This is a genomic window from Bacillus sp. EB01, from assembly GCF_000613125.1.
Lineage (GTDB): Bacteria > Bacillota > Bacilli > Bacillales > Cytobacillaceae > Bacillus_D.
This window is the reverse complement of sequence record NZ_HG964497.1, coordinates 1,431,682-1,489,352: the sequence shown is the minus strand read 5'-3', so window position 1 is coordinate 1,489,352 and position 57,671 is coordinate 1,431,682. Positions and strand designations below refer to the sequence as shown.

Sequence of the window (57,671 nt, the reverse complement as noted above, 5' to 3'; positions counted from 1 at the left end):
GTTTTTCCCATTACTCTCTTTCCTACCCATGTAGCGATAATTGCGGCCAATACAGCACTGAGCGGCTGCCCGGTAACGAGTGTTACCCCGCCGTCTTCAGTAAGTTTTACGGCTTGGGCACCTATAGTACTTGAAGCCATCGCGCTGAAAATCACTAGTGTATTGCCGCCAAGCTGGTAGGCGATTCCCGCGCCAAGTGCCGGAGCTAGCATAAGCTGTGTTGCTTTTCCAATTTGATTGAACCCTTCCCAGCCAGTAAAGGTTCCTAGAGACTCTATAAGCAGGCCAATTCCGAGTGTAACCAGGACTGCATTGGCTAGTCCTTGTGAAGCTTTATACATCCGGTCAATCAAATATTTTTTTGTTGATGGTTTCATGATGTTACTGCCTCCCGAGTTTGTTTATCAAATTTTCTGAATTTTACCCTTAAAAGTGGCCAAACATTATACCTAGTAATAAGAGCTACTATAATTTATTTGATAATTGTTATAATAGTATAACTTTTTAAAAATTGTGTCAATAATTTTTATTTATTCAGAAAGCTTTAAAACGCTTTCATTTATTGTTTTTTTGTTCTTCTGTTACTATAAATGTAAGTTTTGAGCTTGTTGTATATGTTTTTGTCGCAAATTGTTCACTATTATAGCGATTGATGATTTGGGGGAGGGGAAACTATAAACTAACTAGACCATGTTTGGGGAGGAATCAGAGATGATTCGTGATTTGGAGAATTCAGAGGTTAGTTCGGTAATTTTTATCCGGGATTATTTACAGTTGTATTTTGAAGGGGATAGAAAGTGCGGAACGCTTACCGCCTATTCATTGCCGAAGTCGATTGTATGTGGAAGAGAGTTTGATCATTCTACTCCTGGTTATCGGGATTCATTGTGTTCATTTATCAGTCACCAGGTGAAGCGGTCTGAAATGGAGGAGTGGAAAATCAAGCTCGTTTTTGATAATGATGACAGGCTTGAAATTCCCTTGAACCAGGATGAAGAGTTGGGGCTTGAATCAGCGATGCTGCGAATCGATGATGAAATTCTGATTTGGTAGTCCCGGTTGCTGGGTGGGACAGACGGTACCGTAAAAAGGCCCTTTGTAGCGATATATTAGGAGTTTTCGAACAGGGGGAAGCCTCTGTTTTTTTGTTTTGTATGGAGATTCAGCGCGTAGGTACACCTTATAGAAAGTGCTCTTTGAGCGTCGACCGATTTTTTCAAAAAAGAAGGTTTTAGCATTTGTTATATTCACAGTAGGTGTAAATTTATGGTATTATTTTTTCGTAGTCTTATTCTTTAAGAACGGCAGAGGTGAATGTGGGTGCATGCTAACTTGATAAGCCGCAGGCAGTTTAAAAGAGTTGCATTTCAGGAGCCTGTTAAAACAGTTATGAAATTGGCGACATTGCCGGCCGATTATAAATTGAATAAGGAAGAAAATATTGACATCTACGTGATCGACATAAGCGCTGGTGGCTTAAGAATAGCAAGTAAACGAAATCTGGATATAAATTATTTAACAGTCTATAAAATACCGTTTGAATTGAGTGGTAAAAACGTGATCCTTTATGGAAAAATTGTCCGGAAACGGGCGTTGATTAATGATTTTTATGAATATGGGGTAAGTTTCAGCCACTTTTTCAACCATGAACAAGGGATTGTCGATTGATATGGAGCGGGGATAAGGTCCCTGTTCTTTTTTTTAGAAAATTTATTAACTTTTTTTAAAAACTGTTCTGTTTTTGTCGAAATTGCCATAAATTGTAGGTGCCAGCTAGTAGTAAAATGAAAGTAATAGACAAAGGCAAACTTGGTGAAAACCAAGGACGCAAAGTCACGGGTCTAAGGTGCTGAAGCACTATGATGGCTGGACTGCCGTACACATGTAAGGGAGTGGGTTTCCATGTTTAAATCCATTATATGTTTTCTTCGTCGCAAGCATAAATACAGTTACTATACGAATCAATGTGTAAGATGCGGAAAGAAACGGCCTCTTTGATTATTCTATAGCGTGTAATAACGCTATTTTTTTTGTCTGCAGGAAATGCCAGACGCCATAATACGGAAAGTACAAAGTATATATTCCAAAGTAAAAAAACGCTCTATATGTTTCGGCAAATGACAGGGCCGGGTTTGCTACCGAAGCTACAAAAGTAACTGTCTATTAATTTTGTTTGGAAACCCGCTTGGTATGGCCAGGCGGGTTTTTTTAATGGAAAAGAAACTATATTTTAGAGTTTACGGCAGGCAGCCTTATTGGCTGTGCTTTTTATGCCATAGGAATAACTTGCGCAGAATCTTCTTTTCCCCAATAAAAAGATAAGGAACCTAAATCTGTTCTATCACAAAAAAGGAGTTGTGAAAACTGGGTGACCTTAGGGAACCGTTGCTCATCGTTGTCAAATATCGACACTTTGAATAGGATTGTACATCCAGGAATAGGAAGTAAGTACCAGTATTTGCAAACATCTAGGCATTTTGTCGATATTTTACGAATGAAAAAGAGTGCTTGTCTCTTCTGTTCGTAGTAAAATTTAACTATTCTGATAAATTGATAAAGGCAAACGTAGTGAAAATTACGGGCGCAAAGTCACAGGTCTAAGGTGCTGAAGCACTATGATGGCTGGACTGCCGTTTTCCTTAAAGGGGTGGCTAATTTGTTCAAGTCCTTTATCTGTTTTTTTCGTCGTAACCACAAGTTTAGTTACTACACAGATGAATGTGTAAGATGTGGGAAAAAAAGATCTCTGTAATATGTTAAGCGCTCTGCGCTTTTTTTTTGTCGCGAAAAGGAAATGCAAATGTAAGGAGGAAGGCTTCTATTTATAATGAAATAAAAGTTGGCAACAACTGGACGTATGTTGTGAGGAACCTGGAGGTATTACGGTTATCGGTTAGGGTGAATAGTCAGAAAATTACCGGGGAGTGACATGCACCAAATATAACTTTCCACATACCTCATTATTGATCCCAAATCAAATAAAAAAGGTGCGTGCATCCTTCCCTTAAATGGGCTGGTGGCCGCACCTTTTATTTTCAATAAAGACTTGCATCCAAGGGGAACGGTCCGCTTTAGGTAACCACTAGGCTAGACTCAAACCGGTAAACAGTAACGGTCCTGCATCTCTTTAGCTGTGCCTATTTACCTCGGGTTCCATTAGCAACGGTAACCCGTACTTCGTTGGAGGTATAGGTTTTACCATTAAGTTCGGAGCTAATTGTAACGAGTGAAGTTCCAGGCCTCAATCCGATTAGCTGGCCGTTGTCATCTGCTTTCACAACATCTGGATTGCTTACAGACAGAGAATACTGATTGTCCGGCAATTCCACCTTCGCGCTGTTTACCATATGGGCGGTTGCGGTTGGCTGGACAGCTTTGGCGGTAACGAGTTTTTGGTCAACTTTTAGCTCGATATGATCGACTTTTGCCGGGATTTTATACAAGTTGGCACCTTTCCCATAATAGATGCTGCCGTCTTCACTTAGATCCATTAAATCAACTGTACCTTCGACCAGCTGCTCGGACTGGAGTGTTTCCGGATTCACGACAGTCAGCTTTCGGTTTAGCGTCGTGTAGAGATTTCCGTCTGGGCCCCACACAAGATAGAATGGCCGCCACTTGGATGAGAGGAAGGTAGTTTCATAGATTTCTTTGCTTTTCACTACTTCATAGGTTTCCGGATCCATCGCAAAGATTGTGCCATCAATTATTCCCCAAAGCAGGCCGTCCGGTCCAAATGACAATTCTCCGATGTTCTGGAATGGTGTGTCCTCCAAACCTGGAATTTCCGGAGTGAATTCGGCTATTTTTTCACCTTTCTCCACATCGAAAACAAACATTTTTGCTTCCTCGGCAACAGGGTCGATGCCAAGGCCGCCATAAATGGATGTTCCGCCATACACTTTACCGTCCTTATAGGCAAGACCGAAAACGCTTTGGTTTTCAACGATATTCCGGTACGTTTTGGACTCCACTTCAACTGTACCGTCTTGAGCCTCTTTTTCTTCCAAAATCGTCAATGCACCGCCATTCACTCCATAAGTTGGAATGGTCCCAATGAAGAGCTTGTTTTCACCGGTAGTCATTGTGAACGGGCGGTCCTGCTCGTCCTCGATATCGAGGTATAACCCCGGATTCGCTTTACCGGTTTCATTGTAATCAATTGGCAATTTCGGGTCGTAACGGTACATTTTCGCGCCAGTATACGTTCCAAAATACACCTTGCCATTGTACTCATGAATGCCCTCCGCCTGGTGGAAGGAGAAGTTTGTATAGGTATAGTCCTGAAGTTCTTCGTTGTAAATGCTCATTCCCCGCTGGTAGGCGGCGGAATAGACATTACCATCAATTACAGCGATGGCTTGGAGGGCTGCTCCCTGGGCGTCCACATCCGGGAAATGAACAGAGTATGCATTATTTTCCGGATTGTAGAAAAATGAATCTGTAAATGCGGTCATGCCTGCCAAAACGGTTTCACCTGTACTCAATGTAATCCAGCTGTGTGCCTTAACTGCTGTCGAACTTGGCAGAGACGGGATGTTTTCTACTTTTGCAACAGTATCGGTTTCCGTGTTGTAGGAAAACAAGTCACCCTGAAGCTTGTAGTAGATGAGATCTGGGTTGTAAGGGGACGGTGGTGAGATTTTGCTTTGGAATTTCATTGTCCGGATATGTTCTCCGGTTGCTTCGTCTATAACATACAAGTCTGCTCCCGCATAGACAAAGAGTTTGCCGTTATAGATGGCGACTTCGGAAAAAATGGTTGAGGCTTTACCGGACGTAGGAGTCGGTATTTCCGTTTTTTCTCCGGTTTCCCTGTCATAGCGGACCACACCTGCAGTCGTGCCAATCCCCACATACAGATACTCGTCGGTTACACCAAGGCCACGGGCATATTTCTCGCCTTCTTTCATTGGCCCCAAATCCCTGAATGTTTTGCTGGCGATGTCATACTCAAACACTTTTGATTCATCATAAGTAGCTCCGTAGATTTTTCCATCCGAGCTGCTTTTTATATCCCAGACAAAGTTATCGGAAGGGTTTTTCCCGATTGTTTCCATCCTGTTTTCTTCCGGGAGATAGCGGTACAGGACACCGTTTTGAGTGCTTGCAAAATAAACATTATTGTCGCTGCCGATGGTCATCGCCCAGATAACGTCTGAGTTAGGAATCGGCTGTGAGAATATACGCTTGCCTGTTTCAGCATTTACAACATAAAATACCGCGGGAGAGCCTGTGATGGCTATGTACTGCAAATTCTCGCCTTTGCTGTTTTGGCCATATGCGGCAATCTGTGACAGCGGGCTTTTTACCGCTTCTCCTAAATCCACCGCATCCTCAAATTGATTTTTAACTGAGAAAGTGGATTCATTAGCGAACGGAGTTGAATAAGGCAGTGCTGATGAAAAAAGGACGACTGCGACTAATAAACTAGTAAACCTACTAATCTTTGATTTCAAGAAAATCCCTCCTATACCTCGATTTGTAAACGCTTACTTAAATTTTTCTATCCTCCTTACTAGTTATTTCTGTTTCAAACTACATATTAGAGAGGGAGCTGTATAAGCGTCAATGTTGTTTGAATATTTCGACACATTTAAGACGCAAAAAGACGATGAAAATAATATCCGTATTATATAGAATAGGTGGAGAGATTCACCTTTTCAAAATGAAATTTCAAAGAAAATAAAACATGAGAGGTGCCAGCATGAATTATATACTTAAGAAACTTGAAGAAGGGTTGATTGTTTCTTGTCAGGCTTTGGAAGAAGAACCATTACACGGATCAACTATCATGAGTAAAATGGCGATTGCGGCCCAGGAAGGTGGAGCCGTTGGGATACGGGCAAACAGTCCGACCGATATTAAAGAAATCAAACAGGCGGTCGATTTACCGGTAATCGGTTTATATAAGAAAAACTATCAAGATAGTGAAATTTATATAACGCCAACTATTAAAGAAGTTGGAGAGGTAGTTGCGGCCGGTGCCGATATTGTTGCTTTTGATGCAACCTTCAGGGTTCGCCCAGGTGGACAACAGCTCGACGATTTCGTAAAAGAGATTAAGTCAACCTTTCCCTCAACATTATTAATGGCTGATATAGCCACCGTTGAAGAAGGGCTGCATGCAGTCGAGTTAGGCTGTGATGTGATTTCTACAACTCTGGCTGGATATACTCCGTACACTGAGCACATTACGAAATTTGATAGAGATCTTCTTGCAACGTTAGTAGAAAAAGCAGGATGCCCTGTTGTTGCCGAGGGGAGAGTGAATACGCCTGAACTCGCAGCGGAATGCATCCGGGCAGGAGCTTTTGCAGTTGTTGTCGGCTCGGCAATCACCAGGCCGCAAGAGATTACGAAACATTTTGCAAAAGAAATCTTACTTACCAAAAAGATAGATTAACCTTTGGCTTGGTTAAAAGAGCATTGCTGACTATTAATAGTGTTGATTGGAGCGTAAGGCGCGAAGACTCGTTCGAAAATGCAAAAAACGCATTTTCTCCTGCGGTGCTTTTTCAAGGATGATTATTCAACGTCCTGCGGGAGAAAAGGTCAGTGGGAGACCCCACAGGCGCTAGCGCCGAGGAGGCTCCCAGGCCGCCCGCGGAAAGCGAAGCGCCGGAGCGGAAATCAACAGTCAAATTTAAGAGCTTAACCTAAAAGTAAATAAAAGCGCTTACAAAAGTGATATAGGGCAGACGATTTGTATGCCCGATTTAAGGAGGTGGACGCATTTAGTTAATTTACATAGGCAAGAGGTCAATGATACAGGATGTGTACCACAATAAAAATCCAAACGAAAAAGGGGATGTATATGAAAAAGTTCTTGTTGCTGTTGGTTGCCTTGATGGTCATTGCTGCGGGCTGTAGCTCAAAGGGAAGCTCGGGCAAAGGCGGAGATAAAAAGGCGGATATTGAGGTTATGATGTTTGAAGGCGGATTTGGCTCAGAATGGGTGAAGGAATCAGCCAAAGCCTATATGCAGAAAAACAAGAATGTAAACATTAAGATTACCGCAAGCCCGGACATCCACACTCAGCTGCAAACGAGATTTTTATCCAAAGATGTCCCTGATTTGATGGTTCCTGGACCAAGCTTCGATATCCAGGGTGTTATTAAAGATGGAATGATTGAGCCGATTGATGATGCGCTAGAAGAAAAGGCTTATGACAGCGATGAAAAATGGGTCGATACGTTTGAGCAAGGCCAATTCAACCAAAAGAAGGATGGCAAAACATACGGAATTCCAACAATCTTTTCACCGGGCTATATTTGGTGGTACGACGAGAAGCTTTTCCAAGACAATGGATGGGAGCTTCCTCAAACACAGGAAGACCTTTATAAGTTAAAGGCCGAGGCTGATAAAAAGGGAATTGCTGTTTTCTCAGTGCCAGGAAAGCACCCAGGTTACTATTTCTTCGGAATGTACCTGCCGCTTGTTGAAAGAATCGGCGGCAAGCAGGCACTTTTGGATGGGTTTAACCTGAAGGAAGGCGCCTGGAAATCGCCTGCGTTTGTTGAGGCTGCGAAAGAATCAAAACGCATGGTTGATGAAGGTCTATTCCTGAAAGGAACATTCGGCTTGTCCCACACCGAAGCGCAAACATTGTTCTTCCAGCGCAAGTCTTTGTTTGTTATGGCTGGCTCGTGGCTTGAAGGCGAAATGAAGGATGTTATTCCTGCTGACTTCAAGCTTCGCGCCTTCAATCAGCCTGCATTCCCTGGCGGCAAAGGCGAGCAGCTTGCTCCAGTGTCCACAGGATGGGGCGGTGCCTGGTATATTCCAAGCGGCTCGAAAAACAAAGACGAAACAATTAAGTTCCTGAAGTTCCTTTCCAGCGAGAAAGAAGTTGAGAAAATGGTCTCTTCTAAAGGTCTTGCCAGTGTTGTAAAAAATACAGAAGATGCGATTCAGTCTGAGCCATTAAAGAGCGCACTTAAAGTCCTTCAGGATGCAGGCGGTTCTTATGCGCCTACAGCAATTAACGATAACTATCCTGAACTGGTCGGCAACATGAACAATATATATCAAAGCCTTATGCTTGGTGAACTGACTCCAGAAAAGTTTACGGAGCAGGCAGAGAAATTCGCAGAACAAATCCGAAATGATGACAATATAGAAAAAGCAACATACTCCTGGTAATTTCATATTTTTTGCGGAGAGGTCTGAGGGTTCTTGGGCCTCTCTGTTTTGAAAGGTTGTGAGTTTTTGAGAAACAGAAGCGAAAGATGGGCAATTGCCGTGTTTTTACTGCCAGCCTCCGCCCTCTATCTTTTATTTGTGCTTTATCCATCCTTCAATGCGTTGCTAATGAGTTTATATAACTGGCGCGGACTTGGAACAAAGACGTTTATCGGAATGGATAATTATCGGCGGATGCTCGAGGATGACATTTTTATCAACACATTGAAGGTAACAGGAAAATACATATTGATCCAGGTCCCGGTCGTATTGGTGTTATCGGTCGTCATTGCCCTGGCGATTTCCTCTTTTTTAAAAACAAGATGGCTGAATCTTTATCGATCGATTACGTTCTTTCCATATATTCTTCCCGGGGTCGCCATCGCGATGCTCTGGTCCACGATTTTGAATCCGGTTAACGGAATGTTCAACGGATTGCTTGATGTGATAGGCTTGGACTCGCTTATGACAGAGTGGCTCGGAAGGACAGAAACGGCTTTCGGCAGTGTTGTTTTCGTTAATGTATGGGGAATGGTAGGGTTTTACAGCATTCTCATTCTCGCGGCAATCCTGAATATTCCGCAGGATATCCTTGAAGCGGCTGAAATTGATGGTGCGACTAAATTTAAAAAGAGCATCTATATTACGATTCCGTTGCTGAAGGACATTTTACAAGTCGTTACTATTTTTACATTGATTAATACAATCAAAATATTTGAAATGCCGCAATTGTTGACGGGCGGAGGGCCGAACCGATCGACCCAGCCAATCTCGCTTTATATTTATGAGCAGGCGTTTTCGAATTTCAATTTTGGTTATGCTTCAGCACTGGGAGTTATCTTTTTAATTCTTACATTGTTTGCTTCGCTGTTGACGTTGAGGGTTACCAGGAGGGAAGGCTAGATGAGTAAAATTTTTCGAAACATTGGCAGCCATGTATTCCTGATTCTTTTATCATTATTAATCATCATCCCGGTCATTTGGGTTTTTGTGAACTCAGTCAAATCATCTGCAGATATTTTATTAAAACCATTATCTTTTCCGGAAAAAATAACGTTTGAAAATTACCTGAACGCTTGGAATGAAGCTGGATTGGGAATTGGATTTATTAATAGCGTTATTGTTACACTCATAACAGTAACCTTGATTGTCATCATTTCCGCGATGGCAGCTTATGTATTGAGCAGGAAAAAATTCCGTTTCCGGATAGCGGTTCAAAATACATTTTTAATGGGATTGATGCTGCCAACGTTTTTGGCAATGGCTCCGCTGTTTTTATTGATGAATGACCTTGGGCTTGTCAATAGCCTCCCTGGCTTGATTTTGGTGTATATTGCCTATTCATTATCGTTTACAATATTTATGTTGATTGCTTTTTTTAATCAAATTCCCGATTCTTTGGAGGAAGCAGCTATTATTGACGGCTGCGGGCCTTTCAAGGTGTTTTGGATGGTCATGTTTCCTTTGGCAAAGCCAGGCCTTATTTCCGCGGCAATATTTAATTTTGTCGGAATCTGGAATGAATACATCCTGGCGCTGATTTTAATTACCGACGATGAATTAAAGACATTGCCGGTAAAGCTTGCCAACATCATGATGGTTCAGCAATACCATACCGACTGGGGTGCCCTTTATGCCGGGCTTGTATTATCATTCATTCCGGTAACGCTGTTTTATTTGCTTTTCCAAAGGCGGCTGATTGAAGGGTCTACTGCCGGGGCCGTTAAAGAATAAATGAACGAAGGATGGACGAAGATGTCTACCACTTTAAAAATCAAAAGCTACTATAATAGCTTAACAAAAACCGAGAAAAAGGCAGCCGATTATATAGTAGGCAATCTTAATGATATTATCTATTGTTCGGTAACCGAATTGGCCGATAAAGCTGATGTCGGGGAAACAACGGTTTTGCGGTTGTGCAGAAAGATTGGCTTTACAGGTTTTCAGGATTTTAAACTGGCGCTCGCACAGGAAACTGTTATGATGGCGGCACCAGTAGAAAGCGAGCAGTCGATTATTAGCAAGACAGCAGCGAGGCATTTGAAAATTCTCGAGGAAAGCAGGCAGCTGCTGGATGAAGAGCAGGTCGAAAAAGCAGTCCAAATCATGCTTTTCTCGAAAAACAACTTCTTTTTTGGGGTCGGATCGTCAAGTTTAACCGCTCTGCAAGCAGTCAATGTTTTTACACGAATCGGAATTACTTGCGACGCCAAGCAGGATAGCCATTTTCAAGCGATAAGCGCCTCATTGTTAGATGAGGATGACTGTGCGATTGGGATTTCTGTTTCGGGAAGTACAAAAGATACAATCCGTAACCTCGAAATTGCCAAAAAGGCTGGAGCAAAAATCATTTGTATTACCAGCAATCGAAAATCGCCAATCACAAAATTAGCGGATATTGTCCTGTTAACGTCATCAAAAGAAGGCCCGCTCGAAGGAAGCTCAATCGTCTCGCAAATCGCTCAATTATCTGTAATTGACATCCTGCATTCAACAATTATGAACAAAAGAGAAGACATGGCACAAACCGTACGTAAAGTTACTGCAAAAGCTGTATCAGATAAGATGTATTAAGGATGGTGCTTTTTGGATGGGGAGAAATGTAGGAGATTTTTCTTTAGAACAGCTGCGTTCTTATACACCCAAGTTGGTGAATAAACCGGCTGATTTTGATCAATTTTGGGAAGCCGAGAAAGAGCTGATTAAACGGTCCAGCTTTCGTGTCGATGTTCAGTGGACTGATTACCCGCTGCCTGCGGTCGAAGTTGCTGACTTAACGCTTCATAGCTGGGATGGAACCCCAATAAAGGGAAATCTAATTCGGCCAAAGGGTGTTGGGGAAGGGCCGGTCTTGTTATGTTTTCATGGCTATACGGGGAGCAGGGGCTTGCCATCGGAATACTTAAAATATGTCCTCCAGGGGATAACCGTAATTGCATTTGATGTAAGGGGACAAGGTGAATCACCGGATTACGCACGCTACCCGAATGGCAGCAGAATCACTGGATGGATGACGCTTGGTATTTTTGAAAAAGAAAACTACTATTATACAAATGTTTACCGTGACATCATTGCGCAAATGGAATGGGTTAAGGATGGCTCGCCTGTAAAGCCGACAGTCTTTGGGATCAATGGTGCTTCCCAGGGAGGAGGACTTGCCCTTGTTGCAGCAGGCCTGGAGGAGAACGTTGAGTTTGTTGCTTGTGATTGGCCATTTTTGACTCATTTTGAACGAGCACTTGAGATCGCGTTAACTGGCCCATATATGGAAATCATCAACTTTTTAAAATTCCATAATCCGGACAACAGCATGAAGTCAGCTGCTCTGGACACGCTTGGTTATGTCGATGCTTTGCATTTTTGCCCGGGTATTTTCGTGCCGGTATTAATCGGAATCGGCCTGGAAGATTCAACTACACCGCCATCATCTGCTTATGCAGCGTTTAACCATATAGCGAGCCAAACCAAAACCATTGTCGCATATCCACAATATATCCATGAACACAACCCATTCCACGAAGAAAAGAAAGTCGCCTTCATCTACGAGCAGATTTTCGGCAAATAGGATAAAGGGGGGGGCTAATTGTCGTTTCCTTTTCTTAACGAGCGGTTTCGTGGCCAGGGCTTAATTATAAAGATACGCTTATTCGGATATTACCAGCGAGATAACGTTAAAACCTTTTTTCCAACATGTTGAAGATAAGGCAATTCAAGCTCTTGTTACATTTTTTACCAAATCGACATATTTGGGTCCTGTTCGTTCTTTTTATCGAATGATTTTCCGGTTTATCGGTCTAGTAAAATTTTTATCGGTCCAAAAAATAACTTATCGGTCAAACCACAGCCCCCGCCGCAACCACCCACTTTGAATAGGCCTTTTTATGGACAACATATATATCCTACGGTATGTCTGTTTGTATGTTAGGCGGGGTCCGTTTACCTGTTGGGAGGAATTAGTTTGCTATTGTTTGAAAACCAATTGAAAGAGTTTGAAACCTATTTGCCTCCTTTAACCAAAAAGGAGGATTTTCATTCTTTTTGGGAGGATAGTCTAAAAGAAGCTGCTGAAATTCCATTAAATAGTGTTCTGGAGGAAGTCGACTATCCAATTAAGCAGATAAGAGCCTATGCTGTTTCCTACCAAGGGTTTGGGGGAAATCCGATATACGGATATTATATTCTGCCAAAGGAACTAAGTGGGGATCAGGTGCCTTGTGTCATTTGTTATCACGGTTATGGTAGTGACAAAGGGTCTATCTCGAATTATATAAAATGGGTTATCCAGGGGTACGCGGTTCTGGCCATTGATACGAGAGGGCACGGGGCTAGCGGGGATATTTCGGGCTATACGACAGGGACCAATGGAACATGGATATTGCATGGTATTTTAGATAAATACGAGTATTACTATCGAAAGGTGTATATAGATAATAAGCGTGCAATCGATTTTATTTTTTCACGGCCGGAAATCGATAAAAGCCGTATTTGTATTTACGGGGCAAGCATGGGCGGCGGAATAGCCTTAGCGGTAGCAGCTTTAGACCAACGGCCCAAGCTGGTTATCGCGGATGTTCCGAATATGTGCAATATTGAGCTGGCCATTCAGCAAAAACTCGAAGGATCACTCGTTAGCCTGGAAAAGTATTTAGCAGCGTATCCAGAAAAGATACAGCACATATTCGACAATCTATCTTACTTTGATAATCTGAATTTCGCCTCAATGATTAAAAGCAGGATTCGGGTTTCAGCCGCTCTAAAGGATCCGGTTTGTCCTCCGCAAACGATATACGGAGTATACAACCACATTCAAGCAGACAAGAGCATGGTCATTAACCCTTTTTCAGGGCATAACGCACCAAGTTTAACGGTTCATCTTGATGACACGCTTACCTTTGTGAATGAAAACCTTTGAGTAAAATTCAAAACCGACGAATTAATTTTAAAATCGCCGAATTAATTTCAAAACCGCCGAATTAATATCAAAACTGTTAGAATTAATTCGTAGGAAGGCTGGGGAAGCTCTCGTGCTTCCTTTTTCGCATTTTTTGAGGTCCAAACTATTAAGAAAGCTTTTTATTTTCTCTGATACCATTAAGAATTAAAATGGCTCCTAATAAAAAGAAGGTAAGGCCCTTAGAAAACCCTAAGATAAAGAATATACTACCGATTAATAGATAGCTTGCAACCTTTGGGTTGTTATAGTGAATCTTTTTCAAGATAAAACCTCCTGGTATTTAATACTTTTATAATCTCCGATAGAAAGGGATCCAACAGCAACTGCCGCTTGTTCCAATTAAGGTCTATATTATCATTTTTATTTGATTTTTGGCTGTGGTTAAACAAGTCTATTGATTTCCGCGAAATAAATAGAATGTCTTAATATTGACGAAATATAGTGGATGCTGATTTTTTGATGTGTTGTACATCGAGATTAACTATAATAATAGTAATAATGAACCACCGCAAATTAAACTGGTTTTTAAAGCACAAAAAAATTTCCCAACACATAGAAAATATTAAAGACGTTTAATAGACTTGTCTTTTAAACGTGTGAAAACCAAAATTAACATAATGAAGATGAACTATCAAAAATTTAACACCTTTTTTGATGGTTCTTTTTTTATGGGAAGGAGGGACCCTGTATTATTTGAAAGCGCTTACCGTGTAAAAAATTAAAGTGAGGTGGACATATTGAAGATCAACAAATTAATCACCAAATTGTTTGCTGTAGCCGCAGCCATTGCCATCATATTTTCTGCTTCGTTTCACACTCCAGGACATGCTTCTGCAGAAACCAACAGTGTTCCGGAAGAATTGACTAAAACGTATTTTGGTGAACCCGAAAAACTGTTAACTCCGCTCAATTCAACCGTAAGTATTTTTAATGGGACCGTCGGGAAGGAAGATGGCAAAAACGTCATGTTTACGACGACGAGAGGAACCCCAGCCAAGCTGAATGTGGTTGATTTAGATACGAACAAGCTATTGCGAGTAATCGACTTAACCAATTCTGAAAATACATGGGCCCATGAGGTAACCGTTGATGGCGATTTGTATATCGCGACAAGTGGTGGAGGAGCAAAACTTTGGAAATACTCCCCTGTTACGAAGCAGGCTTCGGTCGTAACAACATTTGCCGGCCAATCAGATCCATTTTCAATTACTTCTGATCCGGATGGAAACGTATATGTCGGAACATACCCAAGCGGGAAGGTATTTCAATATAATCCGGATGCGAATAAGGTAACAGATTTTGGCCAGATGAATCCCGAAATTACGCAGGAGCATATCCGGTCATTGGCTTATATTGATGGAAATATTTATGCAGGAACTGGCCACAGCAAAATCGTGAAATACAACATCGCCACTGGTGAAAAAACGGAAATTGCAGCTTCGTTAAATGAACCGGGGCATGTTTATGATATGAATAGAGTAGACAACCGGTATCTGTTTATCCGCTATGAGCTTTCTTCGAACGGATATATCTATGACACTGTGACAGAAGAATGGCTGGATGTTGTCATTCCGAAGGTCAGGGGACTTCACGTGGAGGAAGAGTCACTGAATGGAAATGTCTATTATATGGATTTAGGGGGCAATGCACTAAAATATATTAATCTGGAAACGTTAGAGATTCATGATAGCGGTATGAAGTACGGCAGTGGTTTTAGAGGAGTGGATTGGGTTGAATTCGATGATCCCGCTCTTCCTGGAAAAAGTCTTGTAACAGTGAATTTCAGCGGTTCCATTTATATTTTTAACATTGAAACAAAAAAGGTGGTTGAGCGGCCATCTGTTGTAAGAGGTACAGCTGCTACAATGGCCAGAGTTGAAGCCGGTCCTGATGGCAACTTATACATGAGCGGTGTCCAAACATCGAGAGGAGCTATTTACGATCCAGGTGATGGTTCTACAAGGTCGTTTGCACTTGGCCAGGGGGATAGCATGGCAACTCTTGGTGACAAAGTGCTCGTAGGCGTTTATCCTGAAGGAAAAATTGTTGAGTATGATACAACGAAGGAAGCATCCGCTTCGAACCCAAGGGACTTGTTTGTATTAGGTGATAACCAGAACAGAATCATTGATATCCATGCGGCTGATGGTAAAGCGTTCATCGGCAGTGTACCGTTCTATGGAGAACTTGGCGGTGCCCTGACCATTTATGACCCGGCAGCTGAAGGAGAAAAGTATAAGGTTTATAGGAATGTTGTTCAAGATCATAGCGTTGTGAGTCTTACGTATAAAGACGGTCTTGTATACGGATCGACAACAATAAACGGGGGCCTTGGTATTGACCCTACAGCACAAGAGGCTAAAGTTTTCGTTTGGGACGTTGAAAACGAACAAAAGCTTAAGGAAACGACTGTTGAAATTCCAGGCCTTAACAATCCGCATACCATAGGTGAACTGTCATTCGGTCCTGACGGATTATTATGGGGCGCAGCAGACAACATGATTTTTGCGTTAAACCCTGAAACATTAGAGGTTGTAAAAAGCAAAAAGATTTACCCGGATGGAGTGCTATTTTATAGCCCTTGGCAGCCAATCGATTTAAAGTGGTCAAACGGAATGCTATTTGCAAATTTTGATGAGAACTTAACGATGATTCATCCTGAGACTTTAGTAAGCAAGCTTGTTACAAATTCGGCCCACCACTTCACCTTTGGCGAGGACGGAAATATTTATTATATTTTAGGTTCCAACCGAACATACTTGAACAAAATTGAGGTTACGAGTTATGAAGGTCTTCACTCACTGATTGGCAACTATCAGAATTCCGGTGTATTAGGCCATCCTCTTGCAGTTCAGCTGACAAATGCATTAAACCAAACGGAAGATCATTTACTTAAGGGGAATAAAGAACAGGCAATTAAACATATGGGGAATTTCGTGAAGCATTTAAACAATCCGGATATGGCACAGTATATTTCCGATACTGCCAAGAACGTGTTTAATACGAAAGCCGAAAAAATGATCAGCATTTTATCATCTGAAGGCGAACCGCCAACTGAAGCTTTGCCTGTCGTTAATCCAAGCTTTGAGGAGCCGGTTGTTAGTGGGCAACTTGCTGGATGGCGTTCCATGTTTGCAGTTACAGACAATAACTACTATGAAATCTCAAATCAGCAAAGTCTAAGCGGCAGCCACAGCTTGAAAATTGTTGATAAAGTAAGAAACGGCTCTGTTGCGCTGATGAGTGATGAAATTACAATTCAGCCAGGGCAGGAATATACGATGTCCGCAAATGTATTTGTAGAGGAAGGCGAAGGCAGTATATTGCTCCGCTATTTTGATGAGAATCATCGTCAGGTATCAGAGCATCCATATCATTTCAAGGTCATGCTGGGACAATGGGAAGAGGTCCAAGCGAAGGGAATCGCTCCTGAAAATGCAAAATATGCGAGAGTAATAGCGTATACTACAAGCTTTCAAATCGGGACTGTTTACTATGATTATATTAGTTTAGAGAAAAAGATTAAGTAGATATTGCTTCTAGGCATAGAAAATCCTCCCTCTGGTATCAACAGAAGGAGGATTTTCTTTTAGCGGCTGGCGAACCGCCGCTTGACTCTTTTATTGTGTAACTTGCTTTAAAAGTTTCTTATTTCCTTTGTTTAGTATATTTTCATAATCGATGTATTCGTAAATATCATCTGAGATGCTGGTGCTGAAGTTGGCTAGTTCATCCACGGTTAGGTCTTCAATACTTTTCTTGTGCTGCTCGCAATAGATGATGATTTTTCCGACGATTTCGTGGGCATCCCTAAATGCAGTTCCTTTCCCCACCAAATAGTCCGCAACCTCGGTAGCGTTTAGGAAGCCTGCTTTAATAGCTGCTCTCATGTTATCTTCCTTGACCTGAAGGGTATCAATCATTTTCGACATGATTTCAAGGCAGTCCATTACGGTATCAAGGGCATCGAAAAATTGTTCCTTATCTTCCTGCATATCTTTGTTGTATGTGAGCGGCAAGCCCTTAAGGGTTGTCAATAAGGAGAAAAGCGAGCCGTAAACTCTTCCTGTTTTTCCTCGAATCAATTCCGCAGCGTCAGGGTTCTTCTTCTGCGGCATAATGCTGCTGCCTGTTGAGTACGCATCATCCATTTCAATGAATCGGAATTCCTGGCTGCTCCAGAGAATCAACTCTTCACTTAATCTGCTTAAGTGCATCATCGTGATGGAGAAACCGGACATCAATTCCAGCAAGTAATCACGATCGCTGACTCCGTCCAGAAAATTATCGACAGGCTTGCAAAACCCTAAAAGTTCAGTCGTGATTTGACGGTCTATGTTATGTGTAGTTCCCGCCAACGCACCGCAGCCCAGTGGGTTTTCATCCAATATTTCCATGGCATTGCCGATTCTTTTCTTATCGCGGCTAAACATTTGGACATAAGCGCCAAGGTGATGGCTGAATGTGACAACCTGGGCACGCTGCAAATGAGTATATCCAGGCATAATGACATTATTATCAGCTGCTTTGTTTTTTAAAGAATCGATCAGTTGCTGAAGGGCAGCAATCACTTCCTCTGCCTTTTGTTTGGCATAAAGCCTCATGTCGACAGCTACCTGGTCATTTCTGCTTCTGGCTGTATGCAGCTTTTTGCCGGTGTCGCCAATTCTTTCTGTCAGATTCATCTCGACAAAAGAGTGAATGTCTTCATAATTGCCTTCTACTTTTAAAACGCCACACTCTATATCTTTTAAAATAGATTGGAGGCCGTCTATAAGCAGAATTCCTTCTGACTCTGATAGCAATTCACATTTTACAAGCATTTTTACATGAGCAATGCTTCCTGTGATATCTTGATGGTAAAGTCTGTGATCAACAGGAAGAGATGTATTGAACTCTTCCATAATTTGATCTGCCCGCTTTGTAAAGCGCCCGCCCCATAATTTCATTACATTCCAACTCCTTCACTTAGTCCATGCTCTTTTTATAAACCTTGGATAGGATAAAAATAGCCAGGATAAGCAAGGCAAAGTTTAAAATTAACGTAAGCGCACTGCCTGTTATCCCTGCAACGATATAACCGATTAAGGCAATCGATGCATTAAGAACAGCATATGGAAATTGTGTTTTCACGTGGTCAATATGATCGGACCCGGCTCCTGTTGAAGATAGAATCGTTGTATCGGAAATAGGTGAACTATGGTCGCCGAATATTCCTCCTGAAAGGACAGCTCCAATACAAACCAGTAAATGTGCATCGAGTGCAACAGCCATCGGAATCGCGATTGGCAGCATGATTGCGAATGTTCCCCACGATGTTCCAGATGCAAGGGACATAAGAACTCCGACTAGGAATAAAACGGCTGGAATAATGAATGCAGGGACATTTCCGTCCATTGCCTCAACAATAAATTCAGCAGTGCCCATTTCCTTCATAACTTTACCAAGTGACCAGGCAAGGATGAGGGTAGCAGCAACATAAACCATTTTTTGCATACCGGTTGTATAGATGTTGAAAATATCACCGAATTTTTTCACCTTGTAAACAATCATTAAAATCATAATTGAAATTGCGGCGAATAAATAGGCTGTACTTAAGGCAACCCTGAAATCATTTCCTGGAATTGGCTCAAATGGGAAGCCGTATGAAATTAATAAACTGAACAGGGTAACCAATAATACTAACAATGGCAGCCAAATTAGGATTGCATGCTGGTGTTTGATTCCTTGTTCACTATTCTCCGCTCTCCTTAATGGCTTGGATTCCGGCCAGTACAATTCTCCAGTCGTTTGGACCCTTCGCTCAGCTTTTGCCATCGGCCCAAAATCCAGCTTAGAGAGAGCAATTAACGGAACCATAGCAACAGCGAGAATCGCATAAAATTGAAAAGGTATCACCTGAACTAGAGTCGTAAATTCAGATGTCGTAATATTCAGCGCTTCGTATTCCTTTTGAATGAGACCCATAATGTATACACCCCAGCCAATAAACGGAACTAATACTGCGACCGGGGAAGAGGTTGAATCAATAATCCAGGCAAGTTTTTCTCTTGAAATTTTCGCCTTATCGAAGATTTTTTCAAAAACTGGACCGACAATAAGCGGTGTGCCCAAGTCGGAGAAGAAGATGATAATTCCGCCGATCCAGGCGGAAATTTGTGCTTTGGCCTTCGTATTAATAAATTTAATCGTATTCGTGGCAAGAGCGGCGCCCCCGCCGGATTTCTCCATAAGCGCTACAAATCCACCGATAAAGAATAACAATACAATGATTGCTGCATTATAGCTATCCGCCGCTAACGGAAAAAAGTAGTTTCCTATTGTCTCTGTTGTTGCCTTAATAGGATTTCCGCCCATGAGAATCAATACTCCAATAAAAGCCCCTGAGAATAGAGATACAATCACATTCTTCGTAATAATTGCAAGTACGACTGCAATAATAGGTGGGATTAAAGATATCCAGCCCAAGTGTTCCATAACCATTTCCCCTTTTTGTATAAAATGCATAAATATAAAAAAGTAAATTTATTAAATTTACAATAAAATCGATTATATTCGATAAATAGAGAGATTGCAATACGTTATTTAAATATAATTATAACCAAGGTGTATTTTTATTCATTTCTATAGAAAGGGCGGTTCTGCTTTGCTAGGGGGGAGAGTGAGGAATGAAGGGGCTATAATTTGGATTGGATTCAGACACGAGAAGTGACAGACAGTATTTACGTTTTGGCGTCCGCGTAAAAAACAAGAGTAGTAATTATTTTTTCGATATGCATGAGTGTCTAAAGTTTCCAGTGATTTCGTGATTAAATACATGCTTAAACCCAATTGTCAGCGAACAATTGGGCTTAAGCTAATAATAGTAATCTTTAAAAACTGAATCATTTTAACGCTTTTTAGCTTGTTTTATAGCTTAAGCGGTTCCTTCGGTGAAGTAGAACCGTCCGTCTTAGCCAAACTGTCCTCTTTGCATTTTGTTACTTTATCGATAATTTTTAACATAAAACGGATACCCTTCGGTCCATAGGTTACTTCATTTAATCCGCCAATGATGTATGTTTCGGTGGTCGGGTGGTAGAACATGAATGTGCCGGTGGAGCCGGCATTTCCCCAGGCATTGTACTTTTCAGGCATTAGAATCGGAATGGTTTTTACATTCATTAAGCCATAACCGTAATCGATGCCCATAAAAAATTTAGCCCAGTCTTTCATTTTTTCAAACGTTTCTTTCTTAAGAATCATCCCATTGACCAATGCTTTCATAAACTTTAGCTGATCGGTTGTGGTGGAAATGATTCCTCCACCTGCAAACATGATGGTTAGACTCTTGTGCTGGGAGATATCTATATTTCGGCCATATAACTTGGCCAGAGGGTATTCACTTTTTACTATGGGCTCTGAATAATGGGAAAAAGAAGAGTGGACCATCCCGCATGGTTCAAAGATATAGCGACGCAATGCCTCGTGGTACGGTACCTCGGTTACTTTTTCAATAATGAGTCCTAAAAGGTGATAGCTGGTATCAGAGTAGTGGAACCTTTTTCCCGGAGGAAAGTGGGCACTTAAGTGCTCCGTTGACCATAGAATGACCTCCCGCGGCGTCCAGGATCGGTCAGGTTCATCAAACATTAACTCGCGCATTGCTTTGCCTCGTTTGGGTTTATCCTCCATAAAGTCATGTAAACCAGATGTATGATTGAGTAAATGCTTAATCTTAATATGAGAGGTGTAATCAATACCTTTATAGACATGAAGGTTGGATAACAGGTCAGGATCTATATAAGAAGAGATTGGATCTTCGAACGACAGTTTTTCTTTTTCAACGAGAATTCCAGTGAGAACAGCTGCAAATAATTTACTTACACTCGCAATATAGTAAGGCTGATTTTCATTGGCAGGTGTAGTGCCCGTCATTCCTTCTGCTAAATTCAAGTTGATACCAAGCTTTTCGGAATGAACGAGTAATATCGCATTCTTAAGTTTGGGGTCATTGCGCACCTTTTTCCTGAAAAAATCCTCAATTATTACTTGTACCTGTTTCTGATCCATGGATACACCTCTTAGGATTTTATATTTATTTATATTTTAATTGATTAATAAGGTGACCTTCGATGAGTTTGGTGTCGTCTGGGTGGAAAAGATGTGAGCTTTTCGGAAGGGTATAAAGGTCTTTGGGAAATGTTGAGTCTATACTCTCATAGAAGTTGAGGACTGGGAGTACGTTGACATGACCATCCTTGTCTCCATGCAGGAATGTGACTGGAAGGTCGAGTTTCTTTATTGAATCCTTGAAATTAAAACTGTATAGATCACGAATCATGACCATCTTTTCGTTGTACACTTGCTGAAATCCTTTAACAAATGTGTTATAGACATCTTTTAGTGTATAATCCTTCGACTGAAATAATTCCTTTGAGGATTTCAACATACCAGGGTGTTTGACTTGTTCATCCGAGTAAACCATACTATTAAATCTTATCAGCCATTTTCTTAAAAGGCTCCACTGCTTATAGCTGTTTAAAAATGGGGGCTGCCCGACAGATTCCAACTCTTTCAATGCTTTTTTCTTCCCTCTTATTCTAGCCTGTTCTTTCGCCCACTTTAAAGCCAAGCGATCGTTTTCAGTCCAGCTGATGATTTGGGAAATGCCTACATAAGAGTGGAACTTTTCAGGATGTTCACTCGCCAGGTGCAGTCCGATTACACTGCCCCAAGAATGGCCGGCAAGGAAGATTTTACGTTTAGTAAAACGGCTCCTGAGTAAATCGGTCAGTTCATTTGCATCCGAAACGTATTGCCGAATGGTAAAGCCGGTGTCGGATAAGTTGGGATGGTATGATTTTCCTGTTCCTCTTTGGTCCCAAAAGACTAAAACAAAGTGTTTTACCAATTCCTTTGTATTGGTTGCAACTGTATAATCCTTTCCTCTTGATGCAATCCCCGGAATCGGCATCGAAGGCCCTCCATGAAGGAACAAAAGAACAGGATTCTCAGGATTTTCTGCCTGAATTAAGATGGATTGGGACACTCCGCCAAGGGTCACTTCCTCAACTGAGTCAATTCCACCTCCTCGTATCACAAAATCCGGTCTTACCGCCAATAACTTCAATACACCACACCCCCTGGAAAATTAACCCTTTCGTATGGATTATATAAGATTGCCTACCATCAATCAATCGTTTGTTTGAATGCTGAAAACCATCTGAGTTGAATTCAAAATCTCCGAATTAATTTTATATGGAGCAGGGGCAATTCTCGGCTTCTAATTAATAGCTCGGTTGTTATATTAAACCGTTCTGTTTTTCTCCCTTTTATTGTTTCGACTAAATTTTTCAAGTGTGGAAGTTAAGTAGGTATCAGCTCTTATGATAAAAACGGTTTTAATCTTACTGCATTAATTGGGAAGTGTATGGCATTGTATAAGTCCGCTTTGTTCCATATGGGTGACGGCTGACTTTGGAAGGAATGAAATGCCGAGTCCCATGGCGACACTCCGCAGGATTGTTTCTAATGTACCGAATTCCATCACTTTTTGCAGAGTGATGTTTTGATCTTTATACCAAGCTTCAAGCCGTGCTCGATAACCACAGCCTTCGCTAAAGCATAAGAACGGTTCCTCTTTCAATTCCTGCAGTGTGAATTTGTTCATATCTGAAATAAAACAAGCTCTTCTTGAAGCACTTCATACGATACAAATCCTTGATCAATTTTCCTGGGAGACGAGGGATATGGAAGCCGAAATGGTTTATATCCAAGAGGGGATGACTCCAGCTGAAGCTGCTGAAAAATGGATAGCTGAAAATCCTGAGCTAGTAGCCAAGTGGACAGACGGTGCTCAGTCAGGTAATGAGGAAGTGTTTCTGCGGTTTTCGTGAGGCGGTGTTTTTTCGATAAATAAAGGCTCGTTCAATAAGGTGTATAAGCGTAAATGTTATTTGACTATTTCGTCACAAATAAGACTCATAAAAAGGTGGAAAGAATTTCCGTTCTCAAATAAAATAATGAGAAGATTCCTTTTTTTTAGAATACAATGAAAATTAAGAGAATAATACAATGAGAGGTGCATGCAACCTTTACTAAAGAAACTCGGAGAAGGCCTGATTTTTCTTGTTAGGCTGTGGAAAATGAACCATAGCACGGATCTACCATTATGAGTAAGATGGTGATTGCTGTCCGGGAAGGCAAACCGTTGGGATAAGAGCATTAGTCCTTCCAATATTAAAGCGATAAAACAGGTGATAAGTTTGCCGGTTATCGGTCTCTAAAAAAAACAACCACATCACAGCATTTGATATAGCGCTTGTTTCAACATTAGCGAAAAGGCAGGGTGCCCTGTTATTGCGGAAGGTAGGGTCAATACTCCCGATATAGCCGCGGAATGTATTCAAGCAGGAGCTTTGGCAGTCGTTGTAGGCTCTGCAATCACCCGGCCGCAAGTGACGACAAAACAAATTGCAAAAGAATTTCCAAGTTAAAATGAAAGGGCTTACATAGTGGTTAGACCGAATGTGTCGTACAGCCGGAATGGATTTAAGGAGGTGGACCGACGAATTTATCTCAGCCTAAATCAAAAAAAGAAGAGGAGTAAAAATTTTTATGAAAAAGAAATTAAAATTGTTTTTAACATCTCTTATAGCAATGGGTACGATTCTTGCTGCTTGTTCTAATGAAGAAGGATCAGCACCAGCTGATGATGGGAAAGTTAAAGGTGACATAACAGTTTGGGTGCATCCTTATACAGAGAATGCAAAGGTTGAAGAAGAAATGTGGGGAAAAATGGTCGCGAACTTCAACAAGGAATTTCCTGATGTTGACGTTAAGATTGAAACACTTCCCTGGGCTAACCGGGACCAAAAAATATTAACGGCTTTGGCTGCAAACAATGGACCGGATGTATTCTATGCAATTCCTGACCAAATGCCGCAATATGCAGAAGCAGGAATGCTTTTAGAGCTAAATCCTTACATAAAAGATTCTGATTTAGAAGGATTTGTAGATTCAGCATTGGTTTCAACAACTTGGAAGGATAAATTATATGGCCTTCCAATTTTACAGTCATCCGTTACATTCATCTACAATCAAGACATCATTAAAGCAATTGGAGAGGACCCTAACAAACTTCCTAAAACCTGGGACGAATTTGAAGCTTGGGCTAAAAAAGCGAAAGATGCTGGATTCTATGCTATGAACTATCCTGGCGGCGGTTCCTTGAACTTAACAATTTACCCATGGATTTGGCAAGCTGGCGGAGATGTACTGACTCGGAACGGCGAAATTAAAATCAATAGCGCTGAAAGCGTTGAAGCGTTTGAATTCATTAATAATATGTATAAAAACGGATACATCCCTAAAGATTCGATTACTGCAAACGAGCATACTACGGAGTGGTACGGTGGAGAAATGTTAGCTGTTCTAGGTTCAGGTATCGATGTAACGAGCCTTATAAAGGAAGGTGAATTTGATTTTGTCATTGGACCGCCTTTACAAAATAAAGAGCAACTAACGTATGGTACAACAGGAATGTTTGTTGTTCCTTCTAACAGCGATAATCAAGATGCAGCTGCTGAGTTCCTAAAATCCATAACAAGTACTGACAACCAAAGGATCTTTGGTGAAGTGACACAATATATCCCATCCAGGGAAGATGCGAAAGATATCTTTGCTGATAATCCGCACATGGCTCAATTGGCTTCTTACACCGAATTTGTATTACCTGGTGTTATTCATCCGTCAGGACGTACTATTATGCCTCATATCCAAGCTCAAGTTCAAGCAATGATGGCAGGGGACGTAACTCCTAAGGAAGCAGCTGATGCAGCAGCGAAAGCAATTAAAGCCGAACTTGATAAACAGTAAAAAGAGTTTTCCAAATAAAGTGTATTATTCCTGGTGTTTAGGCTCAAACTATCTAAATTTTGCAACTAGCATCCCATTTGAGCCTTTCGAATGTTATTAAAACTTTACTTTTTACCATTTACAACTTCAGAACTTACATTGTGAAGCCTTACTTTTTACAACCTCTAATGTTTCTGGGTTTCACGCAAAAATCATGTTATTTGCTGCCGCCCATAATAACCCGTCAGTTGCTAAGTTTACTTAAAAAATACAGTAGATTATGCTTTTAAGCATAGAAGATCCCCCCTGTTTGGCAGATGGTTTCTTGTTGATTCCAAACTACCAAAAAGTGGGGGATTTCTTTTTTTCTATTCTGTTTTATCCCAAAGTTTTAGGATTGTTTTTCAGCGGTTTCGAATCGTTCTCAGTCAGCCATCGACTGAAAGGCAGCATGAGACCGCCCCCAGTTTACTGGTTTACTCTTGGCCGCTGTAGCTGATCAGGTTGGTGAAAATCCTATACCCCCCAGGTACCTGCCCCTGAATCTGGCGGTAGAAGACAAGGTTGGTGTATAGGTAGGTGCCTTCACCGTACTTGGCCATGAGGATGCCGCCGTCGAATGGTGCTTCGCCTGGGTCTTGCATGCTGACGAAGGTTTCGTATTCAGGCGCCCACGCCATTGGGTAGTACAGTCCGCGTTCTTGTACCCAGCCTGCCCAGTCGCTGTCGCCGATTTTATTCGGGTAGTTGAACAGCGGGGAAGCCGGTTTCAAGACATTAACAGCAGCATTTTCGTCGGTGACCCGCCATTTGATGGATGGGCTTCCGATCGTTAGTGGATATGGAGCCGTTGTATCCTTGTTCCAGCCGTCTTCCGGTTTATGGTATTGAACGACCAGGTGTCCGCCGTTTGCGACGTATTCTTTCAGTCGTTCGTTATTGGCCTTCAAGTCAGGTCGTGACAGATAGGCGCGAATGCCGGTTACGATTGTATCGTATTGGCTCAGGTCTGCGGAAGCAAGGTCCGCTTCAGTCAGTTTTGTGATATTAAGGCCGGTGTTGGCAAGGTAATCGGCAACCATGTCAAAACCGCTGTCAATATAGCCAATCTTCAGGTTCGGGTCAGTCAGCAATTCAAATGCGACGCCGTTCACCTTGGCCCCATACAGATAATAGAACGTGCCGATATGGTCATAGCTGATTTCCTGGACGGTTGCGTCGAATGTTTTGCCGTTTACTTCGGCAGCTGCGTCAATTTCGAATTTGCCATCCTCGATGTCTGCAGGAGGTATAAGTGTGAATTTAACTTCTTTTTCCACAAGCTTTTTCGAAAAATTAACTGCTATGCTGGAAGGAGAGACTCCCCAGCCTTCAGGTACAGTCAAGGAAACGTTCGCAGTAGCTGCTCCGCTTCGGAAGTTCTTAACCTTTACAGAAACAGGAACTTCTTTTTGTACCTTGGCAGTGTTCACGACAATATCTTCAGGCGACAATGTCAGTCCCACATCAGGAAGGACAGCGACTGTGCCCTCGAGCTGCTTCACTTGGGTAGTCTTCGCGCCTTTTTCTTCAAAGCTTACCTTTGCCTGGATGGCAGGATCCACATACGCATGATAGAAATCCCCGTTTTCCGGAACGGTTACCTCAAAGGCTACTGTTCCTGATTCACCAGCACTAAGCTTAAGGTTAGAAGAATTACCGGATACCGTCCAGCCTTCAGGAACAATCAGCTCGGCCGCTGCATTTTTCAGCGTTTGGCTGCCGTTGTTGGTAAGTGTCACAGTAACCGTTGTTGTTTGGCCTTTTGTAAGGATGTTTTCCTTTGCCTCTGCTTCAACGTCAAGGCTGGAAGCGACAAAGCTTGCCTCTTGAAGCTGCTCGGATTTCAAGGAAAGCTTATGAAGCAGGTCGTTTTTCAGTGCTTCATCAATGTTTTTCTCTTCAGTTTTGGCAAGAAGTCTTTCAACATCCTTAAGTGCCTTTTGCGTTTTTGTAAAAACGGCCTCTCTGCTTGGGTAAGCATCGATAATTGAATCAAGGTCATTCTGAAGCTTTGTAAACTGAACCTTCAAATCATTTGCGTTCTTTGGAAGAACATTGGCCCAGTCCGTAAAGTTGTAGGGGATTCCTGCAAACAGATCGTTGCTCCCGTTTGTATCAACGGCAGTGTGAGCCAGTTTCAGGTGAGCCTGCCTTGGAGCAACCGGAATATCATTGCCCATTCCCTGGCTCTTGTGCATATAGCGGGATGCTTCGCCAAGCTGAGGGTAGGACATTTGGTAAATTGGGTCATACATTCCGATCTCAATTGAAGTTGTTGCTTCGTCCTTTGAAACTGGCAAGTAATACTTTTTAACCTGCCATACATTCAATCCTTCTTTTAGCTGGTTGGGAAAAATTGTTGGGTCGGCAGCATCTTTGAACGCTTTTTCGCTAAGAATGTTGATTAAGCGGTGGTGTCCATGCTGAGTGTCCACGTTCAAAAACGATGGCATGACGATATCTGGCTGATACGTCCTAATAAAGCGGATGAGTCTTTCGTATGTAACTTCCTCACCCCATTTTTCCAGAGTTTCGTCCGGACTTTTAGAAAAACCGAAGTCGTAAATTTCGTCAGAGGTGGTTTCGCTGAGATGATAGGCTTTAACGCCGGTGATTTTGGCGGCTTCAATCATTTCGCGTGAACGAATGATTCCAAGGCCATTGTCCAGTTCAGGACCGATTTCATTTTGTCCGCCCTCGCCGCGGTTGGCAATCAGGCTTGCTGTTTTGACGCCAAGTCCACGGGAAAGATAAGCTAGAAGGTCGCTTCGTTCGTCATCGGGGTGGGCTCCCGTATTAACAAATGTAACGGTCGTCCCGAGCGGTTTTACGACATTCCAAAGATCAACATCCGGCTCATTCGCCTTGGCAGAGCTGTTCGAAAAAGGTATTAATGTAATCATCAAAAGAAGTGAAAGCAGTACACTCAAAATCTTTTTCATCTTTGTAACCCCTTTCATTTTGGTTTGCATTACCCCCATGTTACTCTCCTTTCGTACGAATTTTATAGATAGTTAGTTAATGAGGTTAACCAACTGCCTATTTCCCCTCACTTAAGAAATAGCACAGGTTAGACATGAAAGTAAATATTGCAATATTGGGAAAATTAAAATAGTAGTTAAGTCCCATTATTCATTTGTCGAATGAATTTTGAATATTAAATATTGTCAGCGGTTACATAGTTGGGTTATATTGGGGTTAATTAGTGAAGTTTACTAACCAATTTAATAAGGCCGTGATTGTATGAACACAAATGGAATGACGATCAAGCTGAACAACAAGAAAATGGTCCTTACTTGCATTAAGGAAAATTCCCCTATTTCGAGGACGGAAATTTCAAGCAGGATCTCTGTCAGTAAACCGACTGTATCTCTTTTGGTGGATGAACTGATTAAAGAAAACTGGGTGTTTGAAAAAGGAATTGGCGAGGCTTCCACGCAAGGAGGCAGAAGGCCAATCCAGCTTTATTTTAACGAGAAAGCTCATTATATTATTGGAGCCGATATTGGCGGTACAAAAGTGAAAACGGTCATTTGTGATTTGGGCGGCAAGATCCTTGCTTCGAGCAGCTTCAAAACACAGTCTTTTTTGGAAAAAGGGCTGTTAAAGCAGATTGGCAAGGAAGTTGACGTGCTGATTCAGAAAAGTGGTATTGATTCTGCGAAAATTCTTGGAATGGGTGCCGGTGTACCTGGCATTACCGAAACCGAGCGGGGAGTCGTAGTCGAAGCGCCGAGCCTCAACTGGGTGCGCTACCCGTTTATTACGGAAGCGAAGGAAATCTTTCCGTTTCCGGTCTACGTCGATAACGATGTAAATGTCGCTGCCCTTGGGGAGCAATGGCTTGGCAATGCTAGAAGTAAGGGGAATGTACTGTTCATTGCGGTGGGCACAGGGATCGGCAGCGGAATCATTATCCACAACAAGCTGTACCGGGGCGGGTCCTCGGCCGCCGGGGAGATCGGCTATATGGTAACCGATAAAAATGAAATGAAGAGCGACTTTAAGCCTGTTTTTCACCGATATGGCTACCTTGAAAGCGTCGCCGGCGGCAAAGCCATCGGCACGAAGCTGACAAAAGAAATCCTTAAACAGCCCGGCCATCCACTTTTTGAGGAAGCAAAGGCGGGAGAGCTGCCCGGCGAAATGGCGTTTAAGCTTGCAAAGACCGGCGACCAGACTGCGCGCACCGTTCTGGACGATGTGGTTGAGCACTTGGCATATGGGATTATTAACGCTGCAAGTCTATTAAATCCGGAAGTGATTATTTTGGGAGGTGGTGTCTTCAAATCTGCTGAAATGCTAATGCCTGATCTGCGGAAAATTGTGAATCAGTATTTACCTAGTCAAGTAGAATTAAAGGTTTCGAAGCTAGGTGACAACGCAGGGGCATTAGGTGCTGTCTCATTGTTTATGCGGGAATACGAAAGCATCATCAAATTTTAATTTTTAGGGGGAGTATTTGTGAAAAAGAAAAAGGTTTCCGTACTAACTGCACTGACTATGTCAGCCGCGCTTCTATTGGCAGCATGCGGCGGAGCGGATGAAGGCTCCGGCGGCTCAACAAAAACAGGCGGATCTGGTGAAGGCAAGGAAAAGCTTGAGGACAAAGTCGTTATTTATTCACCACATGGCAAGGACATTCTTTCCAAATTTGAACAGCAATTTGAAGCAGAATACAACGTTGATGTCGAGTGGCTTGATATGGGCTCCCAGGAAATCCTCGACCGGATTCGTTCCGAAAAGAACAATCCACAGGCAGACATCTGGTGGGGCGCGCCATCGGTAAACTTTGACCAGGCGAAGGACGAAGGCTTGCTCGACCCATATGAGCCATCCTATGCAAAGAGCCTTGCTGAAGGCTTCCATGATCCGGAGTGGCACTGGAGCGGCACTAGCCAGACACCTGAAGTCATTATGTTCAACACGAAAGAGCTGAAAAAGGAAGATGCTCCGAAGGATTGGGATGAATTGCTTGACTCGAAATGGAAAGATGAAATCATCATCCGTTACCCGCTTGCGTCCGGTACGATGAGGACTATTTTCTCAGCAATGATTTACCGTGATTTCAAGGATTCCAAGGATCCTGCAAAAGGCTATGAGTGGTTGAAAAAGCTTGATGCCAACACGAAGGAATATTCCGCAAACCCTGAAATGATGTACAACAAGGTTGCCAAAGGCGAAGGCTCGCTATCTGTTTGGGCAATGCCGGACGTTGTTATGCTGAAGGAAAACAAGAACTATCCGTTCGATTTCATCATTCCTGAAAGCGGCACACCTGTTTTGACTGAAGGAATTGCAAAAGTGAAGGGAGCTCCACATCCAAAGGCTGCTGAAGCATTTTATGAGTTCGTCAATACTCCGGAAGCTGCCAAGATTTTGGCTGAAGAGTTCTACCGAATTCCAACCAGGGATGACGTTGAAGGCCTCCCTGCATGGATTACCGAAACAGAAATCAAGCCAATGGACATCGACTGGAAAGTATTCCAGGAAAACAGCGATACATGGATGAAGTATTGGGATGAAAACATCAAGAGCGGAGAGAAAGAAATTAAGGAATAGGAAGTGTACTCGGTATGGCGTCGATAAAAATAGAGAATGTCCAAAAAGCGTTTGGGAAAGTGGTCGCAGTCGATCATTTGAACCTCGAAATCAAAGACGGTGAGTTCTTTACATTTCTCGGCCCAAGCGGATGCGGCAAAACAACAACCCTCCGGATGATTGCCGGGTTCTATTACCCGACGAAAGGTGTCGTACGGTTCGGCGAAAAAGATATGACGCGTGTACCTCCTGAAAAAAGAAATACGGGCATGGTTTTCCAAAACTATGCCCTTTTTCCTCACATGACGGTTTTCGAAAATGTCGCCTACGGCCTCAGGGTCAGGAAGGTCAAGTCCGCGGAACTGAAGTCCAGGGTCCAGGATGTCCTAAAAAAAGTCAGGCTTGATCAATATTCGGACCGTCAAGTCAGCCAGTTGAGTGGAGGGCAGCAGCAGCGCGTCGCCCTTGCGAGGGCATTGGTAATCGAGCCGGAAATCCTGCTCCTTGATGAGCCGCTTAGCAACTTGGACGCCAAGCTGCGCGACGAGATGCGAAGCGAGATTTTACGGCTGCAAAAGGAATATAAAATTACTACCATTTACGTCACGCATGATCAGGCGGAAGCCTTGTCGATGAGCGACCGGATCGCCGTGTTCAACTTCGGCGTTTGCCACCAGGTCGGCACACCGTCGGAAATTTACAATGAGCCAGTCAATGACTTCGTCGCCGGGTTCATCGGCGAGATTAATCTCTTGCCAGTGGCAGTTGAGAAGGTTGAAAGTGATTTCGTAACGGTTGCGGTGCCGAACGGTGATGGGTCGTCAACGAAAACCATTGTCGTACATAATGACCCATTTAATTATAATCCTTCCCATCAAGGACAGCTGGCGTTGTCGGTCCGGCCGGAGTCAATCAAGATTTCGGAGGGAATCGCCGAGGGGCCGAATGTGTTCAAGGGCAAGGTCGAGGAGGTTGCGTTTTTCGGCTCGCTCGTGAATGCAAAGGTCAATATCGATGGAATCGTCCTAGAAGTGAACGCTTTGAACAATGTGAAAACCAATTTGAAAGTCGGCGCAGAGGTTTGGGTGACACTGCCTGAAGACCAGATTCGAATCATACCAATCATAAGTGGTGAGCCTTCATGATCAAAAACCGTGATACGAGGTTTACACTATGGCTCTTGATTCCTGTCATGCTGGTCCTGGTTGCGTATGTGCTTTACCCGTCACTAAGGACATTTCTTGAAAGCTTGAACAAGGGCGGCAGCTTCACTCTCGCAAACTATCAGGATTTCTTCGTCCAGGAATCACGGACGAACCTGCAGGCGCTTTGGAATTCGGTATACATTTCGGTATTGAGTGTGCTGGCGAGCGCGCTGATTGGGATTCCGCTTGCGTTTATTTTCAATAAATACGATTTTCCGGGTAGAAGCTTTTTTGCATCGGCAGCAATTATGCCAATTGTCCTTCCATCACTGGTCGGCGTTATGGCATTCATGTTCCTGTACGGCGAAACGGGCTTGATCCCGAATTTAATTAAGGATTTGTTCCGGCTTGACGAGGTGCCGTTCAAAATAGGCGGGATTTCGGGCATCCTGATTGTCCACGCCTATACGATGTATGTGTATTTTTACATGACTGTTTCATCGGCGATTCATAAAATCGACCCGTCGCTGGAAGAGTCAGCTTATAACCTTGGCGCGTCCCGCTTTAAGGTGTTCTGGACGGTGACGTTCCCGCTGCTGACGCCAGCGATTGTCGCGGCTTCATTGTTGGTGTTTATGATTTCAATGGCTTCGTTCAGTGCGCCGTTTTTGCTTGCAGGCGGGTATCGCGTTTTGAGCTTGCAGATCTATTTTTCAAAACTGAACGGTGATATGGAAGTCGCTGCTACACAATCGGTCATTCTGTCCGTTGTGTCGATTGCGTTTCTGCTGTTCATGCGCTGGTACCAGAACCGCAAGGATTATCGGATGGCTTCAAAAGGAATTGGCGCCCATCGAAGCGAAGTCAAAAATCCAGTGATGAAGTGGATTCTCGTTGCAATCGGCGTATTCGGGGTCATCATTCTGCTTCTGCCGCATTTCACGATTCTACTATTGTCTCTGGTACCGGACGGGACATGGACTTGGCAGACGTATCCTAGCGTGTTTAATTTTGAAAACTACCGGCTCCTGTTCCAGGATCCGAATATTTTCAAACCTTTGAAAAACAGTTTGATCCTGTCATTTATTGCGACTGCGGGGAACCTGGTCTTCGGAGTGCTGACGTCGTATTTGCTTGTAAAGCGGAAGTTCGTCGGCAAAAGCTTCGTCGACATCCTCGTCATGATTCCATGGGCATTGCCGGCGACCGTTATCGGGATGAACTTGATCTTCGCATTCAACGAACCATCGATATTCTCATTCGGACACATTTTGGTTGGTACGTTCTGGATTCTGCCTTTGGCTTATTTTGTCCGGCATATTCCATTGGTTGTGCGTTCGACAAATGCCGTACTCGAGCAGATGGACGATTCGATTGAAGAAGCATCACGGAACCTCGGTGCGAAATGGTTTTATACATTCAGGAAAGTCATCCTGCCGATCATTATGCCGGGTGTACTAGCAGGTACGTTACTGGCATTTGTGGAATCGGTCGGTGAATTCCCGACTTCCGTACTGCTTTACACGATTTCCAATCGGCCAATTTCAATTGAAATTATGAACCAGCTGCGGATGTTTAACATGGGGCAGGCTGCTGCGTATGGGATGATTCAGATTACGTTGATTGCTGTTGTGCTGTTTGTATCGAATAAATTCTTTGGGGTAAAAGCAGAGAATTCGCTTTCGTAAATAGTGAGGTATTTTGTATTGGGCACATTTTGACTATTTCCAGAGGTCGAAATGGTGCCAATGCAGCTTATTGGGTACATTTTGACTGTTCCCAGAGCCCGAAATGGTGCCAATGCTGCTAAGATTAGTAATCACCTAATATAGGGGTTTGAGTACGAAGTATTATTCAATAGAATGTGTTTACTAGACGGAACAGGGTTCGTGAGGGCGGAGATTTGTCTACTAAAGGGTGTTTACTAGACGGAACAGGGTTCGTGAGGGCGGAGATTTGTCTACTAAAGGGTGTTTACTAGACGAAACAGGTTCGTGAGGGCGGAGATTTGTCTACTAAAGGGTGTTTACTAGACGAAACAGGTTCGTGAGAGCGAAGTTTTGTCTACTAAAAGGTGTTTACTAGACGAAACAGGTTCGTGAGGGCGGAGATTTGTCTACTAAATTGTTTACTAGACGAAACAGGGTACGGAGCTTGAAGTTTTGACCAAAAACATACGAACGAAAACGACTGTCATAAATGGAGATGAAAATGTGAGTAAACTAGAGGATTTTATTACGGATGAAGGGGTTGCTTTTCCGGGGAAGACCTATGTTGAAAAGCTGTTGAAGCCGGTTTTTAATGACCAAAGGGATTACTTGTTCGACGTCATGTTCGATATTCATCGGGCCCACGTGATTATGCTTGCGGAGCAGAAAATCATTTCTGAATCGGAAGCGAAGCAGATGCTTGAGGGTATCAACAAAGTGGGAGAATCGGATCGGACTCTTCTTTCCTATCAGCCTGAATTCGAGGATCTGTTTTTTATGATGGAGGCGAAAATCGGCGAGGAAATCGGGGAAGAACTGGCTGGAAAAATCCACATCGGCCGCAGCCGCAATGATATGGGGATTGCAATGTACCGCCTTGTGCTCAGGGAGCATCTCCTTAAGCTGCTTGGCAGTGCCCATCGGCTCAGCGAGGCATTGCTGGAACAGGCTGAACGGAACAAGGAAACCTATATGACGGGCTATACCCATACACAGCCTGCGCAGCCGACAACTCTTGGCCATTATTTTCTAGCCATTTATGATGTATTGCAAAGGGATATTAAACGTTTGTGGGCTGCATACGAAACAGTCAATCAATCTGCGTTGGGTGCTGCGGCGCTTACAACAACCGGCTTTCCAATCAGCCGGGACCGGACTTGCGACTTGCTTGGTTTTGACAAGGTGATTGAAAACTCCTATGACTGCATTGGGGGTGCGGATTACTTGCTGGAAACAGCAACTGCGCTGATGACTTGCATGGTTAACACTGGCCGGTGGATTCAGGATTTCCTTCAGCACGTCACCAGGGAATTTGGGACTTTCTATGTTGCTGACCCATATGTACAGTGTTCAAGCATCATGCCGCAAAAGCGGAATCCGGTTTCGATCGAGCATTCACGTTCGATTGCGAGCAGTGCCTACGGAGAAGCTTTCGCTGCAGTGAGCATGATTCACAATACACCTTTTGGTGATATTGTCGATACTGAGGATGATCTGCAGCCTCATCTGTATCGCGCTTTCGATAATGCCACACGGGTTATGGCACTTATGTACGCGGTCATTGCAACGCTGAAGGTGAATAAGGACCACGCGAAGGAAATGGCCCGTAAATCGAGCATTACGATTACCGAGCTGGCTGACACATTGGCGAGGGAATACGGTATTTCTTTCAGAAAAGCTCACTCCATCGCCAGCTACATTTCAAAAGAAACCATTAAACAGGGAAAAGAGCTGTATGAATGGGATATCGACCTGATTAACGAGGCTATCGGTAAATTTGTCGATGTAAAACTGACCAGCGAGGAATGGAAAAAAATCATTTCACCAGAGTACTTCGTAGAAATTCGTGACATCCAGGGAGGCCCCAGCCCGAAAGAAGTCACTCGCATGATCAACAACCGAAAAGCTACTCTTGAGGCTAAAATCAGCGACTATGAACAGGTTGTCCAAAAACTTCGGGACAAACGGAGAGAGCTGCTGGAGTATAGTCTTTGAGTAAATGGGACGGGTCTGGTTTGGCGTACGCGACAAGAGAAGGTTCTGTTTGAACCTTCAAAGAAAAACAGGAGGAGAAAAACAATTCGTTTTTCTCCTCCTGTTTATATTTTAGGGACTTTTCGACAGCAATGTTCACTATATAGATGTTCTACTTTTATCCATTTCTATTGTTTCAATAAATTTTTCAATCGTGGAAGTTAAGTACGTATCAGCTCTTCTAATAAAAACGGTTTTAATCTTACTGTATTGATCAGGAAGTGTATGGCATTGAATAAGTCCGCTTTGTTCCATATGGGTGACTGCTGACTTTGGAACGAACGAAACGCCAAGTCCTACCGAAACACTGCGCAAGATTGTTTCTAGTGTACCGAATTCCATGACCTTTTGCGGTGTGATGTTTTGGTCCTTATACCAGGATTCAAGCCTGGCCCGGTATCCGCAGCCTTCGCTAAAGCATAAGAACGGTTCCTCTTTCAACTCTTCCAGTGTTGATGCGCTCCTGGCTGAAATTAAAACAAGTTCCTCATCAAACACTTCATGAGCTACTAGGTCAGGGTGAAAGGCTGACTCTGTAACGAACGCTCCGTCCAGCTTATGATTCAATACGTCTTCTTCTAATGCTTCGGTAACACCTGTGAATAAAGATAAATCGACATTTTTATATCTCTTAATATATTTAGATAATATAATTGGCAAATCAATAACAGTTTCAACTGTGCCAATTTCTAATTTTCCAGACGGTTCTTCTTTATTTTGAACGGCTTTTTTCATTTCATCTGTTAGCAATAATATTTCTTTGCTATATATTAATAGTTTTTTTCCTTCGGGTGTCAAACTCATACCCCGGCGATGCCGGTTAAACAACTGGGTATTCAGTTCAGTTTCGAGCTTTTGAATTCTCGATGTAATGTTCGATTGAACATATTTAAACTCCTTTGCAACTTCAGAAACAGTTCCTTTTTCTGCCACCTTCAGAAAGATTTCTAAGTCCTTAAATTCCACAATTTCTCCCCCTTTGCCCATTCTCACCTTTCTTCAATGATATCAAAAAAAATGATGATAATCATTATAAACATTCATTTTACGAGATATCAAAATCCATATACAATGATGATTACGATTGCTATATGAAAGAGGGAAGAGAAATTGAGAAATTCGGTATTCTTAGGGGCTATTTTATGTTTTATTGCTGCGGTTTCATGGGGAGCAATGTTTCCTGTAGCACATGCGGCTTTCAAACATATTGATCCATTCTATTTTACAATCTTTCGTTACGGAGCTGTTACGATCATTTTACTAGCGTTACTTTTATGGAAAGAAGGAAGGCAGGCTTTTCGATTTGAGGGAAAAGGGCTTTACCTATGGTTTTTCGGAACAATGGCGTTTACGGTTTACAATCTACTCATCTTCTGGGGAGAAGATTTATTAGGTGAATCAGGAGTGATGGTAGCATCCATTATGGAGTCGCTAATGCCGATGATTTCCATAGTGATTGTTTGGATGATTTTTAAGGACCGCCCTCATCTATTCACATTAATATGTGTACTTGTCTCATTTATCGGGGCTATGTTAGTGATCACTAAAGGTGATTTTAAAGCCTTTATGGGAGCGACGGATCACTTTATTCCTTCGATGCTCATCTTGATTGCAGTTGTTGGATGGGTCATTTACACGATGGGCGGCAATGAGTTCAAAGGTTGGTCTGCTTTGCGGTATTCAACGTTAAGCTGCTTACTCGGAACTATCACAGCTGTTGTTGTTACAGTAGGGGCAACTCTGTTTGGATATATACCAACCCCATCAGTTGATGGCATCAAAGCAGTAAGACCGCATTTATTGTTTATGATCATATTCCCTGGCGTCATTGCGCTGCTTGGCTGGAATATTGGTGTGAGTTTATTATCACCATTAAACGCACTGTTGTTCATTAACTTTGTTCCCGTTACAACACTCTCCATTTCGATTTTTCAAGGGAATGATGTAACAACATTCGATTTACTTGGTACTGTCCTTATCATCGTTTCACTTTTATCTAATAATATTTTTGTGAGGATGTCACAAAAGAAAGAATCCGTTCAGCAAGTCCAAACAATTTGAGTGAACGTATATCATACTGCAGACAAAACAGGGAAGTATCGGCAATAGATTTTTTCCAGTTAATGTCTAAATGCTCATATCCGTGCAAAAACGGCTCATATGAGGCTCATATCGGTTCATACGAGGCTCATATCCGCAGAAAATGGCTCATATATTTTTGAATGATGGATTCCAATGTGGGGTTGGTCAAAAAAATCCAGCCTAAGAAGGTCGATTTCCTTGTTAAGAGAAAAATCGACCTTTTTTGTAACCACTTTTAAAGGGAAGTAAGAGGATAGTCGCAGGAGATTAATTCAATTAAATAATGTTCTTGGGCTGATTTTTTTAAAAAAAATATAAAAAAATTTCGACCGGAAACGTGCTATATAATTGCTATTTTAGAAAAGGGAGGGAACTCGGACCAGTTGTCAGAATCTAGGTTGGTACGGAGATGAAAGCTAGTCCATTGAGGGGCTAATGAAATCCAAAGTGTGCTTACTTGTCCCCCTGGCCCGACCAGAGTGAATGCATTTCTGCCACCAATATATCTTCCCTTTAAATACCTTCCTTGACCTTCAAGGAAGGTTTCCTTTTAATGTAAACGGACGTTTTGCTGGGATAGTTTACACTGTTGTTAAAGTAAATACTGTCGAAAGAAATTAACCTAAATATTTAGAATTTTCAGTTGACAGCCCAAAATGAATTTTATATTATAGGCTTCAAGCAGGTAAGATTGTCAGACAATCAGACTGACAGACTAATTTTTACTTACCGTCCATGTTTTCCTCTTTTTACTCTCATCTTAGACTACTTCCAAAATGTCATTAGTCCCTCAGCCTCGGGTAGTCATGATTCCTTTTATTTTTACATTAAAATGTCAGCGCTTACATAATACAACCACGACTTAATTTAACGAAAGTATTAATAGCGCTTTCAAAACTATTAGAAAGGAGGTTTTTTACAAGGGTTCAATTAGGAAAGCCCACTACAAGTAAAAACTGCAATCTTTTAAAAACTAGCTATTTTAGAAGCTTTGAACAGACATCATCACGTGTGCCTTTCAGACAGCTTGACCATTTCTTTATTTAAAAAGGAGAGGGTTTGATTAATGGCTACTCCAGAAACAAAGGTCGCTGCAGGAATCCCCACTGGGCGCAGAGTAAAAGCCCGCTGGTGGGTTATGATTTTGATTTTTATCAGTACAGTTCTGGCCTATACCGATCGCTCCAATATATCAATTGTAGCAGTTACGATGATGGAGGAATTCGGCTGGAACGAACAGCAATTCGGCCTTTTGGCTTCGGCATTTTTTGTCGGTTACCTATTGTTGGGGATACCTGCTGGGTGGATGTCGGATAAATGGGGCGGTGTAAAGTTCCTCGCTGCCGGGGTGGCGATTTGGTCCGTCTTTACGATTGCAACCCCACTTGCTTGGAGCTTTGCCTCAATGGTTTTGTTCCGATTCTTGCTCGGGGTCGGGGAGGCTGTAAACTTTCCTTCACATACTTCGGTAGTGTCCAAATGGTCTCCGATCCATACGAGAGGACGATGGCAGGGACTGAACATGTCAGGGATGGCAGTAGGGGTTATGATAACCGCGCCAATCACAACGTATTTGACGTCAAAATTTGGCTGGCATGCTTCTTTTTACTTTTTCGGAGCTTTGGGAATCATTTGGTCAATCGTTTGGTTGAAAGTGGCGACAGACGATCCGAAGGACCATCCGTTCATCACAAAAGAGGAACTGGCTGAAATGGTACCGGAAAAAACGGCAGAGCCTGTGAAGGAGTTCAACATTCCCTGGTCCAAAATGCTTAAGATCAAGGAAGTATGGGGGCTTACGCTCATCTACTTTTTCCAGAATTATAATTGGTATTTATACCTTACCTGGCTTCCGGCTTATTTCATGAAGGAACGAGGGTTTACGCTTTTAAAGGTTGGTATTTATGGTGCACTCCCGTGGCTTGGGGCCTTCATTGCAATGAACCTGGCCGGAATTTTGTCCGATCATCTTGCTAAAAAACACTCGTTAACAACCGCAAGAAGAATACCGATTTATATTTCGTTCCTCGGAACAGCCATATTTATGGCATTGGGTGCCTATACGCCGAATGAATGGGCAGCACTCGCCTATATTACTCTTTCCGTCACCTGCTTAGGGCTTAACTTTACGATGTTCTGGACACTCCCGATCGATATTGGGCCGAAGACAGCCGGGACATTGTCGGGAATCATGAACACTTCCGGAACGATTGCCGGGATCATTGCACCTGCGCTCACAGGGTATTTGATCATCTCACTCGGTTCATGGCAATATGTTCTGTTCTTAGGTGCAGCACTTGCTTTAATGGGAGCAATTCTCACACGCTTCATGGTTTCGGCGAAACAAGTTCTCGATTAATGCAGGTTGGTCAAGAGATATGGCGAGTACCGCTCATCCCGTCAACCTTTATAGTGGCGAGAAAATCATATCTCTTGACCAAAAAATGAAAGCAGGGGAAGAAAATGTTTTTAACCGATAAAGACACCTTAAAAGCCGCACAACAAAATGAAGCCTTTCTGAATGATCTCCTTCAAAGCAGCGAGGCCTTTAAATTCGTAAAATATTCGATTAAGGAATATACGAAATCTCCGGCAAAATTCATGGCGGTGAACAAGGTAGAGTGGGAGGATCTTCTTCAGGCCTCTTACATTGGATTATTCAATGCTATCCGGAGAATGGATTTGAGACTCTCCCAAAAGGAGTGGGTAAAATATGCTTTTCTTACGATTAAAGGTGAGTTAAGGAATTTCTCGCGCTCCAATGATTCGAATATGATTGTCATCTCGCAGCGAATACGTGAACTGTATCCGAAATATAAAAAATTCCACGAGGAGTATTGGGTGATGCACCAGGCTGACCCAACCATCCAGGAAACAATGGAATATTTCAACATAAGTAAGGACGATGCGTTTGACCTTGTTTATGGCATGCAGGAAATCATCTACCAGGAGAGCGCCCGCAAACGAGCAAGTCTTGTTGCTAGTGAGCCAGCTTACCAATTCAGGGCTAAAGCTCAAAGTGTGGAAGACCTGGTAGTGAACAATATTCTTGTAAAAATGTACTTGGATTTTGTCAATGAAAAGCAGCGAAAGGTTATTTATCTTCATTATTTCAAGGGCTTCAGCAAAACGGAGGTTTCGAGGATTATGGGATGCTCACCGGCAATGGTAACGAAACACCTAGCTACTGCTTTTGACCAAATCAGAAGAAAGATAGGATAAGAATTTTTTCTCTACTCCCATTGTCAGACAATCAGACAAACTATCAATTAAAAAATGAGGGAGCGCGATGTTTAAGGTTATTGGCAAGAAAAAGAAATTTGAAGAAGTGCTCGATCAAATTAAATCGCTGTTAATTCGCAAAGAGCTAAGGATTGGCCAAAAGCTGCCTAATGAAATTGAATTATCCGATTCTATGGGCATCAGCAGGTCCTCCTTGAGAGAGGCATTCAAGGTGCTGTCTGTTCTTGGCATCATCGAAGGAAAATCAGGTGAGGGGACTGTCATCAAGCAGGCCGACCCGGAGAATTTAAAAAGCATCATGTCTTTAGTGGCCATTTCGCGTGGGCTTGATACGAGTGAATTGTTTGAGGTACGGACGATTCTGGAGGCAGCGGCGGCCAGTTATACAGCAGCAAGGAGAACTGAAAAGGAACTGGAGCATATTGAACAAATTCTATTGGAAATGGATGAACACTATGTTTCAGGGGATGAAGAGGCACAATCACAGTTCGACTTCCTGTTCCATCAAGCGATTGTAAAGGCATCGCAGAACCGGTTGCTTTTAATGCTGGTAGAGGTCATTTCTGACTTATTAAGTGAACAGATTCGGAATACCCGAAGTGAGCTTTCAACCTCTCCGGAAATTCTGAAGCGATTCCAGCGGGAGCACTGGGCCATTTTCGCGGCGATAAAAGATAAAGATTCAGTGAAGGCGCAGCAAGTCATGTCCCAACACTTAATCCTTGCGAAAGCAGAACTCGGCGTTGTCCGGGCTGATTAAGCTATTTAAAAAGGAGGTGCTGTTTTGCAAAAGCTATCTCAATTTTTCGAATCAAAAAGTGCCGTTGCTTTAGGGAAGCTTTTGAAGGAAGTTGAAAACCAAACTCCAGCAAGTATCGACATCCTGAAGGAAAGTTCGTTCCGAAAAGGAAATGCCCATATCGTCGGCATTACCGGTCCGCCTGGTGCGGGAAAAAGTACGCTAGTCAGCAAGCTGGCCAAGAAACTTGCTGAAGAAGGCGTCAACCTCGCTATAGTATGTGTCGACCCAACCAGTCCTTTTACAAAAGGTGCCCTTCTCGGAGACCGGATCCGGATGCAGGAATTGGCCAAGCTGCCGAACGTGTTTATTAAAAGCCTGGCGACACGGGGAAATCTTGGCGGCCTCGCCTCATCGACGGCCGATATAGCGAGTGTCCTGGATGCTTACGGGATGGATATCATTTTGATCGAAACTGTCGGAGTCGGTCAAATTGAATTTGATGTACTGGAGGTCGCCGATACAGTCCTGCTTGTCAATGTACCTGGCCTCGGTGATTCACTGCAAACGATGAAGGCAGGGATTATGGAAATTGCCGATGTATTTGTTATCAATCAGGCTGACCGGCCGGGTGCTGACCAAAGTGTCAAGGATCTAACTATTATGATCCGTGAATCGGGGAAAATGGACTGGCGCCCTCCGATCCGCAAAACAATCGCCACTCAAGGAGAAGGAATTGATGACTTAATCTCGGAAATGATGGCCCATAAGGACTACCTTCAATCGACAGGCTTGTGGAAGAAAAAACGCGAGGCGAGAAATCTTGCCAGGTTGGACAGCATGATTCATGAGCTTTTAACAAGGGCAGTTGACGAAACAATTAACCGCAGTGATTATCTTCAGCAAAAGATCCAGGATGTTAAAAATGGAATCAATGATCCTTTCACGATTTCACAAGAGATTGTTACTAGTTTGGTAGGAGACAAGACGACAAACCAATATGGAGGTTACCATGGTGCAAAAAACAACTAAAGAAACTGGGAAACTATTTGATCAGGACATTGTCAATGAAATTGAAAGGCAAAAACAGCGCTGGCAGGAAGAAACGGTTAAAGGCAGGGACGGCGGAGACAACTTTTATTCAGACTCCGGCATTCCGGTTAAACTTCTTTATACCCCGGATGATGTAAAGGACCTGGATTACCAGAAAGATATTGGCTTTTCCGGTGAGGCCCCATATGTCAGGGGTGTTTATCCAAATATGTACCGCGGCCGGCTGTTCACGGTTAGGCAAATTGCCGGTTACGGAACGCCTGAGGATACGAATGAGCGCTTTAAGTTCCTCCTGAAAAATGGAGCAACCGGGACGAGCGTGGTGCTCGACTTGCCTACAATCCGCGGCTATAACTCCGACGACCCTGAAGCAGAAGGCCATGTCGGCGCGGCTGGTGTTGCAATTGATTCGATTGAAGATATTGAAGCTTTATATGAAGGAATTCCGATTGACGAAGTCTCGAGTAATATCGTTACCCATCTGCCAAGTACAACTGTTGTATTGATGGCGATGTTTGCTGCAGCGGCCGAGAAGAAAGGGATTCCGCTGGAAAAATTGTCTGGGACGAACCAGAATGATTTCCTGATGGAAACGGCAATTGGCAGTTCGCTTGAGGTCCTTCCGCCAAAAGCATCATTCCGACTGCAATGTGACGCGATTGAATATGCAAGCAAAAATCTGCCAAGGTGGAATCCGGTCAGCTATAACGGCTATAACCTGAGGGAAGCCGGTACGACAGCAGTTCAGGAAGTGGCTTGCGCGATTGCAAACGCGATTGCCACTTCGGAAGAATTGATCCGCCGCGGCAATAAAATTGATGACTTTGCCAAGCGCCTGTCGTTTTTCTGGAACCTGTTCAATGATTTCTTTGAAGAAATTGCGAAATGCCGTGCGTCAAGGCTGGTTTGGCACGAGGTAATGACTGAACGCTTCAATGCCCAACATCCGAAATCCCAGTTGATGAGGTTCCATGTTCAGACCGCCGGGATTACGCTAACAAAAGTTGAGCCGCTCAACAATATCGCCCGGTCCGCGATCCAGGGACTTGCGGCAGTTCTCGGCGGCGCTCAGTCACTGCATGTCGATTCGTTTGATGAAGCATACTCTGCCCCAACTGAGGAGTCAGCGCTTATTTCGATCAGGACTCAGCAAATCATCCAGGCGGAAACGAATGTCGTCAATACCGTCGACCCGCTGGCAGGCTCTTATTTTGTAGAAAGCCTGACGAAAGAAATGGCCCAGCGTATCCGTGATTATATTGCGGAAATCGAAGACCGCGGCGGTTTGGTCGAGTGTGTAGAAACCGGCTGGCTGCACCGCGAAATTTCCGATTTTGCCTATCAGATGCAAAAGGATATCGAAAGCGGCAAGCACAAAATCGTCGGGCTCAATTACTTCCCATCCGAACAGGATAAAACAAAGGTGCCGGTCTTCAGGTATCCTGAGACAGCCGAAGCCCGCCAGAAGGAAAAACTTCGGAAGCTTCGTGAAAAGCGCAACCAGGAAAAGGTTGAAAAGGCGCTTGCCGTCTTGCGCCAAAAATGCCATGAGGATGTAAACCTGATGCCATATATCAAGGAAGCCGTCCTCGAATATGCGACCCTTGGAGAAATTGAAGAAGTATTCCGTGAAGAATTCGGCCTCTGGCAGTTCCCGTTGGCATAATTTGGGTTCCAGAAGGTTCCGCCGGCAAGGTCCGGCTGCTGGAAGGTTTCATTAGAATAGATCGGCCTCTGGCAAGTCCAGTTGGCCGCAAAAACTATACATTTCTTTTTCAAAATAAGAGGAGGTTTTCGTTCATGCAAGTTAAAGTCGTCATGGCTAAATTGGGCTTGGATATTCACTGGCGAGGCGCGCTTGTTGTTTCACGGATGCTGCGTGATGAAGGGATGGAGGTAGTTTACCTTGGTAATCAATTTCCTGAACAAATTGTCGATGCGGCTATCCAGGAGGGAGCGGATGTCATCGGGCTCAGCACGCTTGGTGGAAATCATCTGACTCTCGGTCCAAAGGTTGTCCAAATCGCCAGGGAAAAAGGCGTCGATTCCTTGATTATTATGGGCGGAGTCATTCCGGAGGATGATATCCCACCATTGAAGGAAGCAGGGATCGCCGAAGTGTTTGGCCCGGAAACGTTGATTGGGAATATCGCGGACTTTATCCGTTCGAACGTGAATCAAACAATTGCGAAATAGACGAATGCCTATGCCAGAGGGCTGCACAATTTCGGTGCGGCCCTCTATTAAACCAGTAAAAGGAGGGAGTCCTATGCTAAAAATGCCATTACTCAAGCAATGGCCGCCCAAATATGATTCTAGCTACCTTCCTGAAACCGATGAAAAATATTGGTACAAAGACATCGAGACGGCTTCAAAGGAAGAACTGGATGAGATTGTTTTTGCAAAAATAAAAAACGTGCTCAATTATGCCCAGGAAAAATCAGGTTTCTATCAAAGAAAGTGGGCTAAGGATGGATTCCATCCAGAGGATGTTAAAAGTTTAAAAGATTTCGAGCAGGTGCCGATTACAACCAAAGCGGAGGTAAGGGAGGATTTGGAGGAGTACGCGCCGTTCGGGTCCAATGTTTGTATTCCGTACTCCGAGGTGCATCGGATTCAGGGAACATCCGGTACAACAGGAAAGCCAACCGTCTTTTCGTTTGGAAAGGACGATTGGGAGCGGATAGCCCATCAGCATGCCCGTATCATGTGGAGTTTCGGGATGAGGCCAAGTGACCTGATGTTCATCGCGTCACCGCTCAGCCTTTATATTGGCAGCTGGGGTGCGCTAATCGGCGCAGAAAGGCTTGGCGCAAAAACCTTCCCGTTCGGAGCAGGGCAGCCGGGACAAACAGAGAAGGCGGTTTATTGGCTGAAGGAAGTTAAGCCGAGCGTATTTTACGGGACTCCTTCGTATGCTCTGTATCTTGCGGAAAAAGCAAGGGAACTAGGGGTTGATCCAAAGGATTTTGGATTCAGGATTCTGTTCTTCTCAGGTGAACCAGGAGCTGGCGTGCCGGCGACGAAAAAGAAGATCGAAGACACGTTCGGAGGAATTTGCATCGATTCCGGGACAATGGCTGAAGTTACGCCATGGATGAGCAACACCGAATGCGAGCATCGCCAGGGAGTCCACCTGTGGCAGGATGTGGTGTATACGGAGGTTGTCGATCGCGATACTCATCGTCTCGTTCCTTACGGAGAAGAAGGTGTTCCTGTTTACACTCCGCTTGAACGAACCTCTCAGCCGGTCATTCGCTATTGGTCAGGTGATTTAACGACCTGGACAGATGAACCATGCTCATGCGGGCGGGTGTATCCACGCCTGCCAAAGGGGATTTATGGCCGAATTGATGACATGGTCACAGTGCGCGGCGTCAATGTTTATGCGAGCCTGCTGGAAAATGTCATAAGAAGAATCGACGGACTAGGGGAAGAATTCGTAATGGTCGTTACCCGTGACCACATTATGGACGAAGTGACCGTCCAATGTGAAAGCCTGGGAACGAGAAATGAAACCGAGTTGAAGGACCAGCTTTCAAGGGAACTGAAGCGGGAATGCGGTGTCACATTCGCCATCGACCTGCTTCCGCTGGGAACACTTGATAGGACGCAATTTAAGGCGAAGCGGGTAATTGATAAGCGGAATTTTAGGTCGTAATTTCAACGGGAGGGAATGTTTTTGCATTTCCTCTCTAGCCATGAAAGGGGAGGCATACATATGAAGCTGAAAGATCAAGTAGCATTGATAACCGGCGGAGCGAATGGAATCGGCAAAGTAACAGCCGAGAAATTTCTGCGTGAAGGGGCAAAAGTTGTTATAAGCGACTTCAATGAAGAAGCGGGACAAAAAGCGGAACGGGAGCTTGCCGAAATTGGAACAGTAAAATTCGTCCATGGTAACGTTGCTGATACGGAAGGCGTAAAACGAATGGTTGAGGAGGCGGTTGCCGCTTTTGGCAGGATTGATATTCTTGTCAACAACGCCGGAATCACCATCGATGGGCTGCTGACAAAAATGGATGAAGATTCATGGGAAAAAGTGATTTCCGTTAATTTGACGGGTGTGTTTAAGTGTACGAAAGAAGTTGTTCCCCTCATGCTCGAGCAAGGATCCGGTGTCATCTTGAATGCTTCGTCGGTGGTCGGCATCCATGGAAATGTAGGGCAGACAAATTATGCGGCTACTAAGGCGGGGGTAATTGGCTTGACGAAAAGCTGGGCAAAGGAGTTCGGTCCTAAGGGAATCAGAGTCAATGCTGTCGCGCCAGGCTTCATTGTCACCGACATGACGGCAAAGGTGCCGCAAAAGATTCTTGATATGATGGAGTCCAAAACTCCGCTGCGAAAGCTCGGCCGTCCCGAAGATATTGCCGCTGCCTATTTGTTTTTAGCCAGTGAGGACGCAGGGTTCATTAATGGCACAGTATTAAGCGTTGACGGCGGGCTGGTCATTTAATCTAGCGCTATTTGAAGGAAAAGGAAGCAGGGAATAGTCCCCTGCTTCCTTTTCTCGTCTATACTTGCCGTAAATTTATGTATCACATGAAGGTATCTAATTCGTTTTCAGTGTGCATGTGTTAATAAGATGAGCTAAGCCGGGTGTACTCGAATGAAAATGGCTGGGTAAGCTCCAGGGTTGCAAGATCTGCATCAATATAGAGATAGCCGTTTTTTTGTTGTATGAGCAAGGCTTTCTTAAGCTGAAGTATACTCATCCCGGGGCGTTTTTTAAGCATTTCCGCTAATGTCGTTTTCATGCTTAACCATCCTTTCATTCTTTCGTTACCACTATTATCACATTGTTTTCGTTAGAAATGTGAGTTAAATGTTGCAGCATGTTGACCAATTCGTGTCAAATTTTCGTCTAAATGGGACTAGCCTGCTGTAGATTTTTGTCGTTTTAGGGTTGGTGGCTTGAGGTTTTAAGGTGGGTGCTCCTAAATTTGGGAGTGTAGGCGAACTGGGGTGGGGCTGCCTGGCTTGATGGCATCGACCGATTTTCCCAAAAAAACAACCCGCTAGCCTGAATTGGTTAGCGGGTTGTTTGCTCTCGTTCGTCTAGCTCCAGCGCCTATCGCCTAGCAAACTTCAGGTCTCCTCCCTACGATAAGTCATCATCGAATCGCTATCGCTCTTCGTGATTCCTTTATCTCAGTCGAAGCCCCTCCATTTTGTACGGCGATGATCGAGGCGCTTGCGCTTTTGTTCTTATATAATGCTTTGGTGTTCGGTTTTGTGTTTTGTAGCTATGCTTACGAGCACGAATACAAGGAGTGATGCAATTATTGGAATTGTTACACTATGCATGCCAAATAAATTTCCATGAGCTTGATAAATATAAACATACGAAACAAGTCCGACTATCATCGATGAGATGGCTCCGTATTTATTGGCGCCTTTCCAATAGAGGCCAAGCACGACGTTCCATAAGAAGGCCGATTCAAGTCCGCCAAAAGCGAACAGGTTCAGCCAAATTAATAGTTCTGGCGGATTTAAGGCAAAGAGCACAACGGCTATTCCGACAACGGTTGTGACGATAAAGCTCATCCGCTTTATTTCCGCTTCTTTTGCAGCTGGTTTGATATAGTTCAAGTACACGTCTTTCACAAGCGTCGAGCTTACTAAGATAAGCAATGCGTTGACTGTGGACATGATGGCTGCCATCGGGGCTGCCAATACGACTCCGGCAAGTACCGGCGGCAAAATTTCGAGTGTTAAGGTCGGCATGACTTTGTCGCCAATTTCAATCCCTGGAATGACGGCCCGGCCGAAAACTCCGATCAAGTGCATCCCAAACATGATTGTTCCGATGCCAATTGTTCCGATGATAATCGCGCGATGCATGCCTTTTGAGTCTTTGTAGCTCATTGCGCGAACGGCGATTTGCGGCAAGCCGATGACGCCGATTCCAATTAAGATCCAGAAGGTAGATACATAGAGCGGCGAAAGGCTTGCATCTGCGCCGTACGGTGAAACTAGATTTGGATTTTCAGCAACAAGTTCAGCCATGATCGCAGAAACTCCGCCGCCTTCGATTATAACGGCGACGAGTAAAATCACGGTGCCAATAATCATTACTGAACCTTGCAGTGCATCAGTTAGGGCAACAGCCGCAAAGCCGCCGACAATAACATAGACAAGGACGGCCACTGCGAAAATCAGCAAGGCTCCCCGGTAGGATAAGCCTGTTAATGATTCGATTAAGCGTGCTCCGCCAACCCATTGTGCGGTCATTGAAGCAAATAAAAACACAAAGATCGCAAGTGAGGAAAGCAGCACGATTGCATTTGATTGATAGCGTGCCTTTAGGAAGTCAATTAACGTAATTGCTTCATATTTACGTGCGATGATCGCGAACTTCTTTCCTAAAATCATCAGGACAAAGTAGCCAGCTGGCAATTGAGCCATCGCAAGCAACACCCAGCCGAGGCCGGTTTGATAGGCTACACCTGGACCGCCAATAAAGCTTGAGGCACTTCCATATGTCGCCATCATCGTCATCGCGAGCAGGAAGCCGCCCATTTCGCGGCCGCCCAGGAAATAATCCGATAGAAACGAATTTGATCGCCGAACATAAGCGTTTGCCCAAAAGCCAATAAAGAAAATAATAATAAGAAATAGTGCGAGTGGAGCGATTACTTGCCAGTGCATTCTTCATCTCCCTCTTCAAGTGGAACTTCGGTGAAGAAGAATTTCATGACTATGGCTATTAAAACAATCATGAAAATCGTCCCAGCAATGCAGCTATAAAAGAACCATGCTGGAAAACCGAGGATATACGTATATGTTGCCGGGTCCTGATTTCCGAGCCCATACGCAAAACCATACCAAATAATAAAGTTTATTATTACAAGAATCACACCGATAATTGCTTCCCGGTGTGCAACTTTAAAGCGTTTATCTTCCATATGCACACACCTTTCCCTTTTATATTTTAAACGTACTTTCTGGAAAAACAAGCAGGAATGCAAACTAGGAGGGTTCTTGTCTGCTGGAAATGAAAGGATAGATTTCTATCGAAAGCTGGAGGGTATGGGATGTAGGGACTAGAAGAGGGGGGACATAATCGAAGCTTTGCTATTCTTCCTTTTTGCAGTTTTTTGTTGAGGGCTGTGCGTATAGGCATGAGATGGGGCCTCGGTGTATCGGCCAGTTTTTCCAAAAAAGAAAAAAATCTTTAAAACTAGTAGCGCTCTGGCGTTACTTTTTTTATGCTTATTATATGAAATTGGAGATTAGGACAGAGGGATGGCTAATGAAAACCATCCCATCTTTACCCTTTACCGAGAGAGGATGTGCAGCTTGAAGATGGCGGATAGGATACTGGTTTTGAAGGAGCTTTTGGAGAAGCGGGCGTATCGGGAGGCATTTGGCCTTTTGAATGCGGAGCTTGAGGAGCTGAAGGGGCAGCCGCTTTCGGTTGTGCGCAAGGCGCTTGCTGATATTGGGACTGTGGATGAGTTTTATACGCTGATTAAGTTGGCGGACCGCGGGGCGATGTACCGGCTTGTTTCAATTCTTTCCCGGGCTGCGCATAAACGTTTCAATACGCTGCAGACGGCTGTCTGGTATTGTGACGAGCTGCTCGATAGCGGCCGGGCACTCGATGCCGAGGAGCTGATTGCGGGTTATATAGAAAAGGCAGAGAGGGATGCGGATACTCCTGCTGAGCATATAGAGCGGGCGTTGTTTTGCCAGGTTCGATGTTTGATTGAAATGAAAAGGTTTTCTGAGGCAGAGGTTGTTATGGAAAAGGTGAAGGCTGCTGCTGATGGGCCTAGTTGGGACAGGCTTGGGTTTTACAGCTTGTTGACCGGGGACAGGGAGAAGGCTGAGGTGTATTTGAAGAAGGGTTTGGATGATCCTGAGCTTGATTATTTCTGCTATCTTATTCTCGCGAATGTGAAGGCGGCCAATGGTGAGCATGCGGAGTCGCTTGCGATTTTACAGGAGGCGAAGATGCTGTTCCCGAACCTGCCGGCGCTGCTAGTAGAGGAGTTGCGCAGGTATCGGGACCTGGGCGATGATGGCCGGATGCTTGCTGTGATGGATGAGGTTGACATGCTTGTTCCGTTCCATTCGATGAAAGGCTATTTTGGGCATTTGCGGGCGGCGGCTCTTTACCGGAAGCAGGATGTTGCTGGACTTCGCAGGTTTTTGATGCAGGAGGAATTGAAGAGTTCAGTGTTTTTTGGAGAAACGTTGGGCGATGGCAACTGGAAGGAATTGCAGGTCACGCCGGTGGTCCAGAAGAATAATTTCTGTGTCCCTGCAGCGCTCGAGATGCTCACTGGCTATTATGGAAAGGGGCACAAGCAGGACGAGATTGCACGGCATATTTTCGATGTGACCGGCTCGAAGCTTTCGAAAACGGTGGAATATCTGGAGTCGCTCGGGTTTGCCTGCAGGTATTTTGTCGGCGGCAAGGCTCGCTGGCAGGGGCTGCTTGACGGGGAGGCTCTCGTGGTGCTCAGCATCGAGTCGGAGAACAGCCTGCACGTTCAGCTTTTGACCGGTTATGATGACCGCTTCGGGATTTATCATATCCAGGATCCGAATTTGCTGGAGACTCTTTATTTGAAGCAGGAAGACGTTGAAGGGACGGCAGCGAATTCGAGCTTTTTATCGATAGCGGTTGTGCCGGGTGAAAGGTCAGCGCTGCTTGATGGACTTGATGCCGGGGAAGATGCGTTCTTCCGGGAGCTGTTCCGGCTTTCCGACTTGATGGATGACGACGAAAAGGAGTATAAAGATGCACTGCTCGGTTTTTTGAAAAAGAACAGCCATCAGCTTTATGCACAGATGTTTGCGATTAAGCGGTTTTCCGGGGAAGGTGATTGGGCGTTTGTCAGAAAGTGCATTGAACGGCTGGCTGAAGCTCAGCCGGAAAGTGATTTTGTAAAGCTGTACAGTGCCCAGGCCTTTTTTCAGCATGATGAGTTGGTTCGCGCGGAGGCAATGCTTGCCGGGGTAAAGGAGAAATCATCGAGTCCGTTCTATCACTATCTTGCCGGGCGTGCTGCGCAGCTTAGGGATGATTATGGAAAAGCAATGCAACTGTTCCGGGATGCGGTTCAAATGGACCCTGACCAGTATTATACATGGACGTATTTGGCGCACGCTTATCTGGACTCGAAACAACCTGAGCTGGCGCTTGAGTTTTCGGGGATTGCGATGGAGGTTTCGCGGGACGAACAGTTCACCTCTGTGCATCATGCCGATATACTCGCTGAGGCTGGCCGGGTAACGGAGGCGGAGGAACTGCTGAGTAGGCTTTTGGCAGAGGATAAGCGGAATGCGTATTATTGGTATAAACGGGCGAAGCTTGACGAGCAGCGGGGCAGGATTACCAGGGCGGTTCGTGGATACAGGGTAGTTGTCGGGCTTGAAAAAGAATTGCCGTTCGGCTATTTGGCGCTAGCGGATGTTTATGAGAATGAGCTTGCTGATTTGGATGCGGTGGAAGCTGTGCTTGTTCGAGGGGCTCAGGAAGCGGATTCTCCTGAGCTGTATGTGAGGCTCGGGGATTTTTACGCCGGCCGGGAAGAGCTGGACAAGGCAGAGACGGTTTATGCGGACTGTATGGAGAGGTTCCCTGATGAGCGGTATGCGTTTATTGGACATGCGGACGTGCTAGCCGCCCGTGGCGAGGTGGATGCGGCGGTTGAATATTTAGCGGGGTGCCGGGAACGATTTGCGGAGGATAGCGAGTATTTGATCAATGGCGGCCGGATGATGGCTCGCTGGGCAACCGACAAACAGGATACGGATCTGCTTGAAAAAGCATTGGGGTTGTTTGAAGCTGGATTTTCCTATATTTATGGAAATCTTTCAGATGCTCTTGATATGTATGTGGATATTGTCGTCGGAACACCTTGTTTGCCTCGCGGGATCGAATTTTTAGAGGAGAAGGTGGAGGCGTTTCCGGAAGATGCGCTCTATCTAGTTTATTTAGGGGCTCTCTATGAATATGGGGATATGTATCCTGTGGCGGTTTCGTATTACGAAAAGGCAATTTCGCTGAAGGAGGACTCGTTCCCGTGGTTCCGTCTCGGTGAAACATATGTTAAGTGCGGACAGCCCGGGCTGGCAAGGGAAGCTTTGGAGACTGCGCTCAGGCTCGATCCGGAGGTGGATGGTGCTTTATCGAGGCTTGCTGAGCTAGCGGCGATGGAAGGAGATTCAGAGCTGGAGGCTTCCTGGCTGCTGAAGCTCCTTGGGATTGCGCCGGAACGGGTTAATGTCGAGCGATTGAGTTCATTGCTGGATGCAGGGGATTTGAGGAAGCTTGCTGATACCTTGAAGGGATTGGAAGAGCGTGCCGATATTGATGAGGTCTGGCGGTTGGATAGCCTTGCATATGTAAGGGGTGCACTTGGTGATTTTGAAAAAGAGGCAGAGTATTTGGAGGCTGCGGCTGAAGCTGCTGTGGTGGCGGCTGGTGAGGAGAGGCCGGAATTGCGGCATCACCGGGCTAAGCTTGCGATGAAGCGCGGGGCCTGGAAGGAAGCAGGGGTTCTTCTAAAAGAGCTGCTTGAGGAGTTTGGCGGCGAGGACGAACTTTATGAGACATTGGTTTCGATGTATGTCGGGTCAGGAAAGTGGATGAAGGCGCCAGAGTTCCTGAAGGCGTTGAATGTCGATAATGAAACGAAGAGTGCAATCTTTGCGAAGGCCGCAGAGGCGTTTGGAGACTATTATTCAAGCGTTGACTGGGAGGAAGGAAATGGTTCAGGAGGCCGGTTTGCGGTTGGTCGCTTGTTTAGGTCAATCAAGAGCAAGTCGAAGATGTTCATGATGATTGGCCTTGTAATTGATTTGTATACCACAGCGGCGAAGCTTGACTCTGAAAATGTATTGGCAGTGTTGAAGCTGGCTGAATTCCATGAGGGAATACTAGATATCCCGGGCGCGAAGAAGGTATTGCGGAATTACTTGGACAAGAATGGCTGGGATTCTGAAGTCGGTGAGCAGCTTGGGCTTCTTATCCTGAACTATGAGGAAAACGGCGCAGCGAAGGAAGAAGATTTAATTGAGGCACGGAGGTTATTTGAGCGCTGCCTGGAGGACACAGAGAATAGCCCTCATTTTAAAAAGCTGATCGGGTTTGCCGAGTTTCAACTGGAAAATGGGACAAAAGCCGGGCGGCTGCTGCATGAGGCAATTGAAGAAGACCCGTATGCTGTCCGTGGTGAGGCGTTTTATACACTCGGTGTGCTGTACGGCCAAAAAGGCAGGAACAGCAAGGCAGTTGAAATCCTTGAAGAAGGGATTCAGTACCACCCGTTTGACGTGGCACTTTATGTTGAGTTGGGCAATGCCTATGAAAGGCTGGGGAAAGTGGATGCCGCGTTGGAATCGGCAGAGCGAGCGGTGGAACTTGACCCGGATAACCTAATGGCCCGCTACCGCCGGGCATGCTTCCTCGCATTAGCAGGCCGGGAACAGGAAGCTCGAGATGACTTAGAATATGTCCTCGAACACGACCAAGACGGTGAATTCGCAGAACAAGCACAAGAAGAAAAAGCATTACGGGGAATTGAGATAGGGGTATAAATTAGGGGCTGGGCAAGGAGTGCTACTGGTATTGTTGGTTTTTTGCGTATACATTCCAAGCGCCAGGCCCGGCATTGATTAAAAAGGTTTGAGATCCGCCGAAAAAAAATAAAAACCAAAGAAGCAGATAGAATACCTCTGCTTCTTTTTTGGGAAATATAATAAACAGTCTATCCAGCCTGTCCACTCCACGCGGACAAAATAACCAAAAAGTCCATAACAGGGGTCTGACCCCTTATTTAAGTATAAAAACAAAATGCCTGCTCCATTTGCATAATGCAAAGGGGCAGGCATTTTTGTGCTTTATTTTGGATGAGGAAGTATGCCAGCTTTATGGTTTTACTTAATCAAGAGGAGGGAAGCGGCTCATGCTTCCTCCCGAGATATATCTTTGATCAGATTTCCATGAAAAAATTTCCAGACAATTCTCAAGCCTTGAGACGAGAAATTTGTCTTCTATTCGTGTATAGTAGGAAAAGTCTTTTCAAAAGTACCAACTTTTTGTTATTATATAAATTGTTGGTTGTTAGTCGTTTCCCCTTTTCCCCTTTCCCCTTACGCACTTCTTTTTAAACTTTCCGGGGCAAATAAAGCGACAAAAAATGGAGAAACTAAATATGATATGGGCAATTTTATAAAATGAGGTGGTTTGATGAATCCCATAGTAGAAGTCAGGAATGTTTCCAAGATTTTTGGAAAATCACCTAAAGCAGCAATTGATTTGTTGAAGCAAGGCAAATCGAAAAAGGAGATCTTAAAACAGACAGGTCACACAGTTGGCGTGAAAAATGTCAGTTTCGAAATATACCCTGGTGAAATATTTGTCATTATGGGGTTGTCCGGAAGCGGGAAGTCCACTTTGATCCGGATGTTCAATAGGCTGATTGATCCTACAATAGGCGAGATTTTGATTGATAATGAAGATATCGTCAAGATGAATAGTGCCCGGTTAAGGGAAGTCAGACAGAAGAAAATCAGTATGGTTTTTCAAAATTTTGCTCTGTTCCCGCATAAAACGATCCTGGAGAATGCGGAGTATGGACTGGAAATCAAGAACGTACCAGTGGAGGAACGGCGTGAAAAAGCGATGAAGGCTTTGGCAAGTGTCGGTCTAAAAGGTTATGAAAACCAGCTTCCATCCCAATTGAGTGGGGGAATGCAGCAGAGGGTTGGACTTGCCCGGGCCCTTGCCAGCGATACTGATATCATCTTAATGGATGAAGCCTTTAGTGCTCTTGACCCGTTGATTCGAAAAGACATGCAGGATGAATTGATTGAAATTCAAGAACAATACAAGAAAACGATCATTTTCATTACCCATGACCTGGATGAGGCATTGAGGATTGGGGATCGAATTGCTTTGATGAAGGACGGCAGCGTCATTCAATTGGGCACACCGGAACAAATCATGATGCAGCCTGCCAATGAATTTGTTGAGAAATTCGTTGAGGATGTTGATTTATCCAAAGTTTTAACAGCATCACATGTTATGAAACGAGCGGAAAAAATTAGTGTCGACCGGGGTCCGCGGGTTGCGCTTGAGATTATGCGGAAGCAAGGGTATTCCAGCATATTTGTCGTCGACCGCCATCGGAAACTCCTTGGAGCATTGACCGCAGAGCAAGCACGACAGGCAATCGACCAGAATCAGTCGATTTCTGAAGTAATGACAACCGACATTCCAACGGTTACCGAGGATACGTTATTGGCTGATCTCATGGATACGATGGCAACTTCAAGTCTGCCAATCTCCGTCATTGATGAAGAGAAAAGAATTAAAGGAATCATTATCCGCGGAGCTGTCATTGGCGCTTTAGCCGGCAATAAAGATTCCCTGAATGAAATGGAGGGGGAATAAGTACATGAATATACCGAAAATCCCTCTGGGAAGTTGGATCGATTCTTTAGTGGAATGGATTACCGTGGCGTTTGCTGGATTATTTTCATTTATTACAACTGCAATCGACGGGTTATTGGATCTTATCGTTAATGTATTAAGTGCAGGCCCTCCAATCGTATTAATCATCGTCCTGGCCCTTTTAGTGGCATATACGAGCAGATGGCCGTTAGGAATCTTTACGGTGGTCAGCTTGCTGTTGATCGATAATCTTGGATACTGGGAGTCAGCGATTCAAACACTTGCGATTGTATTAGTGTCGGGATTTCTGACAATCCTGATTGGTATTCCAATTGGAATTTGGTGTGCACAAAGTAAAACAGTGCAAAGGATTGTCACACCAGTTTTAGACTTTATGCAAACAATGCCTGCATTTGTTTATTTGATTCCTTCGATCTTATTTTTCGGAATTGGAACCGTTCCGGGTATTATTGCTTCATTTATTTTCGCAATTGCGCCAACCATACGTATGACCAATCTTGGTATTCAGGAAGTGCCTAAAGACCTGATTGAAGCGTCGGATGCGTTTGGTTCAACAAGCAGCCAAAAGTTGCTGAAAGTTCAATTGCCACTTGCCACTCCAACGATTTTGGCCGGGGTTAACCAGAGTATAATGCTCGCCCTATCAATGGTTGTTACGGCTTCGTTAGTTGGTGCGCCTGGCCTTGGGGCAGACGTTTACCGGGCTGTCAGCCAAATTAATGTGGGCCAGGGATTCGAGGCAGGTTTATCGATTGTCTTTATCGCGATTATCCTCGACCGGCTCACACAAAACTTACGCAAGCCGGCATATGGGCATGTCATTAAGGGAAGATATGTCGCTGCCATCCTAGCAGCACTTGTTGTAGGTACTATCCTTGTTCAAGCATTTGCCAAGGAAAATGCGGTTAAAGTCGATCCGAATTCGATAGGTGGCCAAACCAATTATGAAATCACCGGGATTGAACCTGGGGCCGGAATTATGGCACAGGCTAGCAATGGAATTTCCGAATATGGGTTGGATCAATGGAAAGTTATAGAAGGCTCTTCTGCAGCTATGTATGCTGAATTAGACAAAGCTTATAAGAATAAGAAGCCGATTATTGTTACTGGCTGGGCACCGCACTGGAAGTTTTCTAAATACGATTTGAAATTTCTTGAAGACCCAAATGGAGTATTCGGAGGGGTTGAAGGAATTCATACACTCGTTAGGAAAGGCCTCGAGCAGGATGCACCTGGCGCTTATAAAATCCTAGATCAATTTTCCTGGGAGACGGGAGATATGGAAGCCGTAATGGTCGATATCCAAGAAGGTATGAGTCCAGAAGAAGCTGCTGAAAAATGGATATCGGAAAATCAGGAGCTAGTAGCAAAGTGGACAAACGGGGCCCAAGAAGGTAATGGTGAAGACATCAACCTGGTCTATGTTGCCTGGGATACAGAGATCGCCAGTACGAATGTCATTGGCAAGGTACTTGAACAAAATGGCTTCAAGGTCACACTCAGCCAGGTAGAAGTCGGCCCGATGTTTGCCGGTGTTGCCAACGGAAGTTCCGATGCGATGGTTGCAGCCTGGCTGCCAAGTACCCATGTCGAATATTATAATACGTATAAGGACGATCTCGTTGATCTTGGACTAAACCTTCAAGGAACAAGAAATGGATTGGTCGT

General features: G+C 44.1%; 43 protein-coding genes and 2 riboswitches (2 of these 45 only partly in view). Of the genes, 30 read left to right on the top strand and 13 right to left on the bottom strand.

Going from position 1 to position 57,671, the window contains the following annotated elements; translation table 11 throughout:
- A protein-coding gene (locus TY16_RS06655) for a PTS transporter subunit IIC (RefSeq protein ID WP_043931039.1) crosses the window boundary here: on the bottom strand, nt 1-377 show its beginning. The gene continues 652 nt to the left of window position 1, outside the view; the window shows 377 of its 1,029 coding nt (coding positions 1-377); the start codon lies at nt 375-377; the stop codon falls past the left edge of the window.
- A gap of 334 nt (nt 378-711) precedes the next feature.
- On the opposite strand from TY16_RS06655, the gene TY16_RS06650 reads away from it, so the two are divergent.
- On the top strand, nt 712-1,053 hold the full coding sequence (locus TY16_RS06650) for a hypothetical protein (RefSeq protein WP_043931038.1): 342 nt from the start codon (nt 712-714) through the stop codon (nt 1,051-1,053).
- A gap of 267 nt (nt 1,054-1,320) precedes the next feature.
- A complete protein-coding gene (locus TY16_RS06645; protein ID WP_043931036.1) occupies nt 1,321-1,668 on the top strand; it encodes a PilZ domain-containing protein in 348 nt (115 codons plus the stop codon).
- 124 nt (nt 1,669-1,792) lie between these two features.
- Nucleotides 1,793-1,879, top strand: a riboswitch (cyclic di-GMP riboswitch).
- 669 nt (nt 1,880-2,548) lie between these two features.
- A riboswitch (cyclic di-GMP riboswitch) is annotated at nt 2,549-2,635 on the top strand.
- A 502-nt stretch (nt 2,636-3,137) separates the two neighbouring features.
- Here the strand turns inward: TY16_RS06645 and TY16_RS06640 are convergent.
- On the bottom strand, nt 3,138-5,459 hold the full coding sequence (locus tag TY16_RS06640; RefSeq protein WP_052342624.1) for a hypothetical protein: 2,322 nt from the start codon (nt 5,457-5,459) through the stop codon (nt 3,138-3,140).
- Nucleotides 5,460-5,707: 248 nt separating this feature from the next.
- On the opposite strand from TY16_RS06640, the gene TY16_RS06635 reads away from it, so the two are divergent.
- From TY16_RS06635 to TY16_RS06605, 7 genes are all read left to right on the top strand, one after another.
- Complete coding sequence (locus tag TY16_RS06635) at nt 5,708-6,406, top strand: N-acetylmannosamine-6-phosphate 2-epimerase (protein WP_043931035.1); 699 nt, start codon at nt 5,708-5,710, stop codon at nt 6,404-6,406.
- Between the two features lie 411 nt (nt 6,407-6,817).
- A complete protein-coding gene (locus TY16_RS06630) occupies nt 6,818-8,146 on the top strand; it encodes an extracellular solute-binding protein (RefSeq protein ID WP_043931034.1) in 1,329 nt (442 codons plus the stop codon).
- 66 nt (nt 8,147-8,212) lie between these two features.
- On the top strand, nt 8,213-9,088 hold the full coding sequence (locus TY16_RS06625; protein ID WP_155922166.1) for a carbohydrate ABC transporter permease: 876 nt from the start codon (nt 8,213-8,215) through the stop codon (nt 9,086-9,088).
- A complete protein-coding gene (locus TY16_RS06620) occupies nt 9,089-9,919 on the top strand; it encodes a carbohydrate ABC transporter permease (protein WP_043931032.1) in 831 nt (276 codons plus the stop codon).
- Nucleotides 9,920-9,940: 21 nt separating this feature from the next.
- The gene (locus tag TY16_RS06615) at nt 9,941-10,759 is read left to right on the top strand and encodes a MurR/RpiR family transcriptional regulator (protein WP_231505574.1); all 819 of its coding nucleotides are present in this window, start codon (nt 9,941-9,943) and stop codon (nt 10,757-10,759) included.
- A 16-nt stretch (nt 10,760-10,775) separates the two neighbouring features.
- Nucleotides 10,776-11,750 (top strand): acetylxylan esterase, encoded by a 975-nt coding sequence (locus tag TY16_RS06610; protein WP_043931030.1) that lies wholly within the window; start codon nt 10,776-10,778, stop codon nt 11,748-11,750.
- Nucleotides 11,751-12,143: 393 nt separating this feature from the next.
- Nucleotides 12,144-13,097, top strand: coding sequence for an acetylxylan esterase (locus TY16_RS06605; protein ID WP_043931029.1), 954 nt, complete (start codon nt 12,144-12,146; stop codon nt 13,095-13,097).
- 148 nt (nt 13,098-13,245) lie between these two features.
- On the opposite strand, the gene TY16_RS26095 is transcribed toward TY16_RS06605, so the two are convergent.
- Nucleotides 13,246-13,401, bottom strand: a complete 156-nt coding sequence (locus TY16_RS26095) for a hypothetical protein (protein WP_155922165.1) — start codon at nt 13,399-13,401, stop codon at nt 13,246-13,248.
- Between the two features lie 475 nt (nt 13,402-13,876).
- On the opposite strand from TY16_RS26095, the gene TY16_RS06600 reads away from it, so the two are divergent.
- Nucleotides 13,877-16,669, top strand: coding sequence for an FIMAH domain-containing protein (locus tag TY16_RS06600; RefSeq protein WP_052342623.1), 2,793 nt, complete (start codon nt 13,877-13,879; stop codon nt 16,667-16,669).
- A 90-nt stretch (nt 16,670-16,759) separates the two neighbouring features.
- Here TY16_RS06600 and argH (TY16_RS06595) read toward each other — a convergent pair whose 3' ends face one another.
- The 5 genes from argH (TY16_RS06595) to TY16_RS06575 all read right to left on the bottom strand — a co-directional run bounded on the left by argH (TY16_RS06595) (nt 16,760) and on the right by TY16_RS06575 (nt 22,791).
- Entirely contained in the window at nt 16,760-18,088 is a 1,329-nt protein-coding gene (gene argH / locus TY16_RS06595; RefSeq protein WP_043931027.1) for an argininosuccinate lyase, read from the bottom strand.
- 19 nt (nt 18,089-18,107) lie between these two features.
- Nucleotides 18,108-19,616: a Na+/H+ antiporter NhaC family protein gene (locus tag TY16_RS06590; protein WP_043931026.1), complete on the bottom strand. Its 1,509-nt coding sequence runs from the start codon at nt 19,614-19,616 to the stop codon at nt 18,108-18,110.
- A 432-nt stretch (nt 19,617-20,048) separates the two neighbouring features.
- Entirely contained in the window at nt 20,049-21,191 is a 1,143-nt protein-coding gene (locus TY16_RS06585; protein WP_043931025.1) for a serine hydrolase domain-containing protein, read from the bottom strand.
- Between the two features lie 25 nt (nt 21,192-21,216).
- Entirely contained in the window at nt 21,217-22,251 is a 1,035-nt protein-coding gene (locus TY16_RS06580) for an alpha/beta hydrolase (protein ID WP_081772906.1), read from the bottom strand.
- Between the two features lie 285 nt (nt 22,252-22,536).
- Nucleotides 22,537-22,791 (bottom strand): LysR substrate-binding domain-containing protein, encoded by a 255-nt coding sequence (locus TY16_RS06575; RefSeq protein ID WP_231505573.1) that lies wholly within the window; start codon nt 22,789-22,791, stop codon nt 22,537-22,539.
- A gap of 79 nt (nt 22,792-22,870) precedes the next feature.
- Between TY16_RS06575 and TY16_RS26090 the strand changes: the two genes are divergently transcribed.
- The 3 genes from TY16_RS26090 (at nt 22,871) to TY16_RS06570 (ending at nt 24,998) form a co-directional block, all read left to right on the top strand.
- Nucleotides 22,871-23,017 (top strand): hypothetical protein, encoded by a 147-nt coding sequence (locus TY16_RS26090; protein WP_155922163.1) that lies wholly within the window; start codon nt 22,871-22,873, stop codon nt 23,015-23,017.
- Nucleotides 23,018-23,452: 435 nt separating this feature from the next.
- Nucleotides 23,453-23,617 carry a hypothetical protein gene (locus TY16_RS25620; RefSeq protein ID WP_081773120.1) on the top strand — a complete coding sequence of 55 codons (165 nt, stop codon included), beginning with the start codon at nt 23,453-23,455 and terminating at the stop codon, nt 23,615-23,617.
- A gap of 121 nt (nt 23,618-23,738) precedes the next feature.
- Entirely contained in the window at nt 23,739-24,998 is a 1,260-nt protein-coding gene (locus tag TY16_RS06570) for a sugar ABC transporter substrate-binding protein (protein ID WP_043931023.1), read from the top strand.
- Nucleotides 24,999-25,453: 455 nt separating this feature from the next.
- Here the strand turns inward: TY16_RS06570 and TY16_RS06565 are convergent, their stop codons facing one another.
- The gene (locus TY16_RS06565; RefSeq protein ID WP_052342865.1) at nt 25,454-27,961 is read right to left on the bottom strand and encodes an NEW3 domain-containing protein; all 2,508 of its coding nucleotides are present in this window, start codon (nt 27,959-27,961) and stop codon (nt 25,454-25,456) included.
- A gap of 301 nt (nt 27,962-28,262) precedes the next feature.
- Between TY16_RS06565 and TY16_RS06560 the strand changes: the two genes are divergently transcribed.
- From TY16_RS06560 to argH (TY16_RS06540), 5 genes are all read left to right on the top strand, one after another.
- On the top strand, nt 28,263-29,465 hold the full coding sequence (locus TY16_RS06560; protein WP_231505572.1) for an ROK family transcriptional regulator: 1,203 nt from the start codon (nt 28,263-28,265) through the stop codon (nt 29,463-29,465).
- 57 nt (nt 29,466-29,522) lie between these two features.
- Nucleotides 29,523-30,581, top strand: coding sequence for an extracellular solute-binding protein (locus TY16_RS06555; protein WP_043934554.1), 1,059 nt, complete (start codon nt 29,523-29,525; stop codon nt 30,579-30,581).
- 14 nt (nt 30,582-30,595) lie between these two features.
- Nucleotides 30,596-31,705: an ABC transporter ATP-binding protein gene (locus TY16_RS06550; protein WP_043931022.1), complete on the top strand. Its 1,110-nt coding sequence runs from the start codon at nt 30,596-30,598 to the stop codon at nt 31,703-31,705.
- Nucleotides 31,702-33,393, top strand: a complete 1,692-nt coding sequence (locus TY16_RS06545; protein WP_043931021.1) for an ABC transporter permease — start codon at nt 31,702-31,704, stop codon at nt 33,391-33,393. The genes TY16_RS06550 and TY16_RS06545 overlap by 4 nt, the downstream gene beginning before the upstream one ends.
- Nucleotides 33,394-33,918: 525 nt before the next feature.
- Nucleotides 33,919-35,409 (top strand): argininosuccinate lyase, encoded by a 1,491-nt coding sequence (gene argH / locus TY16_RS06540; RefSeq protein ID WP_043931019.1) that lies wholly within the window; start codon nt 33,919-33,921, stop codon nt 35,407-35,409.
- 138 nt (nt 35,410-35,547) lie between these two features.
- Here the strand turns inward: argH (TY16_RS06540) and TY16_RS06535 are convergent, their stop codons facing one another.
- Nucleotides 35,548-36,414: a LysR family transcriptional regulator gene (locus TY16_RS06535; RefSeq protein ID WP_043931018.1), complete on the bottom strand. Its 867-nt coding sequence runs from the start codon at nt 36,412-36,414 to the stop codon at nt 35,548-35,550.
- A 144-nt stretch (nt 36,415-36,558) separates the two neighbouring features.
- Here TY16_RS06535 and TY16_RS06530 point away from each other — a divergent pair, with 144 nt between their 5' ends.
- From TY16_RS06530 to fabG, 9 genes are all read left to right on the top strand, one after another.
- Nucleotides 36,559-37,509 (top strand): DMT family transporter, encoded by a 951-nt coding sequence (locus TY16_RS06530; RefSeq protein ID WP_043931017.1) that lies wholly within the window; start codon nt 36,559-36,561, stop codon nt 37,507-37,509.
- Nucleotides 37,510-38,596: 1,087 nt separating this feature from the next.
- On the top strand, nt 38,597-39,889 hold the full coding sequence (locus TY16_RS06525; protein WP_043931016.1) for an MFS transporter: 1,293 nt from the start codon (nt 38,597-38,599) through the stop codon (nt 39,887-39,889).
- A 104-nt stretch (nt 39,890-39,993) separates the two neighbouring features.
- Entirely contained in the window at nt 39,994-40,752 is a 759-nt protein-coding gene (locus TY16_RS25110; protein WP_052342622.1) for a sigma-70 family RNA polymerase sigma factor, read from the top strand.
- Nucleotides 40,753-40,819: 67 nt separating this feature from the next.
- Entirely contained in the window at nt 40,820-41,533 is a 714-nt protein-coding gene (locus TY16_RS06515; RefSeq protein ID WP_043931014.1) for a FadR/GntR family transcriptional regulator, read from the top strand.
- A 24-nt stretch (nt 41,534-41,557) separates the two neighbouring features.
- The gene (gene meaB, locus TY16_RS06510; protein WP_043931013.1) at nt 41,558-42,544 is read left to right on the top strand and encodes a methylmalonyl Co-A mutase-associated GTPase MeaB; all 987 of its coding nucleotides are present in this window, start codon (nt 41,558-41,560) and stop codon (nt 42,542-42,544) included.
- Nucleotides 42,528-44,231 carry an acyl-CoA mutase large subunit family protein gene (locus tag TY16_RS06505; RefSeq protein WP_231505571.1) on the top strand — a complete coding sequence of 568 codons (1,704 nt, stop codon included), beginning with the start codon at nt 42,528-42,530 and terminating at the stop codon, nt 44,229-44,231. The genes meaB and TY16_RS06505 overlap by 17 nt, the downstream gene beginning before the upstream one ends.
- A 134-nt stretch (nt 44,232-44,365) precedes the next feature.
- On the top strand, nt 44,366-44,761 hold the full coding sequence (locus TY16_RS06500) for a cobalamin B12-binding domain-containing protein (RefSeq protein WP_043931011.1): 396 nt from the start codon (nt 44,366-44,368) through the stop codon (nt 44,759-44,761).
- A gap of 73 nt (nt 44,762-44,834) precedes the next feature.
- Nucleotides 44,835-46,226 (top strand): phenylacetate--CoA ligase family protein, encoded by a 1,392-nt coding sequence (locus TY16_RS06495; protein ID WP_043931009.1) that lies wholly within the window; start codon nt 44,835-44,837, stop codon nt 46,224-46,226.
- Between the two features lie 60 nt (nt 46,227-46,286).
- Nucleotides 46,287-47,024, top strand: a complete 738-nt coding sequence (gene fabG, locus TY16_RS06490) for a 3-oxoacyl-ACP reductase FabG (protein WP_043931008.1) — start codon at nt 46,287-46,289, stop codon at nt 47,022-47,024.
- Between the two features lie 121 nt (nt 47,025-47,145).
- On the opposite strand, the gene TY16_RS06485 is transcribed toward fabG, so the two are convergent.
- The 3 genes from TY16_RS06485 to TY16_RS06475 all read right to left on the bottom strand — a co-directional run bounded on the left by TY16_RS06485 (nt 47,146) and on the right by TY16_RS06475 (nt 49,476).
- On the bottom strand, nt 47,146-47,325 hold the full coding sequence (locus tag TY16_RS06485; protein ID WP_043931007.1) for a hypothetical protein: 180 nt from the start codon (nt 47,323-47,325) through the stop codon (nt 47,146-47,148).
- Nucleotides 47,326-47,776: 451 nt separating this feature from the next.
- Nucleotides 47,777-49,219, bottom strand: a complete 1,443-nt coding sequence (gene panF, locus TY16_RS06480) for a sodium/pantothenate symporter (protein ID WP_043931006.1) — start codon at nt 49,217-49,219, stop codon at nt 47,777-47,779.
- The gene (locus TY16_RS06475; RefSeq protein ID WP_043931004.1) at nt 49,204-49,476 is read right to left on the bottom strand and encodes a YhdT family protein; all 273 of its coding nucleotides are present in this window, start codon (nt 49,474-49,476) and stop codon (nt 49,204-49,206) included. The genes panF and TY16_RS06475 overlap by 16 nt, the downstream gene beginning before the upstream one ends.
- Nucleotides 49,477-49,876: 400 nt before the next feature.
- On the opposite strand from TY16_RS06475, the gene TY16_RS06465 reads away from it, so the two are divergent.
- The 3 genes from TY16_RS06465 to TY16_RS06455 form a co-directional block, all read left to right on the top strand.
- Nucleotides 49,877-54,124, top strand: coding sequence for a tetratricopeptide repeat protein (locus tag TY16_RS06465; protein WP_231505687.1), 4,248 nt, complete (start codon nt 49,877-49,879; stop codon nt 54,122-54,124).
- A gap of 652 nt (nt 54,125-54,776) precedes the next feature.
- Nucleotides 54,777-55,982, top strand: coding sequence for a quaternary amine ABC transporter ATP-binding protein (locus TY16_RS06460; protein ID WP_043931000.1), 1,206 nt, complete (start codon nt 54,777-54,779; stop codon nt 55,980-55,982).
- 4 nt (nt 55,983-55,986) lie between these two features.
- A protein-coding gene (locus tag TY16_RS06455; RefSeq protein ID WP_043930999.1) for a glycine betaine ABC transporter substrate-binding protein crosses the window boundary here: on the top strand, nt 55,987-57,671 show its 5' portion. 43 nt of this gene lie beyond the right edge of the window; 1,685 of the gene's 1,728 nt are visible here — the first part of the coding sequence; the start codon lies at nt 55,987-55,989; its stop codon lies beyond the right edge, outside the window.

Excerpts from the sequence above, each read along its gene's own strand:
- TY16_RS06610 (WP_043931030.1), top strand. The coding sequence starts at position 10,776 with ATGGGGAGAAATGTAGGAGATTTTTCTTTAGAACAGCTGCGTTCTTAT.
- TY16_RS06465 (WP_231505687.1), top strand. The coding sequence starts at position 49,877 with ATGGCGGATAGGATACTGGTTTTGAAGGAGCTTTTGGAGAAGCGGGCG.
- argH (WP_043931027.1), bottom strand. The coding sequence starts at position 18,088 with ATGAAATTATGGGGCGGGCGCTTTACAAAGCGGGCAGATCAAATTATG.
- TY16_RS06550 (WP_043931022.1), top strand. The coding sequence starts at position 30,596 with ATGGCGTCGATAAAAATAGAGAATGTCCAAAAAGCGTTTGGGAAAGTG.
- fabG (WP_043931008.1), top strand. The coding sequence starts at position 46,287 with ATGAAGCTGAAAGATCAAGTAGCATTGATAACCGGCGGAGCGAATGGA.
- TY16_RS06545 (WP_043931021.1), top strand. The coding sequence starts at position 31,702 with ATGATCAAAAACCGTGATACGAGGTTTACACTATGGCTCTTGATTCCT.
- TY16_RS06590 (WP_043931026.1), bottom strand. The coding sequence starts at position 19,616 with ATGGAACACTTGGGCTGGATATCTTTAATCCCACCTATTATTGCAGTC.
- TY16_RS06630 (WP_043931034.1), top strand. The coding sequence starts at position 6,818 with ATGAAAAAGTTCTTGTTGCTGTTGGTTGCCTTGATGGTCATTGCTGCG.
- TY16_RS06575 (WP_231505573.1), bottom strand. The coding sequence starts at position 22,791 with ATGAACAAATTCACACTGCAGGAATTGAAAGAGGAACCGTTCTTATGC.
- TY16_RS06570 (WP_043931023.1), top strand. The coding sequence starts at position 23,739 with ATGAAAAAGAAATTAAAATTGTTTTTAACATCTCTTATAGCAATGGGT.
- TY16_RS06485 (WP_043931007.1), bottom strand. The coding sequence starts at position 47,325 with ATGAAAACGACATTAGCGGAAATGCTTAAAAAACGCCCCGGGATGAGT.
- panF (WP_043931006.1), bottom strand. The coding sequence starts at position 49,219 with ATGCACTGGCAAGTAATCGCTCCACTCGCACTATTTCTTATTATTATT.
- TY16_RS06525 (WP_043931016.1), top strand. The coding sequence starts at position 38,597 with ATGGCTACTCCAGAAACAAAGGTCGCTGCAGGAATCCCCACTGGGCGC.
- TY16_RS06615 (WP_231505574.1), top strand. The coding sequence starts at position 9,941 with ATGTCTACCACTTTAAAAATCAAAAGCTACTATAATAGCTTAACAAAA.
- TY16_RS06620 (WP_043931032.1), top strand. The coding sequence starts at position 9,089 with ATGAGTAAAATTTTTCGAAACATTGGCAGCCATGTATTCCTGATTCTT.
- TY16_RS06635 (WP_043931035.1), top strand. The coding sequence starts at position 5,708 with ATGAATTATATACTTAAGAAACTTGAAGAAGGGTTGATTGTTTCTTGT.
- TY16_RS06500 (WP_043931011.1), top strand. The coding sequence starts at position 44,366 with ATGCAAGTTAAAGTCGTCATGGCTAAATTGGGCTTGGATATTCACTGG.
- TY16_RS06515 (WP_043931014.1), top strand. The coding sequence starts at position 40,820 with ATGTTTAAGGTTATTGGCAAGAAAAAGAAATTTGAAGAAGTGCTCGAT.
- TY16_RS06475 (WP_043931004.1), bottom strand. The coding sequence starts at position 49,476 with ATGGAAGATAAACGCTTTAAAGTTGCACACCGGGAAGCAATTATCGGT.
- TY16_RS06650 (WP_043931038.1), top strand. The coding sequence starts at position 712 with ATGATTCGTGATTTGGAGAATTCAGAGGTTAGTTCGGTAATTTTTATC.
- TY16_RS06460 (WP_043931000.1), top strand. The coding sequence starts at position 54,777 with ATGAATCCCATAGTAGAAGTCAGGAATGTTTCCAAGATTTTTGGAAAA.
- TY16_RS26090 (WP_155922163.1), top strand. The coding sequence starts at position 22,871 with ATGGAAGCCGAAATGGTTTATATCCAAGAGGGGATGACTCCAGCTGAA.
- TY16_RS06585 (WP_043931025.1), bottom strand. The coding sequence starts at position 21,191 with ATGGATCAGAAACAGGTACAAGTAATAATTGAGGATTTTTTCAGGAAA.
- TY16_RS06565 (WP_052342865.1), bottom strand. The coding sequence starts at position 27,961 with ATGAAAAAGATTTTGAGTGTACTGCTTTCACTTCTTTTGATGATTACA.
- TY16_RS06495 (WP_043931009.1), top strand. The coding sequence starts at position 44,835 with ATGCTAAAAATGCCATTACTCAAGCAATGGCCGCCCAAATATGATTCT.
- TY16_RS06560 (WP_231505572.1), top strand. The coding sequence starts at position 28,263 with ATGAACACAAATGGAATGACGATCAAGCTGAACAACAAGAAAATGGTC.
- TY16_RS06555 (WP_043934554.1), top strand. The coding sequence starts at position 29,523 with ATGTCAGCCGCGCTTCTATTGGCAGCATGCGGCGGAGCGGATGAAGGC.
- TY16_RS25110 (WP_052342622.1), top strand. The coding sequence starts at position 39,994 with ATGTTTTTAACCGATAAAGACACCTTAAAAGCCGCACAACAAAATGAA.